Source organism: Amphritea sp., assembly GCF_016744155.1.
Taxonomy (GTDB): Bacteria; Pseudomonadota; Gammaproteobacteria; order Pseudomonadales; family Balneatricaceae; genus Amphritea.
The window spans coordinates 1-57,671 of the sequence record NZ_JADGEW010000015.1 but is presented as its reverse complement, the minus strand read 5'-3'; the positions used below and the strand labels follow the sequence as shown (position 1 = coordinate 57,671).

The 57,671-nt window shown below is 45.3% G+C and carries 45 protein-coding genes (1 of these 45 running past the window's edge); 4 read left to right on the top strand and 41 right to left on the bottom strand.

Annotated elements, in window-relative coordinates:
• The 3 genes in view from QZZ54_RS12365 to QZZ54_RS12355 are tightly spaced (at most 23 nt apart) and all read left to right on the top strand, a layout consistent with a single transcriptional unit that may run on beyond the window.
• Positions 1 to 2,634, top strand: the 3' portion of a protein-coding gene (locus QZZ54_RS12365; RefSeq protein WP_290702999.1) for a type I polyketide synthase. Its footprint begins 4,935 nt before the window's first position; only the last 2,634 of its 7,569 coding nucleotides appear in the window; the start codon falls outside the window, past its left edge; it ends in the stop codon at positions 2,632 to 2,634.
• The gene (locus QZZ54_RS12360; protein ID WP_290702998.1) at positions 2,634 to 3,956 is read left to right on the top strand and encodes an aminotransferase class I/II-fold pyridoxal phosphate-dependent enzyme; all 1,323 of its coding nucleotides are present in this window, start codon (positions 2,634 to 2,636) and stop codon (positions 3,954 to 3,956) included. Before QZZ54_RS12365 ends, QZZ54_RS12360 begins: the two co-directional genes overlap by 1 nt.
• A gap of 23 nt (positions 3,957 to 3,979) precedes the next feature.
• On the top strand, positions 3,980 to 5,251 hold the full coding sequence (locus tag QZZ54_RS12355) for a capsular biosynthesis protein (protein ID WP_290702997.1): 1,272 nt from the start codon (positions 3,980 to 3,982) through the stop codon (positions 5,249 to 5,251).
• A gap of 18 nt (positions 5,252 to 5,269) precedes the next feature.
• Here QZZ54_RS12355 and QZZ54_RS12350 read toward each other — a convergent pair whose 3' ends face one another.
• From QZZ54_RS12350 to QZZ54_RS12275, 16 genes are all read right to left on the bottom strand, one after another.
• Complete coding sequence (locus tag QZZ54_RS12350; protein WP_290702996.1) at positions 5,270 to 6,067, bottom strand: SDR family NAD(P)-dependent oxidoreductase; 798 nt, start codon at positions 6,065 to 6,067, stop codon at positions 5,270 to 5,272.
• A gap of 141 nt (positions 6,068 to 6,208) precedes the next feature.
• Complete coding sequence (locus QZZ54_RS12345; protein WP_290702995.1) at positions 6,209 to 8,203, bottom strand: capsular polysaccharide biosynthesis protein; 1,995 nt, start codon at positions 8,201 to 8,203, stop codon at positions 6,209 to 6,211.
• Entirely contained in the window at positions 8,200 to 9,111 is a 912-nt protein-coding gene (locus tag QZZ54_RS12340; RefSeq protein ID WP_290702994.1) for a glycosyltransferase family 1 protein, read from the bottom strand. The genes QZZ54_RS12345 and QZZ54_RS12340 overlap by 4 nt, the downstream gene beginning before the upstream one ends.
• A gap of 87 nt (positions 9,112 to 9,198) precedes the next feature.
• On the bottom strand, positions 9,199 to 11,322 hold the full coding sequence (locus QZZ54_RS12335; RefSeq protein ID WP_290702993.1) for a glycosyltransferase: 2,124 nt from the start codon (positions 11,320 to 11,322) through the stop codon (positions 9,199 to 9,201).
• A gap of 161 nt (positions 11,323 to 11,483) precedes the next feature.
• Positions 11,484 to 12,746, bottom strand: a complete 1,263-nt coding sequence (locus tag QZZ54_RS12330) for a glycosyltransferase family 2 protein (RefSeq protein ID WP_290702992.1) — start codon at positions 12,744 to 12,746, stop codon at positions 11,484 to 11,486.
• Between the two features lie 353 nt (positions 12,747 to 13,099).
• Complete coding sequence (locus QZZ54_RS12325) at positions 13,100 to 15,625, bottom strand: glycosyltransferase (protein ID WP_290702991.1); 2,526 nt, start codon at positions 15,623 to 15,625, stop codon at positions 13,100 to 13,102.
• Positions 15,626 to 15,710: 85 nt separating this feature from the next.
• Positions 15,711 to 16,355 carry a hypothetical protein gene (locus QZZ54_RS12320; RefSeq protein WP_290702990.1) on the bottom strand — a complete coding sequence of 215 codons (645 nt, stop codon included), beginning with the start codon at positions 16,353 to 16,355 and terminating at the stop codon, positions 15,711 to 15,713.
• Positions 16,355 to 18,568, bottom strand: a complete 2,214-nt coding sequence (locus tag QZZ54_RS12315; protein WP_290702989.1) for a glycosyltransferase — start codon at positions 18,566 to 18,568, stop codon at positions 16,355 to 16,357. The genes QZZ54_RS12320 and QZZ54_RS12315 overlap by 1 nt, the downstream gene beginning before the upstream one ends.
• A gap of 24 nt (positions 18,569 to 18,592) precedes the next feature.
• Positions 18,593 to 20,314, bottom strand: a complete 1,722-nt coding sequence (locus tag QZZ54_RS12310) for a BNR repeat-containing protein (RefSeq protein WP_290702988.1) — start codon at positions 20,312 to 20,314, stop codon at positions 18,593 to 18,595.
• Positions 20,314 to 21,582 carry a hypothetical protein gene (locus QZZ54_RS12305; protein ID WP_290702987.1) on the bottom strand — a complete coding sequence of 423 codons (1,269 nt, stop codon included), beginning with the start codon at positions 21,580 to 21,582 and terminating at the stop codon, positions 20,314 to 20,316. Before QZZ54_RS12305 ends, QZZ54_RS12310 begins: the two co-directional genes overlap by 1 nt.
• Before the next feature lies 1 nt (position 21,583).
• Positions 21,584 to 23,194, bottom strand: coding sequence for a hypothetical protein (locus QZZ54_RS12300; RefSeq protein WP_290702986.1), 1,611 nt, complete (start codon positions 23,192 to 23,194; stop codon positions 21,584 to 21,586).
• A gap of 234 nt (positions 23,195 to 23,428) precedes the next feature.
• On the bottom strand, positions 23,429 to 24,517 hold the full coding sequence (locus tag QZZ54_RS12295; RefSeq protein WP_290702985.1) for a chain-length determining protein: 1,089 nt from the start codon (positions 24,515 to 24,517) through the stop codon (positions 23,429 to 23,431).
• Positions 24,518 to 24,531: 14 nt separating this feature from the next.
• On the bottom strand, positions 24,532 to 25,218 hold the full coding sequence (locus QZZ54_RS12290) for an ABC transporter ATP-binding protein (RefSeq protein WP_290702984.1): 687 nt from the start codon (positions 25,216 to 25,218) through the stop codon (positions 24,532 to 24,534).
• A complete protein-coding gene (locus QZZ54_RS12285; RefSeq protein ID WP_366645545.1) occupies positions 25,215 to 25,946 on the bottom strand; it encodes an ABC transporter permease in 732 nt (243 codons plus the stop codon). The genes QZZ54_RS12290 and QZZ54_RS12285 overlap by 4 nt, the downstream gene beginning before the upstream one ends.
• A 122-nt stretch (positions 25,947 to 26,068) precedes the next feature.
• A complete protein-coding gene (locus QZZ54_RS12280; RefSeq protein ID WP_290702982.1) occupies positions 26,069 to 27,787 on the bottom strand; it encodes a polysaccharide biosynthesis/export family protein in 1,719 nt (572 codons plus the stop codon).
• A 63-nt stretch (positions 27,788 to 27,850) separates the two neighbouring features.
• Positions 27,851 to 28,216: a hypothetical protein gene (locus QZZ54_RS12275; RefSeq protein ID WP_290702981.1), complete on the bottom strand. Its 366-nt coding sequence runs from the start codon at positions 28,214 to 28,216 to the stop codon at positions 27,851 to 27,853.
• A 469-nt stretch (positions 28,217 to 28,685) separates the two neighbouring features.
• Here QZZ54_RS12275 and mutS point away from each other — a divergent pair, with 469 nt between their 5' ends.
• Positions 28,686 to 31,268: a DNA mismatch repair protein MutS gene (mutS, locus tag QZZ54_RS12270; protein WP_290702980.1), complete on the top strand. Its 2,583-nt coding sequence runs from the start codon at positions 28,686 to 28,688 to the stop codon at positions 31,266 to 31,268.
• A gap of 63 nt (positions 31,269 to 31,331) precedes the next feature.
• Here mutS and rpoS read toward each other — a convergent pair whose 3' ends face one another.
• The 25 genes from rpoS to tsf form a co-directional block, all read right to left on the bottom strand.
• A complete protein-coding gene (rpoS, locus tag QZZ54_RS12265; protein ID WP_290702979.1) occupies positions 31,332 to 32,336 on the bottom strand; it encodes an RNA polymerase sigma factor RpoS in 1,005 nt (334 codons plus the stop codon).
• Positions 32,337 to 32,404: 68 nt separating this feature from the next.
• Positions 32,405 to 33,283, bottom strand: a complete 879-nt coding sequence (locus tag QZZ54_RS12260) for a peptidoglycan DD-metalloendopeptidase family protein (RefSeq protein ID WP_290702978.1) — start codon at positions 33,281 to 33,283, stop codon at positions 32,405 to 32,407.
• A gap of 3 nt (positions 33,284 to 33,286) precedes the next feature.
• Positions 33,287 to 34,225, bottom strand: a complete 939-nt coding sequence (locus QZZ54_RS12255) for a DUF368 domain-containing protein (protein WP_290702977.1) — start codon at positions 34,223 to 34,225, stop codon at positions 33,287 to 33,289.
• 25 nt (positions 34,226 to 34,250) lie between these two features.
• The gene (locus QZZ54_RS12250) at positions 34,251 to 34,889 is read right to left on the bottom strand and encodes a protein-L-isoaspartate(D-aspartate) O-methyltransferase (RefSeq protein ID WP_290703015.1); all 639 of its coding nucleotides are present in this window, start codon (positions 34,887 to 34,889) and stop codon (positions 34,251 to 34,253) included.
• Between the two features lie 26 nt (positions 34,890 to 34,915).
• Entirely contained in the window at positions 34,916 to 35,665 is a 750-nt protein-coding gene (gene surE / locus QZZ54_RS12245) for a 5'/3'-nucleotidase SurE (protein ID WP_290702976.1), read from the bottom strand.
• The gene (locus QZZ54_RS12240) at positions 35,665 to 36,717 is read right to left on the bottom strand and encodes a tRNA pseudouridine(13) synthase TruD (RefSeq protein ID WP_290702975.1); all 1,053 of its coding nucleotides are present in this window, start codon (positions 36,715 to 36,717) and stop codon (positions 35,665 to 35,667) included. The genes surE and QZZ54_RS12240 overlap by 1 nt, the downstream gene beginning before the upstream one ends.
• A gap of 17 nt (positions 36,718 to 36,734) precedes the next feature.
• The gene (gene ftsB, locus QZZ54_RS12235; RefSeq protein ID WP_366645543.1) at positions 36,735 to 37,043 is read right to left on the bottom strand and encodes a cell division protein FtsB; all 309 of its coding nucleotides are present in this window, start codon (positions 37,041 to 37,043) and stop codon (positions 36,735 to 36,737) included.
• Positions 37,044 to 37,141: 98 nt separating this feature from the next.
• A complete protein-coding gene (gene eno, locus QZZ54_RS12230) occupies positions 37,142 to 38,437 on the bottom strand; it encodes a phosphopyruvate hydratase (RefSeq protein WP_290702973.1) in 1,296 nt (431 codons plus the stop codon).
• A gap of 29 nt (positions 38,438 to 38,466) precedes the next feature.
• Complete coding sequence (locus QZZ54_RS12225; protein ID WP_290702972.1) at positions 38,467 to 40,098, bottom strand: CTP synthase; 1,632 nt, start codon at positions 40,096 to 40,098, stop codon at positions 38,467 to 38,469.
• A gap of 66 nt (positions 40,099 to 40,164) precedes the next feature.
• Positions 40,165 to 41,484 (bottom strand): tRNA lysidine(34) synthetase TilS, encoded by a 1,320-nt coding sequence (gene tilS, locus QZZ54_RS12220; protein ID WP_290702971.1) that lies wholly within the window; start codon positions 41,482 to 41,484, stop codon positions 40,165 to 40,167.
• A 50-nt stretch (positions 41,485 to 41,534) separates the two neighbouring features.
• Positions 41,535 to 42,488 (bottom strand): acetyl-CoA carboxylase carboxyl transferase subunit alpha, encoded by a 954-nt coding sequence (gene accA, locus QZZ54_RS12215; RefSeq protein ID WP_290702970.1) that lies wholly within the window; start codon positions 42,486 to 42,488, stop codon positions 41,535 to 41,537.
• 118 nt (positions 42,489 to 42,606) lie between these two features.
• Positions 42,607 to 46,101, bottom strand: a complete 3,495-nt coding sequence (gene dnaE, locus QZZ54_RS12210; protein WP_290702969.1) for a DNA polymerase III subunit alpha — start codon at positions 46,099 to 46,101, stop codon at positions 42,607 to 42,609.
• 31 nt (positions 46,102 to 46,132) lie between these two features.
• Positions 46,133 to 46,723 (bottom strand): ribonuclease HII, encoded by a 591-nt coding sequence (gene rnhB / locus QZZ54_RS12205; RefSeq protein ID WP_290702968.1) that lies wholly within the window; start codon positions 46,721 to 46,723, stop codon positions 46,133 to 46,135.
• The gene (gene lpxB / locus QZZ54_RS12200) at positions 46,704 to 47,876 is read right to left on the bottom strand and encodes a lipid-A-disaccharide synthase (RefSeq protein ID WP_290702967.1); all 1,173 of its coding nucleotides are present in this window, start codon (positions 47,874 to 47,876) and stop codon (positions 46,704 to 46,706) included. The genes rnhB and lpxB overlap by 20 nt, the downstream gene beginning before the upstream one ends.
• Positions 47,877 to 47,883: 7 nt before the next feature.
• Positions 47,884 to 48,648, bottom strand: coding sequence for an acyl-ACP--UDP-N-acetylglucosamine O-acyltransferase (gene lpxA / locus QZZ54_RS12195; protein WP_290702966.1), 765 nt, complete (start codon positions 48,646 to 48,648; stop codon positions 47,884 to 47,886).
• A 2-nt stretch (positions 48,649 to 48,650) separates the two neighbouring features.
• Positions 48,651 to 49,091 carry a 3-hydroxyacyl-ACP dehydratase FabZ gene (gene fabZ, locus QZZ54_RS12190; protein ID WP_290702965.1) on the bottom strand — a complete coding sequence of 147 codons (441 nt, stop codon included), beginning with the start codon at positions 49,089 to 49,091 and terminating at the stop codon, positions 48,651 to 48,653.
• Positions 49,091 to 50,137: a UDP-3-O-(3-hydroxymyristoyl)glucosamine N-acyltransferase gene (gene lpxD / locus QZZ54_RS12185; RefSeq protein WP_290702964.1), complete on the bottom strand. Its 1,047-nt coding sequence runs from the start codon at positions 50,135 to 50,137 to the stop codon at positions 49,091 to 49,093. The genes fabZ and lpxD overlap by 1 nt, the downstream gene beginning before the upstream one ends.
• Before the next feature lie 7 nt (positions 50,138 to 50,144).
• On the bottom strand, positions 50,145 to 50,636 hold the full coding sequence (locus QZZ54_RS12180; protein ID WP_290702963.1) for an OmpH family outer membrane protein: 492 nt from the start codon (positions 50,634 to 50,636) through the stop codon (positions 50,145 to 50,147).
• A 12-nt stretch (positions 50,637 to 50,648) separates the two neighbouring features.
• A complete protein-coding gene (gene bamA / locus QZZ54_RS12175) occupies positions 50,649 to 52,949 on the bottom strand; it encodes an outer membrane protein assembly factor BamA (protein WP_290702962.1) in 2,301 nt (766 codons plus the stop codon).
• A 30-nt stretch (positions 52,950 to 52,979) separates the two neighbouring features.
• Positions 52,980 to 54,332, bottom strand: coding sequence for an RIP metalloprotease RseP (gene rseP, locus QZZ54_RS12170; RefSeq protein ID WP_290702961.1), 1,353 nt, complete (start codon positions 54,330 to 54,332; stop codon positions 52,980 to 52,982).
• Positions 54,333 to 54,344: 12 nt separating this feature from the next.
• Complete coding sequence (locus tag QZZ54_RS12165) at positions 54,345 to 55,160, bottom strand: phosphatidate cytidylyltransferase (RefSeq protein ID WP_366645525.1); 816 nt, start codon at positions 55,158 to 55,160, stop codon at positions 54,345 to 54,347.
• Positions 55,150 to 55,911, bottom strand: coding sequence for a polyprenyl diphosphate synthase (uppS, locus tag QZZ54_RS12160; protein WP_290702960.1), 762 nt, complete (start codon positions 55,909 to 55,911; stop codon positions 55,150 to 55,152). Before uppS ends, QZZ54_RS12165 begins: the two co-directional genes overlap by 11 nt.
• A 38-nt stretch (positions 55,912 to 55,949) precedes the next feature.
• Positions 55,950 to 56,507 (bottom strand): ribosome recycling factor, encoded by a 558-nt coding sequence (gene frr / locus QZZ54_RS12155; protein WP_290702959.1) that lies wholly within the window; start codon positions 56,505 to 56,507, stop codon positions 55,950 to 55,952.
• On the bottom strand, positions 56,497 to 57,255 hold the full coding sequence (gene pyrH, locus QZZ54_RS12150) for a UMP kinase (protein WP_290702958.1): 759 nt from the start codon (positions 57,253 to 57,255) through the stop codon (positions 56,497 to 56,499). Before pyrH ends, frr begins: the two co-directional genes overlap by 11 nt.
• Before the next feature lie 97 nt (positions 57,256 to 57,352).
• On the bottom strand, positions 57,353 to 57,671 hold a 319-nt coding region (tsf, locus tag QZZ54_RS12145; protein WP_290702957.1), incomplete at its 5' end, for a translation elongation factor Ts.

Sequence of the window (57,671 nt, the reverse complement as noted above, 5' to 3'; positions counted from 1 at the left end):
ACATCAATGGCAATCGAGCAGTCTGGATCTGATGCTACCTTATGGCTATTGACTGAAGGGGTCGGTGCAACAATTCCCAGCGACCAGGTAGTACCTTGGGAAGTGTCTCAATTATCGCCAGCTGATGCCGCTCTGTGGGGGTTTGGTCGAACGCTGATGAACGAATCAATCACTCATGACACTCATCTGGTTGATCTTCCTCTTGGGTTCGACAACAGTGCAATCAAAGCGCTGACTGATGCGCTGACGTCTGAATCGGACGAGCATGAATTATTCATCACGCCACAAGGCGCTTGCTTCGCGCCAAGGTTGAGATTTGAGAATGAACCGGGAGCAATCAAGCTTCCAACAGACGATGAAACAATTTCTCTAGGCTTTGAATTCCCAGGACAGTTGCGAAATTTGGAGTGGCAAGCAAGCCCATCAAAGGCGATAACTGACAAGGAAGTAGAGATTGAAGTAGTCGCTACCGGCCTGAATTTCCGCGATATCATGTACGCTTTAGGCATGCTTTCCGATGAGGCTATCGAAAATGGCTTTGCCGGCGCATCGCTTGGACTGGAGTTTTCCGGGCGCATAATCAAAACAGGAAAGGAGGTAACCGAGTTCTCTATAGGAGATTCGGTAGTAGGTTTTGGTTCTTCATGCTTTAGTAACCGCTTAATAGCGGCAGAAACCGCCATTGCGCCTATGCCCGAAGGACTTAGTTTTGAGGGTGCAGCAACCATTCCCACCACCTTTTTAACCGTATATTACGCCCTGCATCACCTTGCAAGAATTCAACCTGGTGAGAAAGTCCTTATTCATGGAGCAGCGGGAGGAGTCGGGATTGCAGCTATACAGATAGCTCAATGGCTAGGGGCGGATATTTATGCAACTGTTGGCTCCGATGAAAAACGAGCGTTTATTGAATTACTGGGCGTCAATCCCGAACAGATCTATAACTCACGCGCTCTGACATTCGGGGAAGAAATACTACGAGACTCTACTGATGGCAAAGGTGTTGATGTCGTCCTTAACTCTTTATCAGGCGAAGCTATTAACCAAAATCTCAGAGTCCTGAAGCCATTCGGCAGGTTCCTTGAGCTCGGTAAACGCGATTTCTATGAAAATACTCACATCGGCCTGCGCCCTTTCCGAAATAACATTAGCTATTTCGGTATTGATGCTGACCAGTTGCAACAGGAACTTCCTGAACTAGCAGCTAAACTATTTAGCGAATTGATGGAACTGTTTCGCTCAGGAACCCTTTTCCCATTACCTTACACTGAGTTTAACTCTGATCAGGTCGTAAATGCTTTTCGCTATATGCAACAGGCCAAGCAGATAGGTAAAGTGATTGTCACCTATGATAAGGGAATCAATGCAGATCAGCTTTCTGCAGACAAGACACAGGAAAACAACTTACAACTCTCACCTGATGGCACCTATCTTATTACCGGAGGCTTAGGCGGATTTGGATTAAAAACAGCTCAATGGCTTGTAGAAAAAGGTGCCAAGCACCTTCTCTTAGTGAGTCGCCGTGGTGCTCAATCCGAAGAGGCTCAAGATTTCTTGCAACAGTGTGAGATTAAGAAAATTTCTGTCAGAGCGGAAGCCTGTGACGTCTCCAACCGGGAAGCACTTAGCGAAATTATTAAGCTGTGTGATCATGAGTTACCCCCTCTTAAAGGCGTAATTCACGCAGCGACGGTCATCAATGACAGTTTAATCAGAAACCTCGATCAGGAGCAGATTAAAGCAAGCCTTGCTGCCAAACTTTGCGGAGCACAGCATCTTGATGAGCTAACCCGTCCGTTAGATCTGGATATCTTTGTGCTCTTCTCTTCAGTAACAACACTATTGGGCAACCCGGGACAAGCCGCCTATGTGGCTGCGAACCATTGGCTGGAAGCATTAAGTTCGACACGAAAGAAGTTAGACCTACCAGCAACCTGTGTCCGCTGGGGGGCAATAGACGATGTAGGCTTTTTGGCTCGGAATGAAGAGATTAAAGATGCCTTACAAAATCGCCTGGGCGGTAGCGCTCTGAATTCAGTAGCCGGGCTAAGCATACTTGAGCAGATGATTGTAAATGACAGCCCCTCCTTAGGTGTAATGGAGCTAGACTGGCACACCCTTAGCCGTTTCCTGCCAACCTCATCTCATAACAAATTCCGTGAGATCAATCTTGTTGTGGGGGAAAGCGAAAAAAACGAAGAAGATGCTCTTGATCTAAAAGCCATGATGTTAGAAATGTCAGAACCTGAGTTCAACGACGCTATTCTAGAAATTCTTACTATCGAATTAAGTGAAATACTCATGATTCCTGCCGTCAAAATTGATCCTAATAAATCAATCTACGATATGGGAATGGACTCGCTCATGGGAGTGGAATTGATGACCGCTCTTGAAGCTCGCATGGGGATTCAAGTACCGGTCATGGCCTTAACTGAAACACCTATGCTGTCTCAACTTACCACCAAAATTATCAGTTTGGTCAAACAAGATGAGAAGGAAATAGAAGTTACTCATGACGATAAATCGATACGACATCTGGCAAGTCAGCATGGAATAGAGACCAATTCAGTTCAGTCAGAGGATATTCTTAACAACGTTAAATTGAAAAGCAGTCATCAAAGGATTGATAACTAATGAGTACCAAAAAGCTGACCACGGATCTTAAACAAAAACTGATTCAACAGTCTTTACGACGCAAATATGAAAAAGTAGACAAGGAAGCCGGTAAACCGCTGAAAGCCCTGACTTCATCAAATATCCCTGAGAAGTTTTACCGCTTTGATCAACATCCTGGTTACAAACAGGTACAGATCATGGAACAGGGCGCATCTATGCTGAAGTTAGAAAGCCCTTATTTTAGAGTTCATGACGAGCTAGCCGGTGCCACTACAAAGATAAGTGGCCGGGAAATGATAAATTTCGCCAGTTATAACTACCTGGGGTTATCGGGACATAAAGAAGTTAATAACGCCGCTATTGAGGCTACACAACGTTATGGAACTTCGGTCTCAGCCAGCCGTATCATGGCAGGGGAGCGGCCAATCCACGGCGAGCTGGAGAGCGCCATTGCTAAAACCTACGGCGTTGACGATGCCCTTGTTTATGTCAGTGGGCACGCAACGAATGTTTCCACGATTGGCTACCTGTTTAACGACAAGGATCTCATCATACATGATGAATACGCTCACAATAGCTCCATAGTCGGCGCGCAGTTATCAGGGGCTAAAAGGTTATCGTTTAGCCACAATGATATGACCACACTCGAACAACTGTTAGCGCAACACCGACACCAATTCGAAAGGGTAGTGGTCATCGTTGAAGGGCTATATGGTATGGACGGTGACTATCCCGATCTACCTCGCCTGATCGAATTAAAAAAGAAATTCCACTGCTTTCTTATGGTCGACGAAGCTCATTCATTTGGCGTACTTGGACAAACAGGTAAAGGGTTAAAAGAAGTATATGGTACGCCTGGTACCGACGTTGATATCTGGATGGGGACTCTAAGTAAAAGTCTGTCTGGCTGTGGAGGATTTATCGCGGGTGAAGCCGCTCTCATCGATAATCTGCGTTATCTGTCACCCGGCTTTTTGTATAGTGCAGGCCTTCCCGCGCCTACCGCAGCGGCAGCAATAGCATCTCTGAAAATAATGGAAAGTGAGCCGGAAAGAATCACTCAACTGCATAACATCTCAACATATTTTCTTGAGCAAGCTCAGCTAGCTGGATTTAATACCGGAGTGAGCAAAGGGGTCGCCATCATCCCTGTCATTATCGGCAGCTCAGTTAAAACAACACGTGTCGCAGAAAGCCTATTCCAGCAGGGCATTAACGTGCAATCAATTGTTTATCCTGGCGTACCGGAAAACAGTGCTCGACTCCGCTTTTTTATCTCCTGCGAGCATACCCAAAAGCAAGTCGATCAGACCATCGAAGCATTAAAGCAACTGCTCTGAGATCAATCTATAAGGATAGTAAATTGCATAGCAGCAAAAAAGTTTTTCTTTTACTGCAGGGGCCACCATCCAGATTCAGCTCCGAACTCAGTAAAGGCCTGCAAAGTCGTGGCGTTAAGTGTTTAAAAATACACCTTTGTCTGGGGGACTGGTTATTTTGGCAAGGACAAAACTCATGTAACTATAGAGGCACACTTTCCGACTGGAAAAATTTTCTAGCCGACTTCATTAAGCAACATAAAGTCACCGATTTGGTCTATTACGCCGACTGTTTGCCGTATCACCGCCTTGCAATAGAAACAGCCAAAGAGCTCGGCATCAATGCCATCACCTATGAAAACGGTTACCTTAGACCTTATTGGATAACTCTTGAACATGGGGGGATGTCTCGTCTGTCACACTTTCCTACAGATCCTGAACACATACTCCATGAAGGTAGAAAACACCCTGCCCCGATAATACAAAAAGGCCTGGAACATCCCTTCTGGCAGGAAGCCTGGAACGAAGTCATATACAACCTGGGAAATTATTTTGATTTCATCTTCTTCCGTCACTATCAAGGGGACAAGGTATACAATCCATTATATGAATACTTGAACTATATTCCCCGTTTACTGAAGAGTAAAAAGAACGCCAAGTTAGCGCTTACTGTTGCCGAAAAGCTGAAAAATAAAAGATATTTCCTGTTCCCATTACAGATGCAAAATGATTATCAGCTAAGAGAGAACTCGCCTTTTAATCATCAAACCGAAGCCATCACGCTTGCCATAGAAGCCCTCTATGAGAATGCAGAAAAAAACACACATCTGCTGTTTAAAATTCACCCTATGGATAATGGCATTGAGCCCTGGCCTGAGATCATTCACCAACTGGCGGTCCGCTTTAGATTAGAGGATAGAGTATGGTTCATCGACGGCGGAAATCTCGATAAGATCATGGACAACTGTGAAGGCGTTATTACCATCAACAGTACGGTCGGCGTCCATGCCATCCAAAAGATAAAGCCCGTGATTACCCTTGGAGAGGCTATGTACGATATTCCGGGGCTTACCAGTCAACAAGCTCTAGATACGTTCTTCCAAAGTCCCGACCTCCCATCCGCAGAGTTGGTAGATAGCTTTGTAAAATTTTTGGCCGCCACAATACAAGTTCATGGCAGTTTTATTTCTGAAAAAGGGCGAAAGCTTGCCATTGTAGAGATGTGTGACAAACTAATTAACAATCAAGTAAATCAACCCGGCGCAATGTCATCATCACCTCCCAGATTACAGAAAGTGAGTTTTCTTATTCCCTAAGCAAAAAGAGATAAGAGATCAATATTTCAAAAGCTTAAGGATTTTTTGAGATACAGAAGCAGGTAAAACGATAAGAAACCAACTCCCCATATTTAGCGGGAACGGAAAACTAACCCGGGCAGCGCTACGTTCAATCCCTCTTTTAATCAACACAGCAGCTTTCTCGGGCTTCATAAGAAAAGGTTTAGGGCCTAGCATCGCATCGCACATTGCTGATTCAATATTCCCTGGCATAACGACCGTAACCCCTACGCCCGATCCAGAAAGCCATCCTCGCAAGCCCTCACCATAAGCTCTTACTGCTGCTTTACTTGCACAATAGCTGGGCATAATGGGCAAGCCATAGAAACCAGCTAGCGAACTAATTAATGCAATATGCCCCCGGCCTCTTTTCCGCATCTTCTTGGCTAAATACCCGCTCATGAGCAAAGTGGCCTTAATATTCAAATCCAACAGTTGAGTCATCTCTTCTGCAGACTCGCCTTCACTATCAAGACCTATATTTATGTTCATCCCGGCATTAGCAATAAAAAGACCTATGGGAAGCTCTTCGTCAATCTGTTGCAACCAGGCTGATACCAACTTAGTATCCAACAGATCAATGCTATGGGCCTGGACTTCAGCTCCCATTGAGCGACATTCTTGTGTGATATTCTTTAGCGCTTCTACCTGCCGGCCCTGCAAATGCAAAGTAACGCCCGGTGCCGCGTAAAGCTTGGCCAAGGCACTGCCTATCGCGCCAGTAGCGCCGGTAATTAATATGACGGATGGTGTATCGCTGCAACTGCGACGGTGATTAACAAGGCGTGACAGCACTATAAATATCCCTTTGATGTTACAACAGTAAGCAGCTCAAGAAATAAGAGTATACGAGAAACCTATCCTATTAGGCGAAAGAAGAGTTCTCAGGAAACCCATTACTTAGCAGAACAGGATTATCATTTCGAACCGACCTTTTCATTCAGGTTTACGAACCCGTTGCCATACCCATGAATTGAGCGTCGTTCGTATAGGTTTCTTCCGTTGCAGGTCAATAAGATCAACAGCAGTCTCAACGTTGATCTGGTCGCCCGAGTCAGGATCAACATATACGGGATACAATATCAGAGTCGCTGCCACCATTTCGTCCAACGACACTCGACGTGACCTGCGAGAACAGTGATGACGATCTGTTGTCAGACCCCAGCCCGCATAGAACGGCAATCCATAAGCATAAACAGTAATACCACGTAACAGCGCTTCAAAACCCGTTAATGAGGTCAGCGTATGCACCTCATCCACACTCTCTAACAACGTCGGCATAGCAATATCAGTCACCAACAGGTCGTAGTGCAGGGCCATCTTCTGGCTGTTAGTTTCAGCCAATCTTGCGCCAGTTAAAACATCAGGGTGAGGCTTATAAAGTATAAAGGCATCAGGGTTTTTCTGTCTTACCTCATAAAGCAGCTCTGAATTAGTTTTAATATCAGACGCACCTCTGCGAATTGATGCGTCCGTTTCAACCTGACCCGGTACCAAAATAATTCGGCGGTCCTCAGGTAGCGCCAATGAACAGCTAGCACCGACGTTATACTTACTCATTTTTAAGGATACCAGCCGCTTGCGTAACTGTTCCGCACGCCGTATCAGGTCTTCAGAGAAGCTACCGGTTTGTAACAACACTTCTAAATCTGAAGGGCCAGTCGCGTCGTAGTAAATTCCCTGACGATCGATCACTAAGGAGAGAGGGTCAACCGCATCCGCCCCCAGGCCAACTGAACGGATAAAACCGTCCTCCATATAACTTACAGACAGTCTGCTACCCTCTGTATTGAGCTCCGCTACCGCTTTTTCATCAGAAGACCATATAAGAACCTGCTTAGAGGAATCATTAAACTGTTTCTTAAACGTTTTAGAGAACTTAAGCTGTGCATTTCCCCCCAAAAAAGAAGCAACAAATCCTTTCTTCCAATAGCCAAAATTGATGCCTAGCCACTTTCCCTGAAACTGGTCTCGCTGCCGTTTCTGATCTGCCAGTAAAGCCACTGTTTGCTCGAATTCACACCGCACACCGGTATAGGGATTGATGTAACGGCAGTATCTCAAATATGCCGCAGCAAACAGCTGGGCAAGCGACCGGGCAACCTTACGGCGAGCCACCGTTTTCTGATCAGTTGTTAACCCCCAACCGGCATAAAAAGGCACACCAAAGCAGTAAACTTTTTTACCCGCTAACAAGCCTTCAAAGCCCATCTGGCTAGTCACAACATAAACTTTATCCACCGCATCAAGTAAAGCCCAAGGGGATAGATCTTCGTTGATTAAGGTACAGCCACGCGCTTTAGCCATCGTCAGTAGATGGCCTTTCTTCTTACCGGCAATAACATCCGGATGTATCTTTACAAGAATTTCAGCATCTGGATTATTAACACAAGCAGCCTCAAGCATCGCGGCAAAGCTATTAGCATCGGCCAAACCAAACTCAATAGAAGCATCGCCGCGGGTCTGATCCACAACCAGGACTTTTCGCTTTTCAGCCGACAAACCACTTGGAGGAAGGTCAGGCGCATGATTATATTTAGACAAACGATAACGCCGTAACAACTCTATACCCTCTTCAGCTCTCACAATATCTGCTTCAGAGAAATCCGCCTTCATGATAAGTAATTCAAGATCACTTGGACGTGTCGCATCATAATAGATACCCGTCTTGTCGACGATTAAACTATGAATAGGTGAGTTGTTAACGCCTAACCCTAAAGAGCGAAGAAAACCATCTTCCAGTGATATATAAGGCAGCTCAAATTTTGCAGCAAAGCGCCGGGCCTTAGCCGTAGTAGGTTTCAAACCCCAGCCGGCAATTGCTGTAAGTCCCTTACTGTTTCTTCCCAGCCAAAGTTGCTTGCTGCATTGCTCTAGCAATTGATTCAGATGCCGTAAACGACCTATACCCAGAGAGAAAAAACCAATCACAGACTCTTCCTTGCTTCTTTCAAAAGCGCTTCCCGGGTGTCACTCTGCCTACTCAATTCAAGTATCGCATCGACCCAAGATTGTTCATGCATTGGAACGAGTAAACCATTTTTTTGATGGTTAATCACTGGCTGGTAAACAGGATGATCTGCATAAATACCGACAGCACCGGCCAGAGTAATATCGTACAGCTTGGTGAAAGATCGAGCCTGATTGAATCTACTATCTAGTAATGGAGCTAACCCTATTGTCCGCCCGGGTCGACTAATCAAAGCTTTGTATGACTCCCAACTCATGGGGTGCAAAACATTGACTCTGGGCAAAGCAGAAAACATGCGCCTTATTTTATGATCACCAATAATTTCAAAAACCAGAGAACTATCCGTTTCGAGTACTGTTCGGATCACCGGTAATAACCAACGCATCTCCTCAATATGCGATGAAGACCCATGATAAAATACTGTTTTCACTTCATCTAAAGCGATATAGGGAGACTTAGCACTGAGTAATGTTGGCTGCCAGTCTTGATACTTATCCACAAGCCAGGAGGTCGATAACCACAAGCAGGCATTCTGAGATTGTAACCATGACTTATAGCGGCGTGCATTATAATAAAGCTTCCAGCGATAGATCATTGATAAACCACGATGAGTCGTGGTATCAAACAGATCATCATCCATAAAGTAAATCAGCTCATTAATAAGGTGCCGGTGACGTTCAACCCAGCGCACCCATGCTCGACTCAGGTACCGAACAAAGATTAATGAAACGCCAGCCTCCGGCGGGGTTGAAGGCGGTCGCTCAAAGCAGTGAAAATGACATGCTTCAGCATTATTTAATTCAGGCTTGATAAAAAAATCAGTAGAAGGGTTTTCACCTGCCTGAACTATCCAAAACTGCTGTGCCATATAAACACCTTTTTGTTATCAACCTAGATAAGAAACAGATCCATACAATAGAACCCTTGTACATATAGAGGTAGCTCTGGCAAAACGTCAGCTACCGCTAAAACGCCAAAAACCTGATTGTTTATGCCAGGGTTTATCTACCAGCGGTGAATTACTTAACGTAAAGTCGGGCCGTGAATAATTCAAATTAGGATTATAGAAAGGATCATTTTTAATAATATGCTTCCACCGCTTTCTCATATAGTCAGCTTCACTTTTAGAACGTGCGATTTTAACGGGGCTATCGTCCTTTCCTCTGGAAGCAGATTCATAATGAAACAACTGTGCATAAGGTGTAAATACGATACGCTTACCGTACTCTCTTACGCGTAAGCAGTAATCGACGTCGTTGAATGCAACAGCAAGGTTTTCTTCATCCAGACCGTTCAATTGATCAAAAAGTGATTTTGAAGTAAGCAGACATGCCGCTGTAACAGCGGACAGGTCCTGGGCAATAATAGCCCTGGATTGATACCCCGGATCATTGCCACCGATGCCTAAATGAAAGTGATCTGCACAGCCTCCTGGACCGACTGCATCACCTGCATGCTGAACTGTTCCGTTGGCAAACAGCAGTTTCGCGCCAACAGCGCCCACATTCCCCTGCTGTAACTGCCCCAGCATGATATCTAACCACTCGGGAGTAATCACTTCCGTATCATTATTTAATAAACATAAAACTTCGCCTTCCGCTTGAGCCGCTGCAAAGTTATTTATGGCCGAATAATTAAAAGGATAATCATAATAGAGGACTCTGACTCTCTCATCTTTAACTATCTTTTCAAAATAGACCGATGTCTCTTCCTGTAGACTCTGATTATCTACAATCAAAATCTCAAAATTAGAATACATCGTTTTATCCAACACACTGGATACACAGAGTTCCAAATGGTGAAGCATATCTCTGGTAGGAATAATGATACTCACCAGCGGATTACCGACAGGCCTGTAGATAACTTTTTTAAACGTCTCTTCGTCAGAAACAGCGGCAGAAATACCCTGCTCATCAAATGTATTTTTAATGACACTCAGGGAATGTGCCTGATTGCACGGCTTAACGGCCTGATGATACAACACTGCTGGAATACGTTTAACGTCATGACCCGAATCGATATAAGGTTTCGTTATCAGAGCACAATGTACGGCAAGTGTATCAAGCGATAAATGCTCACAGAATTCAAATGAAGATAAATACTTCAAATTCACAGCGATAAGACCACCTAAATAATTGGTGGCAAAGAGCAACTCAGGAGACCATTCAGGCTTAAACACGGGGTCTATCCGCGTGCCAGACTCATCAAGATGATCATGGTCTGCATATATGACTGCCAGGTCTGCATTTCGCCTGATCTCAAAGTTTACCCAAAATAATGCATGACACCTAAGCTGTACGTGGTCTTCAACGAACACAACCCAATCCAAACGAGTCAAATATCGATGTTCAGCAAGCCACTCCCTCAGAGTCCAAACCTTAAAGCCCTCATATAGCTGCTGATTTAATGATAGTTTCAAAGCCTCCATACTGCCGGAGGAGTCCAACACTACGATATCCAGCGAGGTATGCTCAGGCCATTTTCTAATGGCCTTCCTAATCTTTTGCTTATCTCTCGCATCGACTTTATCAAATCGTTCAATCCAGTTGGGATAGGCGACAGTAGGGCTATAAGATCGAAATCCATTGGCCAGCGTATAAGCCTTCTGTAAGTTTAAAAGAGGCGTATACCAGTGTAAGCCTGATTTATAAACCCTATCAGAAGGCTGATCAACATAGGTTGATATAACTCGAAAGTACTGCCTGCACAACCGCTCCAGAAAACTAATTTTTATAATTTCAAACGGCTCTACCCTAAAAGTTCCAACAGAACTCATCGGTTGGAACTCAATACTGGTAATGTTATCCGGTAAACAAATGACTTCGAGTAAAGTCCCTTTTAAGCTGACGGGAAGATCAAATACAAATAGTGAATCAGAAATTGAAGTGCTAACTATCAATTTAGCATCAAAATCAACGCCTTCTCTCTTGAGAATCGAGCGGATTAAAACCCAGCCTGTTGGAAACTCAGTGTTATCAACGGGCTTTACAAGCACACTTGCAGGGACAGAATTCACAATCCATGTAGAGGACTCCTTATCAAAGCTAGCCCCTTCCTTGTCGGACAAATCAAATATCATTATCTATAAACACCAATACTGGCTTTAAATACTTATAATTAGCCATCATTTTACCACTGCATGAAAGCTTATCAGCTTATGTATTTGTTCTAAATCATTACCATCAGCAGAATAAAATAAAATAAAAACGGTTTTAAAGAAACAAGGTAAATCGACCAGCATCAAGCATTTGGAATGACTAACTTTGTCAATAACGCTCTGCTATCAGCAATTTCAGCGTAGAGTTTAACGGTCTTGAAACATCCCGGAATTTCAAATGTAAAACCGCAAAGGTCATGACGATTAGACATTGACCCTTCACACATTTCCCTGAGAACATCAGGACGCTTAATGGTTAAAGGAACCCGCCACTCACAACCTTTTTCCACTTGAATGATAATATAAGCAGTATCTTCAGCGTTTTCAGTCAACAACCAGCCCGTAAGCTTCCAGCCTAATTGAGTATTCTCTATCACGCCTTCATGCGATGGGGAGTCTATATGCCATTTATAGACACCTAAGCCCTTTACCTGCCTGCTTTTAGTAGAAGCGACCAATCGAAGCTCCCCCGCCATACTCAGATAGCTACTCGCAGAAGAGTCTAGTGGGTCAGGACACAATAATGATTTTAAAATGCCATGAAACTCATTTACCGCTTTAAGCAATTTTTCCGAATAATGCCATGACACTTCATTTCGGTCATGGCTTTCAAAATACTGTTTATGCTTCTTCCGTCCTTTAGTTGCGGCGCTACCATTCCTTGATTTACCGAGAACGAACTCTTCCAGAGACTTAGTTACATAGTGATTAACCCGCAGATGATCCCAGACCAGTCGCTGCGTAACTCCAGGTTTACTCTCAATTATATCCAGTGACTCACCCAGCGTATTAATATAGCGCCCGCCATAGAGGTTGATATGATGAGGGTTCATAAAGTTTACGATCGATTGACGGCGGGCTATCGACTTGTAGTTTCGGTTAGCCGTAAACTTAGGAGATGACTGCTGGGTAAATCGCTCAATCACCATCCCATCTTCCCGAAACAACTGACCGGCTGAGCCAAAACACGCCCAATTCATCGCCAGAGCTGAAACCTCTGGGTCAGCAAACAATCGATCTAGCACAGGGTTGATGGTTACAGCATCGTCGGTCACCGTTATATACTCATCAGCATCAATAAAGGCTATCAGCTCGATCGATTCAGGGCACCGGTTCACCAGTTTTTGATAGGCCGGCAGCTGCGGCTTCGCATCCCCTTTAGTTGGTACATCTATTGTCGTCACCAGACCGATGTCAGCGAGTTTTCGTAGCAGATCCCGCGTCTCATCAGTACTGTCATTATTAGCGATCAAAAAATGAGATACACCAATAACACGATGATAGGCGATCCATTCCAAAAGACAGTCAGCTTCATTTTTAACAATCGCGGCTATTGCAATTTCCAAGCTCAGTTCCTATTAGCAGACAAATTCAGTATTCACTACGCATTCTCACGAGTCCGCAATAATTTCACTCATTAGAGAGCAGAAGCCTTTGTTATCCCAATATATTCAAATTAATTAAGCGTCCTGCTGGTTTCAACTTAGATAAGACTAGCGTCAACAGAATAGAAATCTCGATTTTGCAAAAAAATCACATCAGCCTTGGATATAACTAAGCAATAAACTGCACCTATTTTAACAGGTGTAGCCACAGTGATTCTACGGCCGATTATTTTCATGAAAGTAAACTTTAACAACCATTAATATTTCTTGAGCAGCGGCAGGGCCAGCTTTCACTACCTCAGTAGCGAGCATGTTCACCCGTTACGTTGGATCAAAGGGGACCACACCCGTTTGTAAAATCCCCAGTACTGTTTAGCCATTGCCTGACAGGTTTGCTCTGAACCCTGCGTTTGCTGCCAGTAGATAACTGCTTCCCTTTTTTTGTGCCAGTCGGACTGCTCAATATTTAAAAGCGTAGACTGTATGGTCTGCACATCTATCGAGTCCAATAACCAACCAGCTTCACTCCTAGCAATACGCTGTCCTACAGCACCCAACTTAAATCCCATAACAGGAATACCATACGCCCAATATTCGGTTAAGGCGTGGCACCAGGTTTCCGGCCAAATAGACAAAACTGCACCAATATGAGGTTTAATCTGAGATATAACATGACATAGTTCTTCTCGTTGATATTCGCCATGGCATACCACCTTCGGAGGCAAATTTAATAACGGAGATACATCACCCAAAATATGAATCTCCAACTGTGATAACGGCACTTTTTCCGCCAGTGTTTGCAGCAAGTAACCGCCTTTCGCAGGAGTAATATTACCCAAGATCAACAGCCGGATAGGTTTACAAGGCTCAATTGGCACAGCAACTTGCTGGAAACAATTAAAATCTCGGCCATGTTCAACAACCTCGAAAGGTTTATGATTTAAGTAAGGGTAATGCTCTAGCAGTAAAGACTTTGCCTGTACATTGGTGGTAATAAAACCATCACATTTGAACAAAAAGCTCTCAAACATTGTTTTCCAGGGTTTAATCTGCGTATGTTTCAAAGCAGAAAAACTATCTTGCGGCCACAACTCATAATCACAGGCCCCTTGTCCTGCAGTACAATTCCCTCCGCAATACTGTAGATGGTTATCCAACAACTTTACACTCGGACAAATGCTATAAAAGTCATGGACTGAAAATATGCAAGGAATACCTAGCGATTGAGTCACCTCTACCAAACCCAAACTATGCCAGGCTATATGGCGAATATGTACTAACTCAATTGCCCACTTAGCTAACCAAACTTTAACAACCTGGTCATACTCATCACTACGATGTATTGAAGCTTGAATCGTCAAGGACAATACGACTCGAGCCACCTCTTCATAATACCCACCACAATAATGATGCAAACTTAAGGTTTTGCTGTCACAACGAAGTACATAAGCATCAATCTCATCCGACAGACTGCTCATTAAGTCCTCATTGGTCTGAGGAGTACCTCCAGTTAACGTTGAAATAACATACAGTATTCTTGGTCTTGGATTTACAGGGTCGATTGAGTCATGAGCAGTGTGATACAACTGCGCGGCACGTTCACGAATGGCAGAAATCTTTTCAGAAGAAAAGGCCTTTCTGACCAAATAGCTGTAGTCAGGGTAGCGAGCATCCACAATCTGCCGCCCGGCTTTTATTAACTCCGTCTTCTCTTCACCGAAACTCGCGGAACGCACATGGTAAATCCAAGTAGAGTCATCAATGATGTGCCGCCACCCTTGCTTAAGCGCACGCATACAAAAATCGTTCTCTTCGCCATAACCACGAGGAAAAGCTTCAGCATCAAATCCCCCAACGTCTTGCATACAGTCACGTCGAATATATAAACAGAAACCATTTCCCGTAGGGGTTTGCGGAAAATACCTTAACGAATTCTGACTAACCAAACGCCCTGTCTGAGTAATTGAAAGGCTTACAGGTAAATCATTACTGCCAGCGTGTGGAACCGAAAAAACCCCAGCATTGTTCGACACAGGTGTAACTGTGCCAATGTCAGATTGCTGATAAGCTGCAACACGTAAGCGACCTAACCACCCCGGCACAACAACAGTATCTGCATTTAATAACACGACATCGCTGTCTCCCGCCAGACCCAGACCACGGTTAATCGTCCCGCTGAAGCCAAGATTATAATTGTTACGATAAACCTCAAAGTGGTCAAAAGAAAGAAACTCTTCCAAAAGAGAACTAATCCTTGAATCAGGACTTGCATCGTCAATCAGAATAATCCTGCAAGGAAAATAAGTGTGCTCAATCAACGATTGCAAACAAGCGCGAAGCTCATCCAAAGCGTTATAAACTGGAATGACTATCGCAACTGAAGACGGCTGCTCTATAGATGAAACATCAGTTTGATTTAAATCCAGATCCAACCCTGTTGGAGGAAAACACTTTAAGCCAGATTTCTGCCCAATAGTTAAAAAATGTAACAACGGATTGCCCACCTGCCGTTGCAATTCGGGTAGATTAGAGACTTGAGTAAGATAATACTGTGAGTCGAAATTCGGACCAGGATCTCTTCTTTCTTGAGCGCCATGATTCAAATAATGTGTAATGGGATCGATACCAGAAACTTCGACATCGGGATTCTTACTTAAATACCAGCAAGGGTCGAAAAAAACGCTTGTTTCAACAAGAAAATAAGCCCGCATTTGTATGCGTTCAACTTTGGACAGCAGTCCAACTTTATATAAGTATTTTTTTAATCTATTTTTCATTAATAACTTAATTGATTCTTTTGCGGAAAACCATCCTTTGAAGCTTTTAGAAAACGACATCATTTAAACAACCTAGTAATCGGAGATTACCGTACTTTCCAGCAACCTTTTCCCACCGGGCATATATATTTGACTCGGTCAGACATCCTTATGACTTCACTCTATTGTACTCATAAGGCATCTGCCGATCCCAACCCACATTACTCTTTACTACTTTGGCTGGAAATCCAGCTATAACACTATTCTCACTAAAGAAGGCTTTTGTAACGACAGAAAACCCACCAACTATTGTGTTACATGGAATAATCGAACCTTTTAAAAACTTAACATCCTCTCCTACCCATACATGACTACCAATCGTTATATTCTTAGGCAAATTAATCGCATTTCCTGTTTCAAGATCAATTACAGAGTGACCATCAGATGTCCTCATTTTTATTCCCCAAGAAAAAAGACAATCATCGCCAATCGTGAGAGTCTCATATCCATCGTTCATCTGAATCTCACAACCACCACAACTAAAATCCCGACCAATAAGAACTTTCTGACACTCACCTCTTATAGAAACAATTTTTAAATTATTTATATTTTTTTTACTCTCACTAACAACAATTTCCTTATCATTCCCGCTAATATTTATAAAGAGTGTCTGATGTAAAAGAGCTTTACTGATTTTCACTTTATTTCCAGTCCCTTGAATGTAGATTCTACTAGTCTGAAAATTGCAATCAGCATCAATTTCTATAAAGTTACCTTCATCAACTCGCAAATCCAATCCATTAAAGCTCATCATCAACTTTTTTCCTTACTAGACAAAGAAAGCAACAATGTCATTGAAGCTTTATTAATTGAAAAATTTGATGCCGTTTCAAGTGACTTAATCTTTAAAGAGTATAAATCATTATCTTCTATCAACTCTTTTACAGTAAGATAAGTTGCCTCTTCATTAAACACATCAACCACGGCACCATTTTCTTTATTCCGAATATATTCATATACACCTCCGTAGGCTGTAACAACCGAAGTTGCACCGCAACTCATAGCCTCTAAAGCAGTACGACCAAACGCTTGATAGTCTGATAAATCAATGAATATATCTGAACTTTTCAGAACATTAGCCACACCATTTCTCGTTAAAATGCCACTCGATTTATACTTATAATTACGTTCCAATTTACCAAATAATGGATCACTGTCTTCGCAACCAAAAATATTGATTTCAACTTTTCCACCAAGTTCATCATGCAGTTTTTTAAGCAAACGCATAGTTCGATCAGCCCCCCGCCTAGGGGTTTTTGGACGAATCATTGCAGATATTTTAATTGTATCTGTATTAAAACAACCTGGTTTTGGTTTATACACATCATGATCTATACTAGGTGCTACCTTATTCACCACTACCCCATGAAGATCAAAGACTTTATTGCAAATCCAGTCCGTCTTCGCAAATAGTATTGTGCCAGGCACTAAGGTGTATGAATCAAAGGCTTCTTGCCAAGCCGCTGTGCCTGGTTCTGAAAACAATGGCTCATAATCTTGAATATAGTAGGCAGTCGAAATTTTATTATTTTCTTTTTTAATCTTCTGAACTTGTTTCATAGATGTATAGATAGTACCTATAATCACATCAAATTTTCTTGATATATTAACCAGATCCTTTTCATCGAAACCTAAAAAAAGGTCTTCTCTTTCGGCAATATCTTCATAAACTTTTAAAAACTTGTGTAGATGTTTTTGAGGCACTGCGATTTTAACCTTTACACCTAACCGTCTCATGCCCATTGTTTCTTGGACAATAGAATGTACGCCACCGCCACCGCCAGAAACAGGAAGCAAGAATAGAATACGTTGAGATAAAGGCTCTTTAAATTGCTTTTGATCCTTAGATTTAGTTAACCCTTTTTGAACACCTTCGCGAATGTCATCAAACACCTTCATATCACGAATTTTTCCAGCAAGGTTATTTACTTTATCCTTGCCGTGCTTTGCTTTTAAACTTTGCGAGCCTCTCTTAGAATATTCTTTTCTTTTTTCATGGCCGAAACTTTTTGATTTAGCATGAAATACATACGAATCATCAGCAATAGCTAAATCAAAACCTGCATCTGCTGCGCGTAAGCAGTAATCATTTTCTTCACCATACCCTGTAGGGAAAGTACCTTCATCCAAATAACCAACTGCATCAATTACTTCTCTAGCAATCATAAAGCAGAACCCATTAACAAATGGAACGCGAGGATAAAAATGGCGAGATATTCTATTGACATACTCGGCCATTTCATCAACGGACATTCCATTTGGGACATCATTTACTGCAAACTGATCATTTTTATCTAACAATACAGGAACATTCTGCCAACTTGCAGCATTAGATAGCGGGCCAACAATTCCTATTTTTTTATCCGAAAGAATGCATCTGACAAGAGCTTGTAACCAACCTTTCGAAACGATGGTATCGCTATTCAGGGTTACAACATAATCTGCAGTCGAAGCTCTTAATCCATCATTGACTGTTCTTGTATACATTTGATTGCTTTCATGCTCAATCAAAATGAAATCATTCTTTCCTTTGCAAAACTCTTTCAGGTAAGAAGATGTCTCTTCTTCTGATGCATCATTGATAATATAAGTTGTGACACGAAACCCGTCCGTATTTTTCTCAACAGATTCCAGACAGAGTTTCACATCTTCAAATGCGTTATATACAGGTATGACCAGATCTACCGTATAGACCTGATAGTTCATTAAATATGGTGCCGCAGGATGGCCTTTTGCGGAGTAGATCAGCTCTTTATTTTTTACCTCTTGCTTGCTTGTTGCAGGCAGGCTTTTTAGAAATGAATCCGATGCCCCATTGAATTTTAGTTTAGACTTAGCATATTGCCGATTAAACTCCACAACAGTTTTCAAGGCAGGGCTGTTTTTAATTACCTCATCATAAAGATCAATTGCTACGTGATAGTCCTTCTTCCGCAAAGCCTCATTCGCTTTTTTGAGGTAGCTCATATCTATTCCATTACGTGTAAATGTTTAATTAAATTTCAAATCAATTAGCAAGATATCCTTTTCAATATCTTTATGATCAGTATCACCATTGGGTTGCTCATTGTATTGCACCAACATGGTTAATACTTGCTCTTTTTGCCAACGAATACGGTCAATAATCGGCTCCGCCTGACCCACTGGTTCATCCCAGAGTATTAGAGTATTCTCTGAATAGAACTCATAACTCGGCGCTGTAATATAATTAGCCACCAACTTTTGTTCCGTGTCTTCTGCTCTGTAAATTATGTAAACCGTATCATCTCTATCAATAATAATTTCAGGACGACTAATCGGTATCTGCAAAGTACCGCCGCCTACGAGTTTAAAACCTTCTGTACGCTCAGAAACCCAACTATGCTGCCAACTAGTCCCGTTAAACCAAATATGTTGGTACTGCGGAACGTCATTCATATCATTGGCATAAAACACAATGTGAGGATAGCCTTTAGAATCTAATGCCATACTGGTTTGATTTATATGATTTGAACCAGGTGATATCGGCCAAACAGTTTCGCTATTGACTTGAGTAATAGGCAAATTGTAGGGCTGATTTTTCGACGTTAGCCAGTTAAATCCTTGATTAAAACTTTTAGCGTAATCAATATTAATATTATTGATTAACTGCTCATCAGAAAAGTAGTCGGTTCGCCAGGTGTAAGAGAGATGTAAACAGCCATATTGATCCATTACCGGATTATTCCAATAAGCATTACTTGTCCAGGGTTGCTGGTCAGCGCCACTTAGTATCGGGGTAAAATAGTCAAACCAACCTTGCAACGACTCATCGTAATACTTGAGATATGCACTCCCTCGCTTCCAGTTTCCATCACGGTAAAGAATGAGTAAAGGCGTATTGTTTTGAGGCATAATAAATGTCGGATAGGTGACTTTTTTCTCATTCTCCCCCGTCATCGACAGCTCCTCACTCCAGCCGTCAATTTGATAAGATTTTATACTACGCCGGTAATGTAGAGTACTGCCATGATGGTCATAAGAAAGATGCAGATACCCTTGTCTATCCATAGCAAGGCTTATGCTATTATGTGCATCTTTAAGATTGTATTCGCCTTTAATATCAAACGTTTCAATCTCATTGCTTTTAGAGCTATTATCTAAATTACGCTTCACCACTCTTAATGTCCGTGTATCAACATAGAAAGCTGTGTATTGGTAATTATGTGCAGTAAATATTGCATGGTGTCGGAAGATAACAGTGTTGATGGTATTACCCGCCCAGGCATAACCAAGGTTTAGTGTTTTAAGCCGTGTAACTTCTTTAGCTTTATTGTTTCTGCTCGCTAGGTGTTGAATCAATTGAAAAAAATGAGTTTGCTGTTGCAGGTAGTTTTGCTGTGACAATTCATCTAATACGTTTATGTTATCGCTAACTTCATTCGCTTTACAAAAAAGAAGCTCAGCAGTGGAGGTATCATCGATTAATCTAGCTAGTGCTAGTGTATTATACACCCCCTTAATTAAATAGCGGGCTTGTAGTTCTTTACTTGCACCCCATTGCTTAGCCCATTGCAAAGCTTGTAATGCTTTTTTATTTTCAGCCACTTGAAGGCAAGCAACTGACACCATTAAAGCCGCTTCGGCCTTATTATCAATATCCGACAATTGAGCCTGCTGAAATTCGCTTATTCTTACCCAATCTCCAGCTTGCCAGTGTATTGCTAACTTTAAAGCATAGTCATTTACTAACATTAAGGTACCAGTAGCTCTTTGATCAGCTCAATTTGATATTCAGCTTTTGTTAACTGACCTTTATGTATAGTATTTTCCTTTTTAAGCTGCTCGTTTTCCATATTCAACTTTGAATTATTGTTTTGAACTCGACTTATTTGCTCAAATTTCTCATTTAATAAATTATTTTTGGCTTGTAATAATCTCAAAGTTTTCTCTAGCTGACTTTTGATCTCATCTCTTTCCGATCCCACAGACTCTCTTTCCTTGGAAGCGTTATCTCGCTCTTGCTGGAGTGTCTTCAATTCTGCTTTTAGGGTCTCGTTATGCGCTTGAGTACTATCTGTTAGCTCACGCTCATTGTGGAGATCAATTTGCACTTTCTTATTTTGGCATTGCAACTGATTAAATAAGCTTTGCTGCGTTTCTTGCTGGCCTGCATGTTCCTTCAGCGCTCTATCAAGCTCTCTCTGCTTACTCTTATATTGTCCCTGTAAGGTAGAATTTTCTGCTTTAAGCAACTTCTGTTCTGATTGCGTTGTTTTCGCTTCTTCCTGCACCTTACTCACCTGTGTTTGCAAGGCCTTAATTTCTTTACTTTGTTGTATGTTTCGTTTTTCGTAAGCTATTAAATCTTCTGTTACCTGTTTATGCTCTTGTAATAATGAACTTTGTCTATAAACACTCGTTTGATAATCAAGACCATTTCGCTCAGAGAGTAAGCTAACAAGATCGTAGTCGAACCTCGCTTGCTGTAATTTATGGGTAAGTGAAGAGTTGGCCGCTTTTACTTCATGATTGATTGTCGGTGTGCTACAAAGTATCAATGAAAATCCATTCAGCACTTCGGCTTTAATAACCTCATCCAGTAAAGATTCTACTTGAAACGGAATATCTACGACTAAAACAATATTTTTCTCTGCGTCTAAGCCAATTTGTTCAAGTAACGGTACAACACCAATTGTTTTGACTGACGTATTCTCTAAAACCCTTAAACCGGGATAGAACGTCTTTAAGTTCTCTACAGTAACTAGACCGCTCAGCTCTATTAAGTTATATATATAAAACTCAGTGTCAGCTTCGTTACCTGCAATTACTTCATTGATAACAGTGATATGTTCCATGTCCTGAAAACGCTCTTGCAGCGATTCGCACAGTGAACTTTGAGCCTCTACCAGTGTAACTTTAGGTATTGTTTCTAAAAAGCGAACCGTTTCTTCATTTAAATCACCAGCCCCCAGATAGACTAAATGATCAACTTGTAAATGAGCTAGCAATTCCAGTTTCATATCATGCCTTGCTTTCGCTGTTGCCCGGTGCTGGCAAACGTTTTTGCAGAGGGTCTGCCATGCGCCCCTCAAATTGGCCGAACTGGATAAAGTGAATAATAGGTTGCATTCCGGCTTCTGCTACATCTGCATATGTTTGAATATAATTCAACGTATGGAATTGCCCCGATGGATTCCGAGCTTCAAATGCTCCAAACAGAAGATAATGTATTTTCAGATCGAGCTTTGAACCTTCAAGATCAGGATAAGCTTGCAGGTACCACTGTCCATCAAATACTTTATCAGTATTTAGCAATTTAGCTTGTTGCTTGAGTTTTTTTCTAAATCCCCTACTTTGATTAAACAGTTGTTTATGCGCAGCATGTAACAAAGCTATTAACCATTTTTGATAAATTAATCCTGCATCTAGTAGTTTATTTAGTGCGTGAATTTCACGATCTTTTTCAGACACCCTTTGATTTAGGGTCTTCTGAATACCTGCCGAATTTTCTGTTTGTATCAGTTTATATTCATATAACTCTTGGACATTATGTAACTGCTCAATTAACAGCTCATTTTCCTCTTGCTGAAAGGCAAGTGTCTGACGAACTTTAGTAACTTCCTTGCTAAGCCCTTGGGTCTTCTCATTAGATTTTTTACAATCTGCTTCACTTTTTGTTTTTTCAATCATTAGCGATTGGTTAGCTAATTCCTTCGTTTGTAAAGATAAAGAAACCTCTTCTAATGTTTCCTGCACAAAATGCAATTGCTCTACAAGCTCTTTATTTTCAATCTTTGTTTGCTTAAGTTCCTGTTGTAAACCCGTTACATGCGACTCTATTGTATTTACTGTGTCTGAATGCTGTTGCACTGTAATTTTCTGTGATTTCTGGGCCTCATCGAATGCACTTTGTAGCACAAAGAGCTGATGCAGAACATTTTCTATCTGGCCATTTTTTTCATCTATTTGCCTCTGTAACTCTTTATTTTCAGTCTCAAATTTATTAAATGCTAAACGCCCTTCCTCTTCACACTTTTTCAACGATTCTTCAGCAACATATAGTTTTTTGTCAACTTCCTGCTTTTCCGTAAGGTAGTCGTTTATAATTTTTTCAAGATTATGTACATCTGAGCCTTCATAAGCAATCACTGAGCAAGCTTCCAGTTCTGCTGCAAGTTTTACAAGCCGCTTATCCGAGTTTTGAAGTTGTAACGCCGCCAATGAGTAAAAATCATCTTGAATAATAGTTTTCTCAAACGTTTGCACTAAAGCTCTGATTTCTTCAGCTGGGGCATCTCCAAATTGCTGGATAATTGAATTTTTATCCGCCGCCAGCAGCCCACGCAATGAAATTAACTGGCATGTTGTACGATTTCTTTTGAAGAACTCAATTAAATCACCAAACGCGGATTGACAATAAAATTGAATATCTGCCAGCGAGTCACCTTGTCGCAGGCCATTAGCTAATTGAGCGGTGAAATCGTTGTAGATAACCATGTTATCTGCATCAGCATGCCGGTTCAGATTCGCTAATACATTCAATTCCAAGCCAATCCCAAAAAATGCATTTGAATTCGCCGCAATTTCTAGGTGTTTCAAATTGATACTTTTATCTATAACAAAAATCGCCATGCGGATTCCTACTAGGCTTATTAGTCTTAACCGAATCATCGCGGGCGTAAAATTTGTCCGCTACATCTGTTATTTTTAACCAATCAATTAGCTACAATTACATCATTATTAACTTTTTATTTAACTAAACCGCTTCACGCTCACGACTGATAGAATTTCTTCTCACCCTGTTGATTCGTAGTGTGCTCTTCCAAGGCCTTTGACATAACGCCCAGAAAGCTACTAGCACTGAAATCAGTCTCGATGATCTCTGACAATCAATACCAACATATGCATGATCAGGGTTATAAACAAACCAATCACTACAAATACTATAATGTTATACAGTCGTTTCGGTTTCACCGGATACTCAGGTAACGTTGGGCTTTGCAGTACAGAAATCTGCTTAAGTTTTCGCGCAGATTCTATTCTCGTACTTTGCAAAGCCGCCAATGCTCCGGAGTAACTCTCTTGTGCAAATAACACCTTTAGCTCAAGCGTCTGATATTCGGCTGACAATGTATTCAGAGCATTACCTGATTGCTGGGCCATACGCGCCCTTTCCTTTGCAATCTGCTGACGCAAGGCTGAAATTTCACTCGCTACTCTTATCACTGCAGGTGAGGTGCTACTCTGATAGCTCGCCATCATCGTTTGCTTCGCTTGCAGGGTCGCTAGTGATGATTCAAGTTCAGCTACTACCGCACTTAAACTTTCGACGGTGCCTGTTGGTGAAATCAACCCATTTAAATTTTGGTAATTAATAAGGTCCTTTCTGGTATTTTGAAAATTATCACTTAACTCAGAAACCTGCAATTCAAGAAATCTAACCTGCTCCGCAGCGAGTCGCTGACCCATGGTATTCATATGAGTCTCTCCTTCTCGCAGTAACATTGACGAAATATCTAACGCAACTTCCGGAGTGAAGGCTTCTACTTTAATACGTAATACCTGGGCATATTCATCAAGTTCAACAGAGATCCGGCTCAAATAATATTCATGCAGTTCTTCAAGAGGAACGTTAACTGAACTCAGGCGGGAAAAGAAATCAACGTCATTACTAGCGTAGTGACTTCGAAACCCAAGCTCCTGGTCTATCTTGCGCAGCATATCTACAGACAACAGATAATCCCGCAGAAGTAACATGTCGTTATTCCCTCCGCTTCCCCCCCCTAACAGTGAAGAGAAGTTTAGGTCCGGCATTGAAATTTGAGGGCTTTCTAAAACAATATTACTTTCTGAAACATAGCGATCTGTTGCCCATACAGCCCAATAACCCGAAACAAGAACGACTGAAACTATATACAGGAGCCAATAAGGGTGTTGCCTTAAAAATAATTTCATTGCTATCTTCTATCTTACTTAATTTTCATATTATGCTTAGGCTTATCAGTACTTTCATGATATGCCGCGATCGCTTCATTTATATCATCAAACCAATGAGCCTTTCCCTGATCAAGCCAAATTCCCGCTTGGCAAAGATCTTTTAAAATAGCCTCGCCATGGGAAACAATAATCAAGCCAGCCTGGCCTATTCGTTCCTTAAACGCTTTAGTTGCCTTTTCCTTGAAAGCACGATCACCTACAGAGGTAGCTTCATCAGACAAAAAAACATCGAAATCAAATGCTAACGACAAACCAAAAGATAATCGACTTCGCATACCACTTGAATAGGTTTTAACCGGCTCATCGAACGCCTTACCAATCTCTGCAAACTCTTCGACAAAGTGAATAATACGTTCAATATCTTTTCCAGAACCATGAACCCGCGCAACAAACTTTACATTCTGTCGCCCTGTCATCGAACCTTGAAAACCACCACTGATTCCGATTGGCCATGAAACTCTGCAATCTCGTATGACTTCGCCCCTATCCGGCGTATCCATTCCCCCGATAATGCGTAACAAGGTTGATTTTCCCGCGCCATTTCGCCCAAGTAAGCCAACACTTACCCCTGTGGGTATATCAATACTGATATCTTTTAAAACCCAGTCACTGCCGTGATGATTATGATAACGCTTATAAAGGTTACGAATGCTTATCATTGAGCTTTCAACCTCATCGCAAAACGCAAGTGTAATAACAATCCAAGCGAGACTGAGCCCAATGCCCATACACTTAAATACACAATACTAATTCCCTGAATTGCACGATAAGACTCAAAGAAACAGGCACGTAAACTTTCAACACCATGAACTATTGGGTTTAACATCAGATACTGCTGTATCTCGTGGGGCAAATAATTCAACGGGATCATTACACTGGAAATCAAAATAAGCGGCATCGAAGTAAGCTGAACTACTCTTCCAATCTCAGGCACCAACTCAGACAAAACAGACAGGGTCAATCCCGCTCCTATGCCCAACATCCAAAGAAGTAACCAAATGAACAATGCACCCAACGGATCTGCAGGCACCAAGTCAATTTCAAGTAACATTCCAACTATAATAAAAAGAATAAAAATAAAGCTTTTTAGCATTCCTTCCAAATAACAGCGAATAAATACTGGGTCTATCGGTTTAACCTGACGATAAGCAAAAAGCCCCTTATTCGCGTTGATAGCGCCTATTGAGCGCATCATATTTTCTCGAAATAGAAAGAAACTAAATAGGCCGCAGATAAGCCAAGGGATAAAGTGGACTCCACCTATATGTTGACCACTGGAAATAACTGCCCGAATACCGACCATCATTGCAATCAATGCAATAGGTTCCAGTAACATCCAAAACCAGGCCATGCGGTCCATGGTTGTCCGCGCTAGGGCCTCACGCAAAAACAACGCGTGCCATACAGCGCGGGTAACTTGCCAGGGAGTACGAGGTAATAGCAACTATCTACTCCTTTAGATATTCACAAACTCTCACCACAATAAAACTCTATTGTGATAAGAACCAATTAAAGATCGAGAACCACTTTGGTTGCTACTGCTAGTTGGTATAGGATCTGGGTGATACTGGTGGCCAGCTGTAGGTTTTTGGTCGGTACTTCTGGCAATACGAGGATCTCGTCACCGGCTTTTAATGTCACATCCCCTGCACTTCGTACTTCACCATTCTGACGAACAATAAGGATCTTCGATTCATCTGCATGTTGACTAAAACCACCGGCGCCATCGATATAATCTTTTACACTTTTATCGGTTTGGAAGACAACAGACTGGGGAACAAGCACTTCACCGCTGATCAGAAGCGAGTCAGATTTTTCAGGAATGGTGATCACATCTCCATCCTGTAAACGGATATTAGCTATATGATCATTTGCTGCAACGACGAGCCGTCCGTTCGGTTCAGCTTGTGAGGCTTTGGCAATAAATCGACTAATAAGCTCCGCTTCCTGCAACCGAATACTCGCTTCTTGCGAAGTCGCAGATGAAGCGCCAAGATAAGTCGTTTCTAACCTTTTTAAACTTTCGTTGAGAGACTCCTTCTGGCGAATCGCGACACTTTCCCGGCGCATAGAGATACTAGTGGTATCGGTTATCTTTTCTGGTACGGCGATGGAGTCAAGAAAGTCCTGCAGCATAATATCTCGCGGCAGAGAGTAGCGCGAAGGGCCCCAAAAACTCCCTTCGATCTCAACCACTATTGTTTCGTGACGCTTATCAACACTCAAAACAACCACATCGCCATTCTGTAGCGCTTGTTGCGTAAACTCTTGCAACGGGAAGTAACCGGTTAACGGGCCACTAGAGCGATCTCCACGCAGCAATACATGAGAGACACCGGCCTTCATATGCGTCAGTTGAGTCAGGGCACTGCCATTCATCTCATTTTTTGTTAGCTCATATCGATACGAACGTTCAATATCTCCGGTGACTATAACGGAAGCTTTCCGCTCGCCTACGACCAAAGTGTCTCCATCGCGGAACTGTGGTCGTACCATCTGACCATTTATAAGAAAGTCATAGAGGTCAATAGTTTCAATAACTTTGCTGTTACGAATAACTTTAATGGCCCGGTATGTGCCCATCTGGTCATCAACACCCCCGGCCTGATTAAGGAAGTAGATAACAGAGTCATTTGGAGTCCCGGCGTAGCGCCCAGGACGCGGCACAAAACCTGTAACAAAAACGCCAACAGGCTGCACACCCTGAACTTGTGTGTATACATTTACATTTTCTGGGTAAATCGAACGAACTGAACCACGAATTCGTGCATCCAGACCTTTATGACTCAAGCCCTGTACTCTTACCGGGCCAATTGTTGGAATGAATACATTACCTCGCGCATCAACTGGAAGAACTCGCTCCATCTCGATCGCGCCCCAAATTCGAAGAACAACCTGATCGCCCGGAGTGACCTTATAGTCGGCGTTAAGACCATCAGACCGCAAGCCACTAAAACCACCATCAAATAATTGACTACCGAAGGGGCGAATGTCATTTAGCTTAACTGATTGATTAGAATCCAGCCGGCCATAAGTCCCGGAATTCCAATCGATATTATGCGGCACCTGCTGTGTAGCGGCACTTCCACTCTTGAACTGCTGAACTGCAGGGTCTAGATCACCCGCATTTTCTAACGCAGCGTTTGCTAGGCTGCATAACAACAAAGTGAACACTGCTACGAAAAATTTATGAGCCACTGTGTTAAAACTGATACTGTTCAAATTCATGCATAAATTCCATTTAACATTATCACTAACGGTTACTTCTATATTGGGCATTATTTATGGAAATCAGATTGCTACCGGGGTCAATTCCCACATAGCAGCGTCAGCCTTACATGCTATATATAGCTCTTTTGAAAGACTATCTCTGATCTCAACCTTACGACAAAACCGGCCACTCGCAGCAAAATAAGTCACCTCGGCCGTCAGGGCTTTACCTTGCCTTGGCCCAGAAGGAATAAGAAAAGACAACTCTTCAGAATTACTGGTCAGTATTTCACTAACTTCTTCTAACAAAGTGCTATCTGCTGCAAATGTTAACGCTAAAGAATCGGTGCCAGACGAATGTTTGGGTTGAGAAGTACATGCGGCTAAGAAAGTTACTAAGAAAAACAGCACTATTGAATTGACTATACGAGAGGTATTAAGCTTCATTTATTCGCTATCCATAACAAAGTTTGCAGGACGGATCATACAATACAATCAGACCAACTTCACTTGTCGCTAATCAACACCCGATTTTATTATCGGGTGATGCTATCGACATCTCTTCCATAAGTTTTCGCGCGATTATACCTAGGCTGACAGATAAATAAACCGGACTGAGCTTACATCTATATCTGACACGCTCATAACCTAGCCCAGCTGATAGAGAAAATAGCCATCAAAGCACCAGAAAACAAAGCAAAAAACAAAAGTTTATCTGCACATAAAAGTTATTTTGATAAACTACTTTTTTGCCGCGACATCAAGCCCTACTCTGTCTTCATAAGGTATCTACCAAGCTTCAAAGTATTCAACGTAATAATTACATTAAATAGAAATAAGCAAAAGACCATAGTTCCTATAGAATCAAAATACTAAAGCATGTACAACCTGTTCCTAATGACAATATTGAGTTCCGATGAGTAAAACCACAGCAGCAAAGAAACCCGAACACACCCCAATGATGCAGCAGTATCTGAAGATCAAAGCTGAGCACCCTGATCAGCTGGTTTTCTACCGGATGGGTGACTTCTATGAGCTGTTCTTTGATGATGCAAAAAAGGCATCCCAACTGCTTGATATATCACTGACAGCTCGGGGGAAAGCCGGTGGCGAACCGATACCTATGGCGGGTATTCCTTACCACTCTGCTGATGGTTATATTGCAAAAATTGTACGGGCTGGTGAGTCGGTCGCTATCTGCGAGCAGGTGGGTGACCCTGCCACTAGCAAAGGGCCTGTCGATCGCAAGGTTATGCGTATTGTCACGCCAGGTACTCTTAGTGACGAAGCTCTTCTTGATGAACGTAGTGACAACCTGCTTATCGCTGTCAACACCAACTTACAAGGCTATGGCATCGCCATTGTCGACATCAGCACCGGGCGTTTCAGCCTTCTTGAAATCAATGATGAAGAAGCTCTCCATGGCGAACTGGAACGACTCAAGCCCGCCGAAGTGCTATTCAATGACGGTCACAATCTGGCAGAGCAGCTAAAACACTATAAGGGCTTACGTCCACAAGCTCCCTGGAACTTTGAGATTGAAACAGCTGAACGCTTACTATGTCAGCAGTTTCACACTAAAGACCTGAGCGGTTTTGGTTGCGATCACCTGCCCGTTGCTCTTGGCGCTGCCGGCTGCCTACTGCAATACGCTAAAGATACACAGCGTACATCTCTACCCCATATTCGCCGCTTAACACTGGAACAGCGGGATGAAAGCGTCATCCTTGATGCCGCAACCCGTAAAAACCTTGAAATAGATATCAACCTCGCAGGTGGACGTGATAACACCCTGGCCTCTGTGATCGATAAAACCGCCACCCCGATGGGCAGTCGAATGTTACGTCGTTGGTTAAATCGGCCTCTGCGGTGCTTGAGTACACTACAATCCAGACAGGCTGCTTTGCAGTGGCTCATCAGTGATTACCGCTTTGAGCAGCTCTCACCTTCGCTTAAACAGATCGGCGATATTGAACGCGTACTTGCTCGGGTAGCATTACGCTCTGCCCGGCCCCGTGATCTGGAGCGTCTAAAAAACGCTTTTCTAGTACTACCTGAGCTACAAGAACAACTAGCAACAGCACAACCTGTGCTTTTACTCCGACTTGCAGAAACCGCCAGCACCTTTCCTGAACTTAGCGAACTGCTGGAAAAGTCTATTATTGAAAATCCTCCTGTGGTCATTCGTGACGGCGGGGTGATTGCCAACGGCTATGATGCAGAACTGGATGAACTGCGAGGCCTTAGTGAGAATGCTGGCGCCTACCTGGTTCAACTTGAAACCCGGGAACGGGAACGTACCGGCATCTCCACGCTTAAAGTGGGTTATAACCGAGTGCACGGCTATTTCATTGAAATAGGCAAAGCCCAAAAAGCAGAAGTGCCAGCCGATTACATCCGCCGCCAAACCCTGAAAAATGCTGAACGCTATATTACGCCTGAACTCAAAGAGTTTGAAGATAAGGCATTGAGCGCCAAAAGCCGCGCTCTAGGACGGGAGAAAGTGCTTTACGAAGCGCTGGTAGAGACCCTTGCCGCACAGCTGGCTGATTTGCAGGATAGCGCAGCGGCACTGGCAGAACTTGATGTACTCGCCAACTTAGCCGAACGTGCCGATAGTCTTGATTATGTCGCACCGAATTTGACTGAAGCGCCTCAAATTTTGATTACTGCCGGTCGCCACCCGGTGGTAGAAGATGTTCTTGACGATCCCTTTGTCGCGAACAGTCTTAGCCTATCTCCTGAACGACAGATGCTGATCATCACCGGGCCAAACATGGGCGGTAAGTCGACCTACATGCGCCAGGCTGCTCTGATTACCCTACTGGCCCACATAGGTAGTTACGTCCCTGCACAAGCGGCGACCATCGGCTTGGTAGACCGAATATTCACTCGCATGGGCTCATCCGATGATCTGGCAGGCGGCCGCTCTACCTTTATGGTAGAGATGACTGAAACAGCTAATATTCTGCATAATGCCACCGAACAAAGCCTAGTACTGATGGATGAGGTTGGCCGTGGCACCAGCACCTTCGACGGCCTGTCGCTGGCCTGGTCTGCGGCTGAATACCTTGCCAATGAAGTTAAAGCGATGACACTGTTTGCCACCCACTATTTTGAACTGACCGTACTCCCAGAACTCTGCCAGGGCGTCTTTAATGTTCATCTGACAGCGATGGAGCATCAGGATCACATCGTCTTCATGCATGAAGTACAGGAAGGGCCAGCCAGCCAGAGCTACGGCCTTCAGGTAGCTCAACTTGCAGGTGTTCCGGAGCACGTCATTCTCCGCGCCAGACAGAAACTGGTACAATTGGAAGAAGACACCGGTCAGACCGAGCAGCGCCGGCAACCCCCTCCGGTGCAAGATGACCTGTTTGTCGCGCCCAAACCCCATCCGGCTCTGGAACAACTAAAAGCACTTGAGCCTGACAATCTAACCCCCAGACAAGCACTGGAATTGATTTACAGTCTTAAAAAAGAAGCCAACAGACGCTGATTCAAATAAAAAAAGGGCCTTGATTTCAGTGAATCAAGGCCCTTTTTTTTGTAAAACGAAACGCTATTCTTTTAGCAGGTCTTCACCACTCAAACCATTACGCTCAACAATTTCTCGCAGTTTACGTAGTGCTTCTACCTGAATCTGCCTTACCCGCTCTCGCGTCAGGCCTATCTCTTTGCCAACCTCTTCCAAGGTGCTCATCTCATACCCTCGCAAACCAAAACGGCGGGACAGCACTTCTGAATGCTTCTCAGGCAATAAGCTTAGCCAGTTTTCAAGATTACCGCTGATATTGGATTTCTGCAGTAATGTCTCCGGGTCAGAAGACTCTTCATCGGCGATCGTCTCTAACAACATTTTGTCAGAATCTTTACCCACAGGCACATCTACCGAAGTCACCCGCTCGTTCAAACCGAACATCTTTTCAACATTTGCTACCGGCTTATCTACGGCATCTGCGATCTCTTCTACAGTCGGCTCATGATCAAGCTTCTGCGCCAGTTCACGGGCAGCACGGAGATAAACATTCAGCTCTTTTACAACATGGATGGGCAAACGTATGGTTCGGGTCTGATTCATGATCGCCCGTTCGATAGTTTGACGGATCCACCATGTTGCATAGGTAGAGAAACGAAAACCACGCTCAGGGTCAAATTTTTCGACCGCGCGTATTAGGCCCAAATTACCTTCTTCAATCACATCAAGTAGCGTCAATCCACGATTGATATAACGTCGGGCAATTTTAACCACTAGCCGTAAGTTACTTTCAATCATTCGCTTACGGGACGCTTCATCCCCTTTTAATGCACGACGGGAGAAATAAACTTCCTCTTCCGCTGTAAGCAGAGGAGAGAAGCCGATCTCATTCAGGTAAAGCTGTGTTGCATCCAGAGATTTGGCATTAAGCAGGTCATTATGCGCCATACTCCCCTTGCCGCGCCCGCTGTTCAAAAACGCTGGATCAGCAGCTGGCTTACTACCTTTCAGATCAGGCTTTGTCTCTTTTGCATCTGTATCAAGCGCCACCTGATCCAGATCCTGCTCGCTATTTTCTACATTTTCCATTGCGATAACCCCGAGTAACCAATTTTTATATTATTATTAGTTACAGATTTTGACAATTAATCATGTGCTTATCTTTTACGCGGCAGATACTTCATTGGATCCACAGGCCGGCCATCTTTGCGGATCTCAAAATGCAGCATTGTACGAGTGGCTCCACTGCTACCAATCTCAGCAATTTTGTCACCTACTTTCACCATATCATTTTCTTTTACATGAATGCGACTGTTATGGGCATAAGCACTCAGGTATTTCTGATTATGGTTAATAATCACGAGATTCCCATATCCAAGCAAACCGCTTCCGGCATAAACAATCTTACCAGCTTCCGCCGCTCGCACCGGATCACCTTTATTTCCCGAAAAATTAATCCCTTTGTTAACTTTCCCGCGACTGCTGTAACCCTGAATTATCTTGCCAGATACCGGCCAGCGCCAGCTCAATGTGCGGTTTGCAACAGAAGAAGTAACAGATTTGCGGGCTACAGGAGGGGATACGGACTTCTTCCTGGCTGGCGCCGCTGGTTTTACGCTAGCCTTTGGTTTTGTGCTCTTTTGGGGTGCTACGATTTTTTTCGAAGAGACCGCTTGCTGCGCAGATACGGCTTTCTTAGTGGAGGATTGAGAAGTTACCGCCCGACTAGGAGGGAGCACTTTTAGCTTTAATGTCTGTCCCGGATAGATCGCATAGCGATCGCTGATCCCATTACTGCGGGCCAATTGGCGGAAATCGAGACCATAACGAAATGCAATTGAGTAGAGAGTGTCACCCTTACGCACCCGATACAGGTCGGGACGAGGCTGGCTAGTGACAACCTTCACCGGTTGACGACCACCAATGGAGCGCTCGTCCACTGGCGTGTAGATACTGCTTGAGCTACAAGCAGACAACATCAGGGTAACGGCAACCACTACCGCTACTTTGACGCAATCTGCACCTGCTCCCACCATGGTTTATCCTTTAGCTGCCTGAAAGCGCTCCATAACAACAATAATCGCTATGCCCAGCAGCATCAAGGCGCCAGCCAGAATCAGATAAGAGGGACTGCCGGTCATACTCTCGAAGTGCCAGGGCAATATATTTTCCTGTTGCAGTGGCACCTGTTCCCCATGCCTATTGAGGGTATAGGCCAATGTATATTTCCAAGGCCAGACTTTATTAAGAGAGCCCAACATGAAACCAGCAAGCAGAGCCAGCGTCATCTGGCGGTGATGACTAAACATCCAGCTCAACATACGCGAGAAACTCATAATACCTACAACACAACCCAGTAAAAACAAGCCAATCAGTTGCAAATCTACCCCTTTGACCGCGGCAAGGATATGCGCATACATACCCAACAATAAAAGGATAAAGCTGCCAGAAATACCTGGCAGTATCATGGCACAAATTGCTATTGCACCCGAGACAAATACCATTAGAGCCGTAGGTTCAACGCTCACGGGGGCTAAGCTAGTCACCAGATACGCCACCAGAGATCCCAATACAAAGCTGGATATCAAATTCAGATCCCACTTCTCTATATGACTCATGACCAACCAGACAGACGCGAGAATTAAACCAAAGAAAAAAGACCAGAGATGAATCGGGTAATTTGCCAACAGAAAAATCACAGCACTTGCTATGGTCGCGATACTGGTAATAATGCCCGCCAACAGCACTAGGAGAAAAGTGCCATTCACTTGTTGCCAGAAAGCTTTAGGGCCCTCAGCGAATAACACTTTCAAAGAACCTAGATTAAAACTCTTAATCGTATTAATCAGTTCTTCATAGATCCCGGTTATGAAAGCAACCGTGCCCCCAGAAACACCAGGAACAACATCCGCAGCACCCATCATCATCCCTTTAAAAAACAGGGCTAGGTATTGCTGCATTGTACGCTTAGTATTCATTCGATATTCCATTACATCTATCAGTTCAGCGTACCGTACCACTTAACAGCGGTACAAACTTAACCCCTTCAAGCACCGAGGTTTCATACTCAGTTTCTGTGACCCGAACAACCAGTTTAAGTTGCTGGTTCTTACTGCCGCCAACAGGAATCACTAGACGCCCTCCCACTGCCAACTGAACCAGCAGTTCCGGCGGGACTTCTTCAGGTGCTGCAGTCACCATAATGCCGTCAAACGGACCACGATCAGGCCAACCCATACCTCCGTCACTGTGCTTTAAAGACACATTCCTGATTTTGAGTAGAGCGAATCGCTGCCGGGCTTTATCCTGCAATGGCTTTATACGCTCAACACTGAAAATCTTATCTACCAGCTGGGCGAGTATAGTGGTTTGATACCCAGACCCGGTACCCACTTCAAGCACGCGCCCTAGAGGGCCCGCAGCCAATAGAATCTCAGTCATCCTGGCGACAATATAGGGTTGTGAGATCGTCTGATTAAAGCCGATAGGCAGCGCTGTATCTTCATATGCCCGGTGAGATAAGGCCTCATCAATAAAGATATGGCGGGGAGTGCCCGCTACAACATCCAGCACCTGCTGATCAGTAATTCCCTGATCCTTTAGCCGCTGCACCAGCCTGCTGCGGGTACGCTGGGAGGTCATCCCGATACCCTGCAACTGCAACTTATTCACGTTAATTCCTCAAGCCAATTGCCCAGGTTATCCATACCGGAATACTGGGTCATATCAATATTTATCGGAGTAATTGAAACATAACCGGATTTGACCGCAAAAAAGTCGGTGCCCGGCCCACAATCTTCTGCCGCACCCACACCTGAGATCCAGAATCGACGTGTCCCTCTGGGATCAATTGACTCAACCGGCGCATCCGCCAGAGAGCGATGCCCTAAGCGAGTCACATGAATTCCTTTGATCTGATCAAGCGGCAGATCCGGTACGTTGATATTCAGAACCGTACGCGGCGCAAGCACCAGAGTGCGAATATCTTTTACCAGCTGTCGAACCACTTCCGCTGCAGCTTCATAGTGCTGAGGGTTACTACTGACAAGAGAAACAGCAATCGGCGGCAACTGAAGATGACGCCCTTCCATCGCTGCCGCAACAGTTCCTGAATAGATAACATCATCGCCAAGATTTCCGCCACAATTGATTCCGGAAACCACCATATCGGGCGCAGCATTAAAGACAGCAGAGGTTCCCAGATGAACGCAATCGGTCGGTGTACCGTTAATACCGATAAAGCCATTTTTATGATGATGAGTTTCCAGGGGACGATCAAGAGTCAGCGAGTTACTGGCACCGCTCCGATTGCGGTCAGGGGCGACAACATCCAGTTCAGCATCCTGCCCCAGCACCCTCGCCAGAATTTCTAATCCCGGCGCATGAACCCCATCGTCATTCGATAGTAGAAGTCTCATTACTCTGTCTCCGTCTCCTTAGGACCGGCTGCTGAGCTGACTTGAACCAGCTCACGCAATAAACTAGTCGCAAAACTGCCCACAGGGAGGTCAAATGACACCATAAACTGATCATCCGCCTCTCGCTCAACAACCAGATTACTTGGCAACAATCGAGCTGAACGACGCTCCTGATTCAGCCCCAATCGCTCCAGGCCCTCTAGTTGTTCTTGCCAGGGCTGTAACTGTTCGGCTTCCCACTCTACTGCAACATCGGTACAGATTGAACGACCCCGCCCCCACATGGCTGACGTGAGATGCAACTCACCGTTTAATAAGCGCGGCAGAATAGTGCTATCTTCCGGATCATAGACAAAGCAACTCTGGCTACCATTGATCATCAGCACATCGCCAGCCATTGGAGCGGCATAGAAATCTTGCTCGATACGCTTAGAGACTAACTGGTTAAACATAAAAGAGCGTACTGCGGATATATAAAGACCTTTCTTATGCCGTTGACGCTCTTTCAGCTTACCGGCAATCAAAGCTGCACCTTTTGTCAGGTTACCTTGATGATGACCAAAGCGTTGCTCGCCAAAATAGTTAGGCACACCATCTTTAATCTGCTCCGCTCGACTTAATAGCGCTTCAGCCTCGGTTACCTCACGTAGACGAATCTGAAACCGGTTCCCGGTGAGACTTCCCAGACGCAGCTTACGATTGTGCTTAACGGATTTTAGAACTTTAATAGTATCGGTTTCAAACAGCGACCAGGTAAGCGGTGAACGCCCCGGCAGGTGCACACTAAACCATTGTTCAGTGACAGCGTGGCGATCTTTCTTACCGGCATAACCGACTTCTTTTGGGCTCACCTGGCAAAAGTGCGCTAGCTGGCGAGCAACCCAATCTGTATTTTCTCCGGTTTTACGGATATATAAAAATACATGGTCACCGCTGCCTTCAGGCTCAAATGACAGATCTTCCGTGACTCTGAAGTCATCGGGCTGAGTGCGGATAACAGCAGTAGATGCCGGCTCACCGTAGAGGTAATTTAATTCTGATGGAAAATTCATTAACGCTAAGGGTTCCATTACTGGCCGGTATCAGTCGGCGATCGTCCCGGCAAGGCGGGAACCAACTGAAAGAAGGACTCACCCTCTTTCACCATTCCCAGTTGATTTCGAGCCCGCTCTTCCAGCGCCTCCAGTCCCTGCTTAAGGTCTTTAACCTCAGCATCTAACTGATGGTTTCTATTTACCAGAAGGTCATTTTCAGCCCGTTGCCGTTCGATCTCCTGCTGCAACGCCTGCACTTCGCCCAGATTGGCTTCACCAAACCATAGCCGATACTGCAACCCGATCAGACAGATCAGCAGTAACAATATAATCCAATGAAACAAGTTCCAGCGAAACACAATCAGGCAGCACTCTTACTCGGTATTTAAAATCAAAAAAGGGAGCTTCAAGCCCCCTTAGTATTCCACAGATCAGTTAAAAATTAACCCTGACCTTTAATTTCAGACAATCCATTATATACCGCGTCTGCACCCAGCTCTTCTTCGATGCGCAGCAGGCGGTTATATTTAGCGACACGGTCAGAACGACAAAGAGAACCTGTCTTGATCTGACCCGCAGCAGTACCCACTGCCAGATCGGCAATGGTGGTATCTTCAGTTTCACCGGAGCGATGAGAGATAACCACTGTAAAGCCTGCATCTTTCGCCATTTTGATGGCATCCAGCGTCTCAGACAACGAACCAATCTGATTAAACTTAATCAAAATGGAGTTACCGATACTCTGCTCAATACCACGGCTAAGGATCTTAGTATTGGTTACAAACAGGTCATCACCGACCAGCTGAACTTTATCACCAATAATCTTGGTCAGATACGCCCAACCATCCCAATCAGACTCATCCAGGCCATCTTCAATAGAGACAATTGGATAATTCTCAGTCAGGGCCGCCAGGTAATCACTGAAGCCTTCAGCATCAAAGACCTTACCTTCACCAGACAGGTCATACTTACCATCTTTATAGAACTCAGAAGCGGCACAATCCAGCGCCAGAGTCACATCTTTACCCAGTTCATAGCCCGCGTTAGAGATCGCTTCTTTGATCACTACCAACGCTTCTTCGTTAGATGCCAGGTTTGGCGCAAAGCCACCTTCATCACCTACCGCAGTATTCAGGCCGCGACCTTTCAGTACCGCCTTCAATGCATGGAAGATCTCAGCACCACAACGCAGACCTTCGGAGAACTTATCAAAGTTAACCGGCTGCACCATGAACTCTTGAATATCAACATTGTTATCAGCGTGCTCACCACCGTTGATGATATTCATCATCGGTACAGGCAATGAAAACTGACCCGCCGTGCCATTGATCTCGGCAATGTGCGCGTACAGAGGAATTCCTTTCTCAACCGCTGCCGCTTTTGCTGCCGCCAAAGAAACTGCCAGGATAGCGTTCGCACCCAGATTTTCTTTATTCTCGGTACCGTCCAGCTCCAGCATTTTATTATCCAGCGCTCGCTGATCGGTTGCATCTGTACCAATCAGGGCCTCACGGATAACACCGTTGATAGCAGCAACTGCTTTCAGTACACCTTTACCCAGGTAACGACTCTTATCGCCATCCCGCAGCTCCAATGCTTCGCGAGAACCGGTCGAAGCACCGGAAGGTGCGCAGGCAGAACCGATAACGCCAGAGGTAAGAATTACGTCAGCTTCAACGGTTGGGTTACCACGGGAATCCAGAACTTCGCGGGCTTTAATGTCAGCAATCTGTGCCATTGTTCAAACTCCAAAAATTTATTTATTCTTTACTTTTCAAGCTCTGCATAAGTGAGTGCAGCCTCGATAAAACCACTGAACAAACCGTGGCCATCTCTAGGGGTAGAGGTAAATTCAGGGTGGAACTGACAGGCCACGAACCACGGATGATCCGGCGCTTCCACAACCTCAACCAATTCGCCATCAACAGAACGGCCAGAAACAATCAGACCGGCCTCTTCTAGTTGGGGAACAAAGTTATTGTTTACTTCATAGCGGTGACGATGACGTTCTTTAATCTCTGTAGAACCATATGCCTGATGAGCGGTAGTCCCCTCTTTCAGCATACAGACCTGTGCGCCCAGACGCATAGTGCCGCCCAGATCATCGGTATACCCACGCACCTCTTTGGCACCTTCTTCGGTCATCCATTCGGTAATCAAACCGATCAACGGTGCAGTGGTATCCGCATCAAATTCAGTACTACTTGCTTCGGCAATACCAGCAACATGCCGGGCATACTCAATAACAGCAACCTGCATACCCAGACAGATACCCAGATAAGGTACTTTATTTTCCCGGGCATATTTAACCGCTGCAATTTTTCCTTCAACACCACGCTCACCAAAGCCGCCAGGCACCAGTACAGCAGAGACGTCTTTTAGCAGATCTGTTCCATCACGCTCGACTTGTTCTGAGTCGATATACTTGACAATAACCTTAGTGCGCAAAGCGATACCCGCATGGGTGATCGCCTCAATCAGCGACTTGTAGGCATCCAGCAGCTCCATATACTTGCCGACCATCGCAATGGTCACTTCACGATGCGGATTCAACTTAGCATCAGAAACACGGTCCCAATCAGTCAGATCGGCTGGAGGGCACTCCATATTAAACTGCTCGATAACAATCTGATCCAGTTTCTGCTCACTCAACATCCGTGGAATCTTGTAGATGCAGTCGGCATCCGGCAGAGAGATAACAGCGCGCTCTTCCACGTTAGTAAACAAGGAGAGCTTACGGCGGGAAGAGATCGGCAATGCAAAATCGGAGCGACACACCAGAATATCAGGTTGAATACCGATCGAACGTAGCTCTTTAACAGAGTGCTGTGAGGGCTTGGTCTTAATCTCACCTGCAGTGGCGATATAGGGCACCAGAGTAAGGTGCATAAACATTGCACGGCGCGCACCCAGCTCTACTCTCAACTGACGAACCGCTTCCATAAACGGCAAGGATTCAATATCACCAACAGTGCCACCGATTTCCACCAATGCGATATCAGCATCACCAGAACCTTCCAGCACCCGGCGTTTAATCTCATCGGTAATATGGGGTATAACCTGAACGGTACCGCCCAGATAGTCGCCACGACGCTCTTTACGTAGCACGGTCTGATAGACTCGCCCTGCTGTAAAGTTATTTCTTTTAGACATTGTCGTCCGAATGAAACGCTCGTAGTGACCCAAATCAAGGTCAGTCTCGGCGCCATCTTCGGTAACAAATACCTCACCATGCTGAATTGGGCTCATAGTGCCCGGATCTACGTTGATGTACGGATCCAGTTTCAGCATTGTCACTTTCAGCCCTCGGGCTTCCAGTATTGCTGCTAGTGAAGCGGATGCGATGCCTTTGCCTAATGAGGAAACAACACCGCCTGTGACGAAAATATATCGCGTCATGAGGAACCTGTATCTGGTCGTGAAAAGTGGGTCGAGCTGCTCTGAAAACAGCTAGTAAAGATGGGGCTACAGGGTATCAGAATCGCCCCTGACAGACAATGCAGTTGGCAACCATTTCAGTGTAAAACCGGTGCCTTTTTTTTCACTCTGCCAGCCATCGCAGACACAAAGTCCCGGCAAAGCCACTATTTGCTCTCCCACGACACAGATCGGCCATGAATTTCGCTGCCAGGCAGGAACCTTATGCTCCTGAAATATTTTCTTCAGGCTACAGGAACCACCACGACCAATCGGTTGACACCGGTCGCCATCGCGTCGATTGCGCACTACTACTCCCGACAGAGAGTTCAAACCGATTTCGCCGGTATTTTGATCCACACTCAGCAGACCTTGCTTAACCCGAAACCCGCTCTTAGTCAGAGGTTCACTTACCCACTGCATATCAGGCAGATCTGGGTGCAACAATATAGCGCCCTGATAGCGCAGTACCCTTAACCCAGGCAATTTTAGTTCCGGCTGCCGATCTCCAGCGGCACTGATCAGTTGCTGAACACTCTGAATCTGCCGCTCACCAATGGAGAAGCCAGCCTGTTGAAACCAGTAGCGCAATAAATTGTTCCTGCGCGGACGATTTAGAGCAATCAACGACGTGCAGTTAAGCGACAATCGATCTCCCACTGAGGCCAGATCGATCTCAGCTAACTCATTTTGTAACTGCTCAGCATCACGAAGATAACCTGCAGTCTCACCCCAGCGCTCAGCGAACCCAGGCCACCGGGCCTGTAGCAGCGGCATGACCTTATGCCGAAGGTAGTTACGATCAAATGTCAGCTCAGTGTTACTGGGATCTTCTATCCACTCCAACTGCTCCGACTCCGCCCAGCTCAGAAGCTCGTGCCGCGGTATATTCAGTAATGGTCGCAATAACCTAGCCTGGCCCAACAAGCGCGTCACAGGTATACCTGCCAGGCCACGTAAGCCTGTACCGCGTAATAAGCGGAACAACAGCGTTTCTGCCTGATCATTAAGATGGTGGGCTAGTAGTAGACAATCATCCGGCTGAAGAATTTCACCAAACGCCTGATAACGCGCTTCCCGGGCAGCACGCTCTAAACTGGCAGAGGAATCAACAGAGACTTTTTTACATTGGAAGGGCAGATTAAGCGAAGCAGCCTGTTGTTCACAAAAAACAGCCCATTGGGAAGATTGTTGCTGCAGTTGATGGTCCACATTAACAACCAGCACTCGATCAGCCGGTAGTGATCTCGCCGCTAGGTGAAGCAAAACGATAGAATCCAAACCACCGCTAAGACCTACTACCCAACGCCCTGTCCCGTTACGGCAGGTATCGAGTTGTTGATTGAATTGAGACCGTAGGTTATTCATAGGCGTTCTGAAGGCAAAAAAAACCGTCGGACTGGCCGACGGTTCCGATGTTACTGGCTGATGCCGTAAGACATCAGACGCTCATAGCGCCGCTCAAGAAGCGCTTCTTCTTCGATACCAGACAAACGCTCCAGAACCTCCAACAGATGCTTCTTCAAATTCGCAGCGATGAGCCCATGATCCCGATGTGCACCACCTAATGGCTCATCAACAATCTGATCAACCAATCCGAGCGCGTGAAGGCGATCTGAGGTTAATCCCATCGCCCGGGCAGCATCTGGTGCCTTATCAGCACTCTTCCACAAGATTGAAGCACAACCCTCTGGAGAGATAACCGAATAAGTCGCGTATTGCAGCATCATCAACTCATCACAGACACCGATCGCCAACGCACCACCAGAACCACCTTCACCTACCACCGTAGCAATGATGGGTGTGTTCAGGCGCGACATCGCTGCCAGGTTAAAAGCGATCGCTTCAGATTGTCCACGTTCCTCAGCATCAATACCCGGATAAGCTCCCGGCGTATCGATAAACGTAAGGATAGGCATTTTAAAACGCTCAGCCATCTCCATCAGGCGCAAGGCCTTACGATAACCTTCAGGGCGCGGCATACCAAAATTACGACGAACCTTTTCCTTCACTTGACGACCTTTCTGATGACCTATAATCATCACCGGGCGACCTTCCAGGCGAGCAATGCCTCCGATCAGCGCCTGATCATCCGCAAAATGGCGATCACCGTGCAGCTCTTCGAAGTCATCAAAAATCAGTTTCACATAATCCAGCGTATACGGACGTAAAGGGTGGCGCGCTATTTGCGAGATCTGCCACTCACTCAAATCACTGAACAGGGATTTAGTCAGGCTTCGACTTTTACCCTGCAGTTTAGAAATTTCTTCCTCAATATTCAGCTCATTGTCATCGCCAACCAGGCGTAGCTCTTCGATCTTTGCTTCCAGATCAGCGATAGGCTGCTCAAAATCCAGATAATTGGGATTCATATATTGATCTTCCGTAAGTTTTGCTTCGTTTCGGCCATGATTCAGTGAAAACAATGTTCGACCAACGATAAAAAATTGGCCTAATTCTACTCTTTGTTGGGTTTAAGAACCACCCCGATCAATAGCGAATCCGCACCGCATCACCACCGAACTGATCTTTAAGCTTAAGCAACAGCTCGTCGGTTGGCGGCACTTGCCATGCATCACCCAGCGAAAGCGTTGCGGAGGCATCTTTACGACTATATCTCAGTGCAACTGGCATTTTGACGTTGCCTTTATTGGCTTCCAACAACTCACCAAAAGCCTTCAACGGACGCTCCCGTAGCTGCTGCTCATCGCAGTCAATCTCTATATGTTGCCCATAACGTGCCCGGCACTGAGTAATATCTACCACCGTACTACCCCGCACTTTCAGCTTATCAGTACCGGAATAGCTATCGACGGTAATCTCTCCTTCGATTAACAATATCGCATCTTTTACTAGTGCCGCACGGCATTCGTCATAGGCTTCACCAAACAGAGAGACCTCAATCCGGGAGGTACGATCATCAAGAGTAACAAAACAGAGTGGATCGCCTTTCTTTGTTTTCATCACCCGAATATCAACCACTAAACCCAGCATTTTCTGTTGCTGCCCTCTCTGCGGCTGCAATTCACCAATTCGTTTAGAGATAAAATGCGGCAGTTCCGATTCATATTCATCTATCGGATGACCGGTTACATAGAGGCCCAGGGTGTCTTTCTCACCCTGCAAACGCTCTTTATCGGTCCAGCTGCGCAGTTTCATATACTCGGCGTAGGGATCTCTCGGCTGCTCAGCCTCAACTTCGCCAAACAGATCAAACATGCCCGCACTTTGATTGCGCTCTGACTGGTCCGCCGCTTTCAAGGCTTCAGGTATACAGGCCCATAGCTGCGCCCGGTCAGGCCCGACATGGTCCAGCGCCCCGGAACGAACCAAGGCTTCCAACACCCGCTTATTGAGTTTTTTGCTTCCCACCCGCTTACAGAAATCGAAAATATCGCTAAATTCACCTCCCTCATTGCGGGCTTCGACTATCGACTCAATCGGGCCTTCACCGACCCCTTTTATCGACCCCAGACCATAGACAATTTCACCCATTTCATTAACGGTGAACATATATTCGCCAAAATTCACATCCGGCAGCACCAGCGGCAACTTCATGTTGCGGCACTCTTCTATGAAGATCACCACTTTATCGGTGTTCTGCATATCAGATGACAGCACCGCCGCCATAAACGGAGCGGGGTAATGCGTTTTCAGCCAGGCGGTTTGGTAGGAAACAAGCGCGTAAGCCGCCGAGTGTGATTTGTTAAAGCCGTAACCAGCAAATTTCTCTACCAGATCAAAGATATTTCCAGCCAGATCAGCATCGATATTATTGGTTGCCGAGCCTTCTAGGAAAGAGGCGCGCTGCTTAGCCATCTCTTCAGGCTTTTTCTTACCCATGGCACGACGCAACATATCCGCACCGCCGAGGGAATACCCCGCCATCACCTGGGCAATCTGCATTACCTGTTCCTGATACAGAATAATACCGTAGGTAGGTTCCAACACCGGTTGCAAGCTATCCAGCTGATAATCCGCATGGGGATAAGCCAACTCAGCCTGACCATGCTTTCGCAGGATAAAGTCATCTACCATGCCCGACTGAAGCGGGCCGGGACGGAATAACGCCACCAGTGCGATAATATCCTCAAAACGGTCAGGTCGAAGACGGCGTACCAGATCTTTCATACCACTGGACTCAAGCTGAAATACTGCAGTGGTTTCGGCTGATTGCAGTAGATCAAAGGTCGCCCTGTCTTCAAGGTCGATCAGTGCTATATCTAGCGGCTCCTCATCGCTCTTAGCCCGAATGCGATCAATCGTTTTGACCGCCCAGTCCACGATTGTCAGGGTTCGCAGGCCGAGGAAGTCGAACTTAACCAGCCCCGCCTCCTCAACATCATTCTTATCGAATTGAGTTACCAACCCCTGGCCAAGCTCATCACAATAGGTTGCAGAAAAATCGGTCAATTTAGTCGGCGCTATTACCACACCGCCGGCATGTTTACCCACATTTCGGGTCAGGCCTTCTAACTTAAAGGCCATCTCCATAATTTCCTGGGCCTCTTCGTTACCTTCAACGAACTCCCGCATCAAAGGCTCTTCATCCATTGCCTTGGTCAGCGTCATACCGATTTCAAAGGGAATCAGCTTAGAAAGCTTGTCGGCCAGGCCAAAAGGCTTACCTTGTACCCGGGCCACATCTCGCACTACCGCTTTTGCCGCCATAGTACCGAAGGTAACGATCTGCGATACCGCATCGCGACCATAAGTTTCGGCCACATAATCGATAACCCTATCCCGGTTATCCATACAGAAATCGATATCGAAGTCGGGCATAGATACCCGCTCTGGGTTCAAGAACCGCTCAAACAGCAAATCATATTCTAACGGATCAAGATCGGTGATTTTCTGCGCATAAGCCACTAATGAACCTGCACCTGAACCCCGGCCAGGACCCACAGGCACGCCGTTATCCTTGCCCCACTGAATGAAGTCCATCACGATCAGGAAATAACCGGGAAAGCCCATCTGAGTGATAATGTCGAGCTCAAAACGCATTCGCTCTTCATAAGGCTTACGCTTTTCAGCGTACTCAGGATCATCTTTATCCAGCAAGATCTCAAGCCGATCTTCCAGCCCTTTCCAGGACACATCAGCAAAGAATTGGTCCATCGTCATTCCTGCGGGAATCGGATATTTCGGCAGGTAGTAAGTCCCCAGATCCAGCTCAACATTACAGCGCTTCGCAATCTCAACACTGTTTTCTATCGCGGAAGGGATATCACTAAACAGCTCAGTCATCTCCTCTGCGCTTCGCAGATACTGCTGTTCAGTGTAGTTCTTCGGGCGGTTAGGATCTTCCAATGTCCGACTTTGGTTAATGCAGACACGCACCTCATGGGCCTCAAAATCCTCAGGCCGGATAAACATCACCTCGTTGGTAGCAACCAACGGGCATCCGGTTTCATGCGCCAGCTGAACCGAAGCATGAACACAGCTTTCATCGCCAGCACGACCTGTACGCTGAACTTCCAGATAGAAACGATCTTGAAATACCTGTTGCCACTGCTCTACAACCGCGCGAGCAGAATCATTGTCCGATAAGGCCCTACCCACCTCGCCCTCTTTTGCACCGGACAGTGCTATCAGCCCTTGGGAGCGATCAAAAATCCAGCTTTTCTTCAGTAGTGCAAAATCTGGCTGCACATTCTGGCCTTGCTCATAAGCCAGCGAGATCAACTCCATCAGATTTCGATAGCCCTGCTCATTCATCGACAACAAGGTCATTCTATGGGGTGTAGATTCTGGCTCAGCCTCGTTTTCTACCCAAACATCAGCGCCAAAGATAGGCTTTATGCCGGCTCCGGTTGTCGCTTTAAAGAACTTAATCAAAGCAAATAGATTAACCTGATCGGTAATAGCGATCGCCGGGATCTGTTGATCCTTCGCCACCCCAATAAGGTCTTTTATGCGCACCAGTCCATCGACCAGCGAGAACTCGGTATGCATGCGCAGATGTACAAAGGCTGGATCAGTCATTTCAGCTCGTTTAATAAGTTTTAGTTGAAGTTTACAGTTCAGCAACCGGTCTAAAGCTACGCCGGTGTTCCGGGAGAGGCCCAAGCAGACGCAGCTTTTCCATGTGTAGCGCTGTCGGGTAGCCCTTATGTCTTGCAAACCCATAGTCAGGATGGAGAAGATCCAGTGCTTGCATCTCCCGGTCACGATAAACCTTCGCCAGGATGGACGCAGCACTAATGGAAGGTTCTTTCAGGTCACCTTTTATAATTGCTTCAGCAGGGCATGGTAGACCAGGAGGACAACGATTACCGTCGATCAAAGCGAATTCAGGTGTCACACTCAGCTGATTAACAGCCCGCTGCATCGCCAACATGGTCGCATGAAGAATATTCAGTTCATCGATCTCTGCGGGTGTCGCCCAAGCGATTGCCCAGGCCAGAGCACGTTCTTGGATCAAGGGAAACAACAGCTCACGCTTCTTTTCGCTAAGCTTCTTTGAATCTGTCAGCCCATCAATGGGGTTAGCCGGATCCAGAATAACCGCAGCAGTTACGACATTACCGATAAGAGGACCACGGCCCACCTCATCAACCCCTGCAATCAGTTTTATCCCAGAGAAATCAGAATCCTGAGTCCGCATCCAACCTCCCTCGTGCCTGTAACAACTTAACAATCGCGTCGACCGCTTTTTTACTGGCATCCTGGCGTAACTGATGATGAATATCAATAAACTGGTGTTTCAGGTTACTGCTGTCATCACTATCCAATAATGCCTGTTCAACAGCAGGCCCAAGTATCCCAGGTCTGACCTCATCCTGAAGAATTTCCGGAACCAGCGGTGCATCGGCTAAAAGATTAGGCAGAGAGATATAGTTACTTTTCACCAGACGCGAAAGAATACTATAGGTAAGCGGCGCCATCCGATAAGCAACTACCATAGGTTTCTTCAGCAACAACGCTTCAAGAGTGGCTGTACCTGATGCCAGCAACACAGCATCTGCCGCTGTCATAACCTCACGGGACCGTTTTAATACAAGCTCTATCGGTAGGTCACTGTAATCCCTATCAAGCAACTCTCGTAGATGATCAAACCGCTGCTGGTTAGCCGCAGGCATAACAAAAACCAGATCGGAGTGTCGCTTTAACAACCAGCGAGCCGTATCTAAAAAGGGCTGAGCCAGATACTTGAGCTCTCCACCCCGACTCCCCGGCATTAATGCAACTATTCGCTGTCCCTGAGGCAAACCAAGATCTGACCGAGCACCTGCCTGATCTGCTTCCAACGGGATCATATTCGCCAGAGGGTGACCGACAAATTCAACCGGCATTGCATGCTTCTCATAGAACTTCGCCTCAAAGGGAAACAGAGTCAGCATCAAATCGGTGGTTTTAAGAATCTTAAAAACCCGCTTACTGCGCCAAGCCCAAACCGAGGGGCTTACGTAATGTACCGTTGGGATACCGACACTGCGCAATTTACCTTCAAGATTGAGGGTAAAGTCAGGTGCATCGATCCCGATAAACAGATCGGGTCTATGCTCGTTAAAATGGGTCACAAGTGATTTACGAATACCCAACAGCTCTCGCAATCGACTTAAAACTTCAACCAAACCCATGACGGACAAGCGATCCATAGCGTAAAGGCTTTTACAGCCTTCTGCCTGCATCAGCTCACCACCAATACCTTCAATCTCTATACCTGGAAAGCGACGATTTAGTTCGGCCAGCAGTCCGGCACCGAGAATATCTCCCGATGCTTCACCTGCAACGATACCTATGCGGAGGGGACTCATCGGCACCCTATCGAATGATGCCTCGAGTCGAGGCCTTAAGAGAGTCCGTCAGCAACTGTATTTCAGGACTGGTCATCAGCTCAAGCTGTTCGATAGCCTGATCCAGTTTCAATCCCTGACGGTAGATGATTTTATAAGCGCGTTTAATATTCTGAATCGCTTCAGAAGAGAAACCGCGACGCTTCAGACCTTCAGCATTAATGCCGTGGGGCTGTGCACTATTTCCATTGGACATAACAAATGCAGGTATATCCTTAAGCACTACGGTACCTGCACCACACATACTGTGAGACCCTATTACGCAAAACTGATGCACAGCAGTAAAGCCACCCAGAATGATGTTATCACCCATCTGAACATGACCCGCAATCGCACAGTTATTAGCCAGGATATTATTGCTACCCACGACACAATCATGGGCTACGTGAACATTCGCCATAAACAGATTATCGCTACCAATAATGGTAACGCTGTTATCCTGAATCGTGCCACGATGAATAGTACAACCTTCCCGAAAGACATTGTTATCGCCAATCAGAAGCTCGGTAGGCTCACCGTTGTACTTTTTATCCTGACAGTCTTCACCAATACTGGCAAATTGAAAAATATGGTTACCCAAACCTATTTTGGTCGGCCCTTTGATAACCACATGGGAGTTGATTCTTGTCCCAGACCCGACCTCAACATTAGGGCCTATAACAGTCCATGGACCCACCTCGACATCATCAGCCAGGCGGGCAGAAGGATCAATAATGGCGCTAGAGTGGATCAAAATTAAACCTTTCTATCTGCACAAAGAATAGTAGCAGAGCTTGCTAGCTCACCGTCTACTGTAGCACGAACATCAAATTTCCAGATACCACGCTTTTCAGAAACAATCTTCGCTTCTAATTGCAGTCGATCACCCGGAATAACCGGACGCTTAAAACGCAGTTTATCAGAACCGACAAAATAATAAATCGATCCGTCCTGAGGCGTTTTGTCCATGGTTTTAAAACCCAGGATACCCGCTGCTTGCGCCATCGCTTCCTGAATCAATACGCCAGGCATGACCGGATGATCTGGAAAATGACCATTAAAGAACGGCTCATTCACGGTTACGTTCTTATACGCAACGATTGATTCTCCCGGAATCAATTCAACGACCCGATCAACCAATAGGAAAGGGTAACGGTGTGGTAAATATTTGCGGATCTCGTTTACATCCATCATCATTAAGGCTGACCTTCAGTGTTCTGCTGCTTTACAGTTTTTTCTAAATTTTTAATTCGACGAGACATCTCATCTAACTGACGAAACCTCACCGCATTACGCTTCCATTGCTGATGCGGCTCTGCCGCTGTCCCAGATGAATAAGCACCTGGTTGTAAAATCGATCTGCTAACCATCGACATCCCAGTAATATGAGTGCCTTCTACCAAGGTTAAATGCCCTGCTATCGCACAAGCTCCGGCGATAGTACAGTTTTTACCAATTCGGGTGCTACCGGCAATCGCGGTACAGGCCGCTATCGCAGTACAATCACCAATCACGGTGTTATGACCAATCTGAATCTGATTATCAAGAATCACACCATTACCAATGACCGTGTCATCCAAAGCGCCTCGATCAATCGTTGTTCCGGCACCTATCTCAACACCATCACCAATTATAACGCCACCCAGCTGATGGATTTTAACCCACTCACCGGCGTCATTAGCAAAGCCAAAGCCATCTGCACCAATCACTGCCCCACTATGAATAAGGCAGTCTGTTCCCACTCTGATGTCACTATACAGGGTTACGTTAGCAGAAAGACGCGTATCTTCACCGATAGAGCAAGCAGCCCCGATGACACAGTTCGCTCCGATAGAAACCCCTGATGCGATAGTGACCTCTTCACCTATCACAACATTGGGGCCAATAATTACACTATCCGCAACCTTTGCATCCGGACTAATAATAGCCGAAGGACTAATCAGCTCACTAGAAGAACAGCGGTTAACCGCAAAAAGAGCCGTAGCCTTGGCATAGGCCAGATACGGATCATCAACAACAAGCGCAACCGATCGCACATTGTGCCGATGTTCTTCTCTCACCAATATGGCACCCGCTACACTGTCCGTCAGTTGCAGCTGATAACGACTATTATGTAAAAATGACAGCTGCGTTTCAGTTGCAGATTCCAGCGTCCCGATCCCTTTAATAAGTAGATCCGACAAAACTGGCTCCGCACCTAATAGCGCTGCCAGCTCAGTTACAGAATAACGGGAGTTAGACATCGGCAAATTACTGCTTATTCAACAGTTCAACAACTTTAGCTGTGATATCCAACCCAGGCTTCGCAAAGATGGTAGCTTCTTTGTTGACGACAATATCATAACCTTCACTATCGATCAGACCACGGATTACTTTATCCAGCTTAGGACGCATCTCTTTCAGAAAAACTTCTTCACGTTGACGCTGTTTCTGCTGCAACTCCTGAGCTAGGCGCTGATATTCACCGTAGGCCTTCTGAAACTGTACCCGCTGCTGGTCTTGCACTTCTTTAGACTGAGTACCCTGACCTTTTTTAATATTTTCCTGAATCTTTTTAGCCTGAGCCTCTAAATCCATTAGCTGCTTCTGATCACCGCTAAACTCGGACTTCAATTGATCACGGAACGCTTCCGCAGCTTTACTCGTCAGCAATGCTTGCTGAACACTCAGGGTACCCATTTTTTCCGCCATCGCATTAAGGCTGAACATCAGTCCGGCGATGATCATCAGTGATCGAAACATATTTTTTTCTCCTTAGAAAGATCGGCCAAGCGCAAACTCAAAGAATCTCGTATCATCCGTATCTTCTGCATTAAGCGCTCGAGATAGCGCTATTGAGATCGGACCAATAGGCGTGAGCCAGCTAAAACCAAAACCAGCAGAATAACGTAACTCATCAAACTTAATACCATTACCACAATTGGTACTACCAGCGGGGCATTCTGTCTGGAAAACATTACCTGCATCCGCAAATATCAACGTCCGCATTGAGTCCGTATTTTCCATAAAAGGTATCGGGAAGATCAGCTCGCCACTGACGTCTACTGCCACATTTCCGCCGAATGGGTCGTCCTTAGAATCACGAGGCCCCAGAGAGTTAGATTGAAAACCCCGTACAGAACTCAGGCCACCGCTGTAATAGTTTTTAAAGAAAGGAAAAGCGTTATCGCCTAACTTACCAGCATAGGCCAGTCGACCACGCACAGACGCGACAAGACCGGTTTCATTCAGAGGGTAGTAGATACGCCCTTTATATTGTTCTTTATGGTAAGACAGGTCACTTCCGGGAATACCGATCTCAATTGATGCGCTCTGAGAGTAGCCATCGGTAGGAAAGATCTTTCGATCAAGGTGATTATCACTCCAACCAAACCTCGCATTAAAGATATTGTACTCATCCCCTTCTGCGGCGATAAAGTCAAACACTTCCTGTGACGTATCCGCCACGGTTTTCACTGTCAGCCTTTCGTAGTTAAAGCTAAAGTTAAGGCGCTGGTAGTCATCCATCGGGTAACCAAAATTAACACCGCCGCCTATGGCATCAGTAGAGTAATTACTCACATTTTCTTCATCGTAGTTAGTCTCACGAGAATAAACGTTATAACCCCGGCTAACACCATCGACAGTATAGTAAGGTTCTACATAGCTGAATTTATACTCAGTAATGGTATCACTTTGGGTAATACCGAAACCTACGCTGTTACCTGAGCCAAGGAAGTTTTCCTGCTCGACACTCAGGTTAAAAATCGCACCACTGGTTTGAGAGAAGCCGACACTGGCAGCAAAGTTACCGGTATTATCCTCAATAACACTGTACTGCAAATCAACCTGATCATCAGTACCAGGTACCGGTGAGGTTTTCACATTTACATCTTTAAAATATCCAGTTTGAGCAATTCGTTGCTTAGACCGCTCAATCGAAGCGGTTGAAGCAATTCCGCCTTCCATTTGAGAAACGGAGCGACGCGTCACCACATCAGCAGTTTTGGTATTTCCCTTGATAGAGATACGCCGAACATAGGTGCGTTTGCCTGGGGCAACGAAAAACTGCAAATTAACAGTGTTATCTTCACCTACTTTCGGTACTGGGCTTACATTCGCAAAGAGGTAACCGTTATCACCCAACTTGCGGGTTAACGCATCCTGTGACGCAGTCATCTCTCGACGAGAGAAGGTTGCACCCTCTATAACCGTAATCTCGTTAAGCAGCTCCTGCTTATCGACAACCAGCTCACCTGCAACGGTGATTTCCCCAACACTAAATTTCTCACCCTCAGTAACACTGATAGTAACGTAAACATGTTTTTTATCCGGCGACAATGACACCTGAGATGAATCAATTGTGAAATTGATATATCCCCGATCAAGATAATACGATCGTAGACGCTCTAGGTCTCCCGCCAGCTTTTCCCGGGCATACTTATCGGAATCACTGAAAAAATCCCAAAAGCCAGGAAGCTTCAGAGAGAATTCTTCTTGGAGTTCTTCATTAGTAAATACTGAATTCCCAACAATATTAACATGTTGAATGGTGGCAACTTTGCCCTCTTTAATGTCTATATTCAAGGCTACCCGGTTTTCAGATAACGGCTCAACTTCCGCCTCTATCGCGGCGCCATACCGTCCCTGACCTGCATAAAGTCGCAACAGGTCCTGACGAATTTTATCTAGGGTCGCCCGTTTGAATACATCGCCTTCACGAAGACCATTCTGCTTCAGACCATCCAGCAGCATCTCGTCTTCCAGTACCTTATTACCCTCTAGGCGAATAATACTGACTGCGGGGCGCTCCTGAACTTTGACAATCAACACATTACCATCCCGGGCAATTTGGATATCATCAAAATAACCCGTACGGAACACCCTACGGGTCGCTTCCGCAAGCGCTTTCTGATCAACACTCTGACCCGAATCAACATCAAAGTTACGCAGGACAAGGCCGGGCTCAACACGCTGCAGCCCCTCCAGTCGCACATCTTCAACAGTAAATGATTGCGCCCACGCAATCGATGACAGTAGAGCCAGGGAAAAGATAAGTCCGATTCTGATCTTCATGAACTAGTTCTTATATTGAAATAGAAAAATTTAAAGCCGCATCAAGTCATTAAAAATAGCGACGCCCATAATCGAAAACAAAACTGCCATCCCGATTCTTAAACCGATCATCTGTACCTTTTCAGATACAGGCCTTCCCCTCAGCAGCTCTACTGCGTAATACAGTAGATGACCGCCATCTAGCATAGGAATTGGCAATAAGTTAAGAATACCGAGACTAATACTCAAGTACGCCAAAAAACCAGCGAACGCTTCCACACCTGAAGCAGCAGAAGCCCCCGCCACTTTAGCAATGGTTATCGGCCCACTCAAGTTTTTTACCGATAAGATCCCTTCAAACATTTTCCAAATAGAATCAAGAGTTAAACTAATCATCTGCCAGGTTTTAGAAAAAGCCTGCTGAATCGACTCTATTACGCCATAGCGAACCTGCCGCAACATTTCTGGTGGCCATTCGGCCGGAGCAACCGCAGCACCAATTTTACCGACACTTAGCTCTCCTTCAAAAACCTCAACAGGAGTCATTGCTATCGACATTAACTGACCGTTGCGCATCAATTCAACGGCAAGTTCTTGACCAGCACTTTTTCGGACAAGCTTTACCAGATCAATCCACTCAGGTACCGATACTCCATTAACAGAGACAACCTGATCAGCAACTAGTAAACCGGCACGATTGGCTGCACCGCCCTCTATAATCTGACCGATCACCGCAGGATATATAGGGCGATAAGGCGTTATACCTAAAGCAGATAGAGGACTTTGCGCCTCAGGATTAAAATGCCAGCCATTCAGGTTTAACTGGAAATCCTGTCTAAGCCCTTGGGCCGACTCGCGTACGGTTAGCGGCACAACCGCCGATTCTCCAATATAGCTTGCCATCGCTAGGTTGACATCATCCCAGGAATGAGTCGCCCGACCCGCTACAGAAAGAATCTCAACCCCTGGCTGTAATCCAGATTGCTCAGCAATACTATCAGATACAACGCTTCCGATAACCGGCACAACCTTTTCAACACCGGAAACAAACATAGCCCAATAAACAACTACGGCAAAAAGAAGATTAACGACAGGGCCGGCAGCTACAATCGCGATTCGTTGCAATATCGGCTTTCGATTAAACGTCTGATCCTGTAGTGCTGGCTCGACCTCAGACTCCCGCTCATCAAGCATCGAAACATAACCCCCAAGAGGGATCATGGCGATAACGTATTCGGTATCTAATTTGTCACGCCAGCGAATCAAAGGCGTACCAAAACCAACCGAAAAGCGCAGCACTTTGACACCACAGCGGCGTGCTACCCAGAAGTGCCCATATTCATGAATTGTTACCAGAATTCCCAAAGTAACAATTAATGCGAATACAGTATTAAGAATATCCATCAAACCTCAAATTCAGGAGATTGCCAGCAACTGCACACCCAATACAAAAACGGGTGCAGCTGAGGTAATACTATCAATTCGGTCAAGTATGCCACCGTGACCAGGCAGCAACTGACTACTATCTTTAATGCCGCGATGGCGCTTTAACATACTCTCAAACAGGTCACCCAATACAGAAGCAACCCCGGCAATCATCGCTAGCAGCAACAGATAGACTCCATCCAGCAGCCCAAGTTCCAGATAGATAACAAAACCGAGTGCGATCACCGCACAGGAGGTCAGACCACCCCATAAACCAGCCCGTGTCTTGCCGGGACTGACATTAGGCGCAAGCTTAGCCCGCCCCCAGGCCTTACCTGCAAAATAAGCACCTATATCAGCGCCCCAGACTAGCAACAGCAACATCAACATTAGAGCTCCGCCGGACGGAAGATTTTGCAGACTTACCAAACCCATCCAACAAGGCAAAAGAACAACAACACCAATCAGAGCGCGTTGCCATTCTGAGCCCCAGGCGCCCGCTACGGGGTAACGAATTACCCAGAACAGAGCAACCAGCCAGAAAATCACCGCAACGGAGAGATACCCAACAAAGTTGGCCTGAGGGGAAACATAGTTTAAAACTGCCATTAAAGCAGCGATCAGAGAAGTGTATCCAAAACGAGAGGATAATGAAGTCAGGCCGGCTAGATTTGCCCATTCCCAGGCACCCAGCAATACGATACCCGCGACAAACACTTTAAAGACGTCAAAACTGGTGAGGAAAAGCCCCGCCAAAACCAGTGGAGCCAATAGGACCGCAGTCCAAACCCTCTCTTTAAGCATCATCTGCCTCTAATTGTTCGCTAGTCTTACCAAAACGACGTTCACGAGTTGCATAACTCTGAATAGCAGCGCCCAACGCATATTTATCAAAGTCAGGCCATAGCAAGTCACTAAAGAAGTACTCACTGTAGGCCATCTGCCAAATCAGAAAATTACTTATTCTCTGCTCACCTGCAGTACGGATACAGAGATCCGGCGCCGGTTGATCACTTAAAGAGATCATTGAACCCAGCAGATCTGCATCTAGTTGATCGGGCGTATACTGGCCATCTAAACAACCCTGAGCAAAGCACTTGGCTGCCTCAACAATATCCCACTTACCGCCATAATTAGCCGCCACATTGACGATCAAACCGGTATTTTCAGCTGTCATCTGCTCAGCTTTGCTGATCTTCTTTTGCAGTGTTTGACTGAAACGGCTTCTATCACCAATGACATGCAGTTTGATATTATGCTTATGAAGTTTTTTTACCTCACGATCAAGCGCAAACGCAAACAACTCCATCAACCCTTTAACTTCAAGAGGAGGTCGCTGCCAGTTTTCACTACTGAAGGCAAACAGCGTCAGTACTTCCACGCCTAACTCAGCGCAACCTTGCACTACGCTTCGAACACTATCAACGCCAGCCCGATGACCCGCCAGGCTTCCTTTTCCGTGCTTTTTCGCCCACCGATTATTGCCATCCATAATGAGTGCAATATGACGAGGTACAGATTTACCCGCAGGTAAGCTGAGCTGTAATTTTTCAGACATATCAAATGCCGGCAACTTGAGTTACCGGCTATTCCCTATCAAATTTCCATCAAATCAGCTTCTTTCGCCTGAAGCAACACATCCACTTCGGCGATAAACTTATCCGTCAGTTTTTGAATATTATCTTCACTGCTACGAGCATCATCTTCAGTGATCTCTTTTTCTTTCAGCAGATCTTTAACATCACCGTTAGCGTCACGACGAACACTACGGATCGACACCCGGCCATTCTCAGCCTCCTGACGAGCCTGACGAATATAACCTTTTCGGGTCTCTTCTGTCAGCGCAGGCATTGGTACACGAATAACCGCACCCGCCGTAGATGGATTCAATCCCAAATCGGACTTCATGATCGCTTTTTCAATGTCCGGAACCAAATTTGATTCCCATGGAGAGATAGACAAGGTACGACCATCTTCAACACTAATGTTGGCAACCTGACTCAGCGGCACATTAGAACCGTAATAGTTCACCTGCACTGTTTCCAGAATACTTGGATGAGCACGACCTGTACGAATTTTCTTCAGGTTAGTAATCAAAGCTTCCAGACTTTTACCCATTCGATCCTGGGCATCCTGAGCGATCTCATTCAGCATATTTATCTCCTACGGCCTCATTATTTTCGATGAGGGTTCCCTCGTCGCCACCAACAATAAGGTTGGCCAGCGCACCCGGTTTGTTCATATTAAATACCCGAACCGGCATTGCATGGTCCCGGGCTAAGCAAATAGCAGTCAGATCCATAACCCCTAGCTGCTTCTCAATAGCCGCATCAAAAGTCAGATGACTATAGCGTTTAGCGGAAGGATCTTTCATTGGGTCTGCGTTATACACACCATCGACTTTGGTCGCTTTAATCACAACATCGGCATCAATCTCAATGCCCCGCAGACAAGCGGCAGAGTCGGTAGTAAAGAAGGGATTACCCGTTCCCGCAGAAAAAATAACCACATCACCCTGTTCAAGGTAACGGGTTGCATTACGACGATCATAATCTTCGACAACACCTGTCATCGGAATCGCAGACATAACACGGGTTGGGATATTGGAACGTTCCAACGCATCACGCATTGCCAAAGCATTCATGACGGTTGCCAACATACCCATATGGTCGCCAGTTACTCGATCCAGGCCTGCCGCACTCAGCGCCGCACCACGAAACAAGTTACCACCACCGATAACCATACCGATCTGTACACCAATACCTACCAACTGACCGATTTCCAGGGCCATGCGGTTCATTACTTTAGGATCGATCCCGAAATTTTCTTCTCCCATAAGGGCTTCGCCGCTTAATTTAAGAAGAATGCGCTTGTACTTGGAATGCTTATTTGAAGCCGGCATTGGTTCGTCTCCACCCAGACTGAGTTCGTACCAGTGTATCAAGAAAAAAAGAGATTGCGCACCCAGAATAGGCACGCAATCTGTGCAGGATCAGTATTTAACCCTTCAGCTGCTCAGCAACCTCAGCGGCGAAGTCTTTGTGCTCGACCTCAACACCTTCTCCTACTTCGATGCGAGTGAAAGATGCAACAGAAGCGCCTGCGTCTTTAACCAGCTGACCCACTTTAACATCTGGGTTCTTAACGAATGGCTGTTCAACCAGACTATTCTCAGCCAGGTACTTGTTGATACGACCAACAACCATCTTTTCAGCGATTTCAGCAGGCTTACTAGCCATATCAGGCTGAGCCAGAATAATCTCTTTCTCTTTAGCAACAACATCAGCAGGCATATCTTCTTTGCTAACCACTTGCGGG

Bases quoted from the DNA above. Each gene is read 5' to 3' on its own strand.
- QZZ54_RS12360 (WP_290702998.1), top strand. From the start codon at position 2,634: ATGAGTACCAAAAAGCTGACCACGGATCTTAAACAAAAACTGATTCAA.
- QZZ54_RS12340 (WP_290702994.1), bottom strand. From the start codon at position 9,111: ATGGCACAGCAGTTTTGGATAGTTCAGGCAGGTGAAAACCCTTCTACT.
- QZZ54_RS12335 (WP_290702993.1), bottom strand. From the start codon at position 11,322: ATGATATTTGATTTGTCCGACAAGGAAGGGGCTAGCTTTGATAAGGAG.
- QZZ54_RS12325 (WP_290702991.1), bottom strand. From the start codon at position 15,625: ATGATGTCGTTTTCTAAAAGCTTCAAAGGATGGTTTTCCGCAAAAGAA.
- QZZ54_RS12320 (WP_290702990.1), bottom strand. From the start codon at position 16,355: ATGATGAGCTTTAATGGATTGGATTTGCGAGTTGATGAAGGTAACTTT.
- QZZ54_RS12315 (WP_290702989.1), bottom strand. From the start codon at position 18,568: ATGAGCTACCTCAAAAAAGCGAATGAGGCTTTGCGGAAGAAGGACTAT.
- QZZ54_RS12310 (WP_290702988.1), bottom strand. From the start codon at position 20,314: ATGTTAGTAAATGACTATGCTTTAAAGTTAGCAATACACTGGCAAGCT.
- QZZ54_RS12305 (WP_290702987.1), bottom strand. From the start codon at position 21,582: ATGAAACTGGAATTGCTAGCTCATTTACAAGTTGATCATTTAGTCTAT.
- QZZ54_RS12300 (WP_290702986.1), bottom strand. From the start codon at position 23,194: ATGGCGATTTTTGTTATAGATAAAAGTATCAATTTGAAACACCTAGAA.
- QZZ54_RS12295 (WP_290702985.1), bottom strand. From the start codon at position 24,517: ATGAAATTATTTTTAAGGCAACACCCTTATTGGCTCCTGTATATAGTT.
- QZZ54_RS12290 (WP_290702984.1), bottom strand. From the start codon at position 25,218: ATGATAAGCATTCGTAACCTTTATAAGCGTTATCATAATCATCACGGC.
- QZZ54_RS12280 (WP_290702982.1), bottom strand. From the start codon at position 27,787: ATGAATTTGAACAGTATCAGTTTTAACACAGTGGCTCATAAATTTTTC.
- QZZ54_RS12275 (WP_290702981.1), bottom strand. From the start codon at position 28,216: ATGAAGCTTAATACCTCTCGTATAGTCAATTCAATAGTGCTGTTTTTC.
- mutS (WP_290702980.1), top strand. From the start codon at position 28,686: ATGAGTAAAACCACAGCAGCAAAGAAACCCGAACACACCCCAATGATG.
- rpoS (WP_290702979.1), bottom strand. From the start codon at position 32,336: ATGGAAAATGTAGAAAATAGCGAGCAGGATCTGGATCAGGTGGCGCTT.
- QZZ54_RS12260 (WP_290702978.1), bottom strand. From the start codon at position 33,283: ATGGTGGGAGCAGGTGCAGATTGCGTCAAAGTAGCGGTAGTGGTTGCC.
- QZZ54_RS12255 (WP_290702977.1), bottom strand. From the start codon at position 34,225: ATGAATACTAAGCGTACAATGCAGCAATACCTAGCCCTGTTTTTTAAA.
- QZZ54_RS12250 (WP_290703015.1), bottom strand. From the start codon at position 34,889: ATGACCTCCCAGCGTACCCGCAGCAGGCTGGTGCAGCGGCTAAAGGAT.
- surE (WP_290702976.1), bottom strand. From the start codon at position 35,665: ATGAGACTTCTACTATCGAATGACGATGGGGTTCATGCGCCGGGATTA.
- QZZ54_RS12240 (WP_290702975.1), bottom strand. From the start codon at position 36,717: ATGAATTTTCCATCAGAATTAAATTACCTCTACGGTGAGCCGGCATCT.
- eno (WP_290702973.1), bottom strand. From the start codon at position 38,437: ATGGCACAGATTGCTGACATTAAAGCCCGCGAAGTTCTGGATTCCCGT.
- QZZ54_RS12225 (WP_290702972.1), bottom strand. From the start codon at position 40,098: ATGACGCGATATATTTTCGTCACAGGCGGTGTTGTTTCCTCATTAGGC.
- tilS (WP_290702971.1), bottom strand. From the start codon at position 41,484: ATGAATAACCTACGGTCTCAATTCAATCAACAACTCGATACCTGCCGT.
- accA (WP_290702970.1), bottom strand. From the start codon at position 42,488: ATGAATCCCAATTATCTGGATTTTGAGCAGCCTATCGCTGATCTGGAA.
- dnaE (WP_290702969.1), bottom strand. From the start codon at position 46,101: ATGACTGATCCAGCCTTTGTACATCTGCGCATGCATACCGAGTTCTCG.
- rnhB (WP_290702968.1), bottom strand. From the start codon at position 46,723: ATGCGGACTCAGGATTCTGATTTCTCTGGGATAAAACTGATTGCAGGG.
- lpxB (WP_290702967.1), bottom strand. From the start codon at position 47,876: ATGAGTCCCCTCCGCATAGGTATCGTTGCAGGTGAAGCATCGGGAGAT.
- fabZ (WP_290702965.1), bottom strand. From the start codon at position 49,091: ATGATGATGGATGTAAACGAGATCCGCAAATATTTACCACACCGTTAC.
- lpxD (WP_290702964.1), bottom strand. From the start codon at position 50,137: ATGTCTAACTCCCGTTATTCTGTAACTGAGCTGGCAGCGCTATTAGGT.
- QZZ54_RS12180 (WP_290702963.1), bottom strand. From the start codon at position 50,636: ATGTTTCGATCACTGATGATCATCGCCGGACTGATGTTCAGCCTTAAT.
- bamA (WP_290702962.1), bottom strand. From the start codon at position 52,949: ATGAAGATCAGAATCGGACTTATCTTTTCCCTGGCTCTACTGTCATCG.
- rseP (WP_290702961.1), bottom strand. From the start codon at position 54,332: ATGGATATTCTTAATACTGTATTCGCATTAATTGTTACTTTGGGAATT.
- QZZ54_RS12165 (WP_366645525.1), bottom strand. From the start codon at position 55,160: ATGATGCTTAAAGAGAGGGTTTGGACTGCGGTCCTATTGGCTCCACTG.
- uppS (WP_290702960.1), bottom strand. From the start codon at position 55,911: ATGTCTGAAAAATTACAGCTCAGCTTACCTGCGGGTAAATCTGTACCT.
- frr (WP_290702959.1), bottom strand. From the start codon at position 56,507: ATGCTGAATGAGATCGCTCAGGATGCCCAGGATCGAATGGGTAAAAGT.
- pyrH (WP_290702958.1), bottom strand. From the start codon at position 57,255: ATGCCGGCTTCAAATAAGCATTCCAAGTACAAGCGCATTCTTCTTAAA.